Source organism: Neobacillus terrisolis (assembly GCF_051233475.1).
GTDB lineage: Bacteria > Bacillota > Bacilli > Bacillales > Cytobacillaceae > Bacillus_BU.
On the sequence record NZ_JBKFGH010000016.1, the window covers coordinates 115,344 to 173,014 of the forward strand.

Annotated in this window: 52 protein-coding genes (2 of these 52 cut by a window edge); 20 read left to right on the top strand and 32 right to left on the bottom strand. The window is 38.3% G+C overall.

Annotated elements, in window-relative coordinates; all coding sequences use genetic code 11:
- The 7 genes from ACI48O_RS11480 to ACI48O_RS11510 all read left to right on the top strand — a co-directional run.
- On the top strand, positions 1 to 878 hold the 3' portion of the coding sequence (locus ACI48O_RS11480) for a glycosyl hydrolase family 18 protein (protein WP_435561943.1). The gene continues 859 nt to the left of window position 1, outside the view; only the last 878 of its 1,737 coding nucleotides appear in the window; the start codon falls outside the window, past its left edge; its stop codon occupies positions 876 to 878.
- Positions 879 to 1,029: 151 nt separating this feature from the next.
- Positions 1,030 to 1,446 (top strand): CoA-binding protein, encoded by a 417-nt coding sequence (locus ACI48O_RS11485; protein ID WP_435561944.1) that lies wholly within the window; start codon positions 1,030 to 1,032, stop codon positions 1,444 to 1,446.
- A 344-nt stretch (positions 1,447 to 1,790) separates the two neighbouring features.
- The gene (gene parE, locus ACI48O_RS11490) at positions 1,791 to 3,770 is read left to right on the top strand and encodes a DNA topoisomerase IV subunit B (RefSeq protein WP_435561945.1); all 1,980 of its coding nucleotides are present in this window, start codon (positions 1,791 to 1,793) and stop codon (positions 3,768 to 3,770) included.
- A complete protein-coding gene (parC, locus tag ACI48O_RS11495) occupies positions 3,767 to 6,214 on the top strand; it encodes a DNA topoisomerase IV subunit A (RefSeq protein ID WP_435561946.1) in 2,448 nt (815 codons plus the stop codon). The genes parE and parC overlap by 4 nt, the downstream gene beginning before the upstream one ends.
- 289 nt (positions 6,215 to 6,503) lie before the next feature.
- Complete coding sequence (locus ACI48O_RS11500; protein ID WP_435561947.1) at positions 6,504 to 7,274, top strand: transporter substrate-binding domain-containing protein; 771 nt, start codon at positions 6,504 to 6,506, stop codon at positions 7,272 to 7,274.
- Positions 7,275 to 7,334: 60 nt separating this feature from the next.
- Complete coding sequence (locus ACI48O_RS11505; protein WP_435561948.1) at positions 7,335 to 7,979, top strand: amino acid ABC transporter permease; 645 nt, start codon at positions 7,335 to 7,337, stop codon at positions 7,977 to 7,979.
- Positions 7,976 to 8,704 (top strand): amino acid ABC transporter ATP-binding protein, encoded by a 729-nt coding sequence (locus ACI48O_RS11510; RefSeq protein WP_435561949.1) that lies wholly within the window; start codon positions 7,976 to 7,978, stop codon positions 8,702 to 8,704. The genes ACI48O_RS11505 and ACI48O_RS11510 overlap by 4 nt, the downstream gene beginning before the upstream one ends.
- 82 nt (positions 8,705 to 8,786) lie before the next feature.
- Here ACI48O_RS11510 and ACI48O_RS11515 read toward each other — a convergent pair whose 3' ends face one another.
- On the bottom strand, positions 8,787 to 8,900 hold the full coding sequence (locus ACI48O_RS11515; RefSeq protein WP_435561950.1) for a bacitracin ABC transporter ATP-binding protein: 114 nt from the start codon (positions 8,898 to 8,900) through the stop codon (positions 8,787 to 8,789).
- Between the two features lie 268 nt (positions 8,901 to 9,168).
- Here ACI48O_RS11515 and ACI48O_RS11520 point away from each other — a divergent pair, with 268 nt between their 5' ends.
- Both ACI48O_RS11520 and ACI48O_RS11525 read left to right on the top strand, forming a co-directional pair.
- Positions 9,169 to 10,995 (top strand): APC family permease, encoded by a 1,827-nt coding sequence (locus tag ACI48O_RS11520; protein WP_435561951.1) that lies wholly within the window; start codon positions 9,169 to 9,171, stop codon positions 10,993 to 10,995.
- 170 nt (positions 10,996 to 11,165) lie between these two features.
- Positions 11,166 to 11,897, top strand: a complete 732-nt coding sequence (locus ACI48O_RS11525) for a hypothetical protein (protein WP_435561952.1) — start codon at positions 11,166 to 11,168, stop codon at positions 11,895 to 11,897.
- Positions 11,898 to 12,213: 316 nt separating this feature from the next.
- On the opposite strand, the gene ACI48O_RS11530 is transcribed toward ACI48O_RS11525, so the two are convergent.
- The 4 genes from ACI48O_RS11530 to ACI48O_RS11545 form a co-directional block, all read right to left on the bottom strand.
- A complete protein-coding gene (locus tag ACI48O_RS11530; protein WP_435561953.1) occupies positions 12,214 to 12,966 on the bottom strand; it encodes a helix-turn-helix domain-containing protein in 753 nt (250 codons plus the stop codon).
- 164 nt (positions 12,967 to 13,130) lie between these two features.
- On the bottom strand, positions 13,131 to 14,087 hold the full coding sequence (locus ACI48O_RS11535) for a DMT family transporter (RefSeq protein ID WP_435561954.1): 957 nt from the start codon (positions 14,085 to 14,087) through the stop codon (positions 13,131 to 13,133).
- Between the two features lie 155 nt (positions 14,088 to 14,242).
- A complete protein-coding gene (locus ACI48O_RS11540; protein WP_435561955.1) occupies positions 14,243 to 15,010 on the bottom strand; it encodes a cobalamin-binding protein in 768 nt (255 codons plus the stop codon).
- Positions 15,011 to 15,029: 19 nt separating this feature from the next.
- Positions 15,030 to 15,890, bottom strand: coding sequence for a tyrosine-type recombinase/integrase (locus tag ACI48O_RS11545; RefSeq protein WP_435561956.1), 861 nt, complete (start codon positions 15,888 to 15,890; stop codon positions 15,030 to 15,032).
- A 578-nt stretch (positions 15,891 to 16,468) separates the two neighbouring features.
- Here ACI48O_RS11545 and ACI48O_RS11550 point away from each other — a divergent pair.
- The gene (locus ACI48O_RS11550) at positions 16,469 to 17,683 is read left to right on the top strand and encodes an L-lactate MFS transporter (protein ID WP_435561957.1); all 1,215 of its coding nucleotides are present in this window, start codon (positions 16,469 to 16,471) and stop codon (positions 17,681 to 17,683) included.
- Between the two features lie 226 nt (positions 17,684 to 17,909).
- On the opposite strand, the gene ACI48O_RS11555 is transcribed toward ACI48O_RS11550, so the two are convergent.
- Positions 17,910 to 18,716 (bottom strand): HAD family hydrolase, encoded by an 807-nt coding sequence (locus ACI48O_RS11555; RefSeq protein ID WP_435561958.1) that lies wholly within the window; start codon positions 18,714 to 18,716, stop codon positions 17,910 to 17,912.
- A gap of 187 nt (positions 18,717 to 18,903) precedes the next feature.
- On the opposite strand from ACI48O_RS11555, the gene ACI48O_RS11560 reads away from it, so the two are divergent.
- Positions 18,904 to 19,248 (top strand): hypothetical protein, encoded by a 345-nt coding sequence (locus tag ACI48O_RS11560; RefSeq protein ID WP_435561959.1) that lies wholly within the window; start codon positions 18,904 to 18,906, stop codon positions 19,246 to 19,248.
- A gap of 26 nt (positions 19,249 to 19,274) precedes the next feature.
- Here ACI48O_RS11560 and ACI48O_RS11565 read toward each other — a convergent pair whose 3' ends face one another.
- On the bottom strand, positions 19,275 to 21,704 hold the full coding sequence (locus ACI48O_RS11565; RefSeq protein WP_435561960.1) for a Lon protease family protein: 2,430 nt from the start codon (positions 21,702 to 21,704) through the stop codon (positions 19,275 to 19,277).
- A 171-nt stretch (positions 21,705 to 21,875) separates the two neighbouring features.
- On the bottom strand, positions 21,876 to 22,706 hold the full coding sequence (locus ACI48O_RS11570) for a deoxyribonuclease IV (protein ID WP_435561961.1): 831 nt from the start codon (positions 22,704 to 22,706) through the stop codon (positions 21,876 to 21,878).
- A gap of 154 nt (positions 22,707 to 22,860) precedes the next feature.
- Between ACI48O_RS11570 and ACI48O_RS11575 the strand changes: the two genes are divergently transcribed.
- The gene (locus ACI48O_RS11575; protein WP_435561962.1) at positions 22,861 to 23,526 is read left to right on the top strand and encodes a hypothetical protein; all 666 of its coding nucleotides are present in this window, start codon (positions 22,861 to 22,863) and stop codon (positions 23,524 to 23,526) included.
- 122 nt (positions 23,527 to 23,648) lie between these two features.
- On the opposite strand, the gene ACI48O_RS11580 is transcribed toward ACI48O_RS11575, so the two are convergent.
- The gene (locus tag ACI48O_RS11580; protein ID WP_435561999.1) at positions 23,649 to 24,419 is read right to left on the bottom strand and encodes a metallophosphoesterase; all 771 of its coding nucleotides are present in this window, start codon (positions 24,417 to 24,419) and stop codon (positions 23,649 to 23,651) included.
- Between the two features lie 125 nt (positions 24,420 to 24,544).
- Entirely contained in the window at positions 24,545 to 25,111 is a 567-nt protein-coding gene (locus tag ACI48O_RS11585) for a YkoP family protein (protein ID WP_435561963.1), read from the bottom strand.
- A 140-nt stretch (positions 25,112 to 25,251) separates the two neighbouring features.
- Here ACI48O_RS11585 and ACI48O_RS11590 point away from each other — a divergent pair, with 140 nt between their 5' ends.
- The gene (locus tag ACI48O_RS11590; RefSeq protein ID WP_435561964.1) at positions 25,252 to 26,370 is read left to right on the top strand and encodes an MGDG synthase family glycosyltransferase; all 1,119 of its coding nucleotides are present in this window, start codon (positions 25,252 to 25,254) and stop codon (positions 26,368 to 26,370) included.
- Positions 26,371 to 26,450: 80 nt separating this feature from the next.
- Positions 26,451 to 26,954: a DinB family protein gene (locus ACI48O_RS11595; protein WP_435561965.1), complete on the top strand. Its 504-nt coding sequence runs from the start codon at positions 26,451 to 26,453 to the stop codon at positions 26,952 to 26,954.
- A 330-nt stretch (positions 26,955 to 27,284) separates the two neighbouring features.
- Here the strand turns inward: ACI48O_RS11595 and ACI48O_RS11600 are convergent, their stop codons facing one another.
- Complete coding sequence (locus ACI48O_RS11600; RefSeq protein ID WP_435561966.1) at positions 27,285 to 27,701, bottom strand: MaoC family dehydratase; 417 nt, start codon at positions 27,699 to 27,701, stop codon at positions 27,285 to 27,287.
- Between the two features lie 19 nt (positions 27,702 to 27,720).
- Positions 27,721 to 28,251 carry a hypothetical protein gene (locus ACI48O_RS11605; RefSeq protein ID WP_435561967.1) on the bottom strand — a complete coding sequence of 177 codons (531 nt, stop codon included), beginning with the start codon at positions 28,249 to 28,251 and terminating at the stop codon, positions 27,721 to 27,723.
- 350 nt (positions 28,252 to 28,601) lie between these two features.
- Here ACI48O_RS11605 and ACI48O_RS11610 point away from each other — a divergent pair, with 350 nt between their 5' ends.
- The 3 genes from ACI48O_RS11610 (at position 28,602) to phaC (ending at position 31,092) form a co-directional block, all read left to right on the top strand.
- Positions 28,602 to 29,039, top strand: coding sequence for a poly(R)-hydroxyalkanoic acid synthase subunit PhaE (locus ACI48O_RS11610; protein ID WP_435561969.1), 438 nt, complete (start codon positions 28,602 to 28,604; stop codon positions 29,037 to 29,039).
- A 57-nt stretch (positions 29,040 to 29,096) separates the two neighbouring features.
- Positions 29,097 to 29,879, top strand: a complete 783-nt coding sequence (locus tag ACI48O_RS11615) for a 3-oxoacyl-ACP reductase family protein (RefSeq protein ID WP_435561970.1) — start codon at positions 29,097 to 29,099, stop codon at positions 29,877 to 29,879.
- Positions 29,880 to 30,003: 124 nt separating this feature from the next.
- Positions 30,004 to 31,092 carry a class III poly(R)-hydroxyalkanoic acid synthase subunit PhaC gene (phaC, locus tag ACI48O_RS11620; protein ID WP_435561971.1) on the top strand — a complete coding sequence of 363 codons (1,089 nt, stop codon included), beginning with the start codon at positions 30,004 to 30,006 and terminating at the stop codon, positions 31,090 to 31,092.
- A 95-nt stretch (positions 31,093 to 31,187) separates the two neighbouring features.
- Here the strand turns inward: phaC and wrbA are convergent, their stop codons facing one another.
- From wrbA to ACI48O_RS11675, 11 genes are all read right to left on the bottom strand, one after another.
- On the bottom strand, positions 31,188 to 31,799 hold the full coding sequence (gene wrbA / locus ACI48O_RS11625; protein ID WP_435561972.1) for an NAD(P)H:quinone oxidoreductase type IV: 612 nt from the start codon (positions 31,797 to 31,799) through the stop codon (positions 31,188 to 31,190).
- Positions 31,800 to 31,976: 177 nt separating this feature from the next.
- Complete coding sequence (locus tag ACI48O_RS11630) at positions 31,977 to 32,096, bottom strand: DUF4023 family protein (RefSeq protein WP_435561973.1); 120 nt, start codon at positions 32,094 to 32,096, stop codon at positions 31,977 to 31,979.
- Positions 32,097 to 32,164: 68 nt separating this feature from the next.
- Positions 32,165 to 33,514: an ABC transporter permease gene (locus ACI48O_RS11635; protein WP_435561974.1), complete on the bottom strand. Its 1,350-nt coding sequence runs from the start codon at positions 33,512 to 33,514 to the stop codon at positions 32,165 to 32,167.
- Complete coding sequence (locus ACI48O_RS11640) at positions 33,511 to 34,203, bottom strand: ABC transporter ATP-binding protein (RefSeq protein WP_435561975.1); 693 nt, start codon at positions 34,201 to 34,203, stop codon at positions 33,511 to 33,513. Before ACI48O_RS11640 ends, ACI48O_RS11635 begins: the two co-directional genes overlap by 4 nt.
- A 96-nt stretch (positions 34,204 to 34,299) precedes the next feature.
- On the bottom strand, positions 34,300 to 34,821 hold the full coding sequence (locus ACI48O_RS11645; RefSeq protein WP_435561976.1) for an RNA polymerase sigma factor: 522 nt from the start codon (positions 34,819 to 34,821) through the stop codon (positions 34,300 to 34,302).
- A 15-nt stretch (positions 34,822 to 34,836) separates the two neighbouring features.
- Positions 34,837 to 36,795 carry a DUF6449 domain-containing protein gene (locus ACI48O_RS11650; protein ID WP_435561977.1) on the bottom strand — a complete coding sequence of 653 codons (1,959 nt, stop codon included), beginning with the start codon at positions 36,793 to 36,795 and terminating at the stop codon, positions 34,837 to 34,839.
- On the bottom strand, positions 36,770 to 37,672 hold the full coding sequence (locus ACI48O_RS11655; RefSeq protein ID WP_435561978.1) for an ABC transporter ATP-binding protein: 903 nt from the start codon (positions 37,670 to 37,672) through the stop codon (positions 36,770 to 36,772). Before ACI48O_RS11655 ends, ACI48O_RS11650 begins: the two co-directional genes overlap by 26 nt.
- Positions 37,665 to 38,054 (bottom strand): GntR family transcriptional regulator, encoded by a 390-nt coding sequence (locus ACI48O_RS11660; RefSeq protein WP_435562000.1) that lies wholly within the window; start codon positions 38,052 to 38,054, stop codon positions 37,665 to 37,667. Before ACI48O_RS11660 ends, ACI48O_RS11655 begins: the two co-directional genes overlap by 8 nt.
- 607 nt (positions 38,055 to 38,661) lie before the next feature.
- Complete coding sequence (locus ACI48O_RS11665) at positions 38,662 to 40,251, bottom strand: C40 family peptidase (RefSeq protein WP_435561979.1); 1,590 nt, start codon at positions 40,249 to 40,251, stop codon at positions 38,662 to 38,664.
- 142 nt (positions 40,252 to 40,393) lie between these two features.
- Positions 40,394 to 43,831 carry a LysM peptidoglycan-binding domain-containing protein gene (locus tag ACI48O_RS11670; protein ID WP_435561980.1) on the bottom strand — a complete coding sequence of 1,146 codons (3,438 nt, stop codon included), beginning with the start codon at positions 43,829 to 43,831 and terminating at the stop codon, positions 40,394 to 40,396.
- A 221-nt stretch (positions 43,832 to 44,052) separates the two neighbouring features.
- The gene (locus ACI48O_RS11675) at positions 44,053 to 44,253 is read right to left on the bottom strand and encodes a DUF2281 domain-containing protein (protein WP_435561981.1); all 201 of its coding nucleotides are present in this window, start codon (positions 44,251 to 44,253) and stop codon (positions 44,053 to 44,055) included.
- Between the two features lie 244 nt (positions 44,254 to 44,497).
- Here ACI48O_RS11675 and ACI48O_RS11680 point away from each other — a divergent pair, with 244 nt between their 5' ends.
- Complete coding sequence (locus ACI48O_RS11680) at positions 44,498 to 44,764, top strand: hypothetical protein (protein WP_435561982.1); 267 nt, start codon at positions 44,498 to 44,500, stop codon at positions 44,762 to 44,764.
- Positions 44,765 to 44,846: 82 nt separating this feature from the next.
- Here the strand turns inward: ACI48O_RS11680 and fabF are convergent, their stop codons facing one another.
- Together fabF and ACI48O_RS11690 are read right to left on the bottom strand one after the other, a co-directional pair.
- On the bottom strand, positions 44,847 to 46,085 hold the full coding sequence (gene fabF, locus ACI48O_RS11685; RefSeq protein WP_435561983.1) for a beta-ketoacyl-ACP synthase II: 1,239 nt from the start codon (positions 46,083 to 46,085) through the stop codon (positions 44,847 to 44,849).
- Between the two features lie 24 nt (positions 46,086 to 46,109).
- Complete coding sequence (locus ACI48O_RS11690; protein WP_435561984.1) at positions 46,110 to 47,054, bottom strand: beta-ketoacyl-ACP synthase III; 945 nt, start codon at positions 47,052 to 47,054, stop codon at positions 46,110 to 46,112.
- Positions 47,055 to 47,331: 277 nt separating this feature from the next.
- Between ACI48O_RS11690 and ACI48O_RS11695 the strand changes: the two genes are divergently transcribed.
- Positions 47,332 to 47,634, top strand: coding sequence for a DUF3870 domain-containing protein (locus ACI48O_RS11695; protein ID WP_435561985.1), 303 nt, complete (start codon positions 47,332 to 47,334; stop codon positions 47,632 to 47,634).
- Between the two features lie 133 nt (positions 47,635 to 47,767).
- Here the strand turns inward: ACI48O_RS11695 and ACI48O_RS11700 are convergent, their stop codons facing one another.
- From ACI48O_RS11700 to ACI48O_RS11730, 7 genes are all read right to left on the bottom strand, one after another.
- Positions 47,768 to 49,213, bottom strand: a complete 1,446-nt coding sequence (locus ACI48O_RS11700) for an NAD-dependent succinate-semialdehyde dehydrogenase (RefSeq protein ID WP_435561986.1) — start codon at positions 49,211 to 49,213, stop codon at positions 47,768 to 47,770.
- Positions 49,191 to 50,549, bottom strand: a complete 1,359-nt coding sequence (locus ACI48O_RS11705; protein WP_435561987.1) for an aminotransferase family protein — start codon at positions 50,547 to 50,549, stop codon at positions 49,191 to 49,193. The genes ACI48O_RS11700 and ACI48O_RS11705 overlap by 23 nt, the downstream gene beginning before the upstream one ends.
- A 7-nt stretch (positions 50,550 to 50,556) precedes the next feature.
- Positions 50,557 to 51,954 (bottom strand): APC family permease, encoded by a 1,398-nt coding sequence (locus ACI48O_RS11710; protein ID WP_435561988.1) that lies wholly within the window; start codon positions 51,952 to 51,954, stop codon positions 50,557 to 50,559.
- A 62-nt stretch (positions 51,955 to 52,016) separates the two neighbouring features.
- Entirely contained in the window at positions 52,017 to 53,231 is a 1,215-nt protein-coding gene (locus ACI48O_RS11715; RefSeq protein ID WP_435562001.1) for an acyl-CoA dehydrogenase family protein, read from the bottom strand.
- 11 nt (positions 53,232 to 53,242) lie between these two features.
- Positions 53,243 to 54,430 carry a CaiB/BaiF CoA transferase family protein gene (locus ACI48O_RS11720; protein WP_435561989.1) on the bottom strand — a complete coding sequence of 396 codons (1,188 nt, stop codon included), beginning with the start codon at positions 54,428 to 54,430 and terminating at the stop codon, positions 53,243 to 53,245.
- A 476-nt stretch (positions 54,431 to 54,906) separates the two neighbouring features.
- The gene (locus tag ACI48O_RS11725; protein WP_435561990.1) at positions 54,907 to 56,475 is read right to left on the bottom strand and encodes a sodium/solute symporter; all 1,569 of its coding nucleotides are present in this window, start codon (positions 56,473 to 56,475) and stop codon (positions 54,907 to 54,909) included.
- Positions 56,472 to 56,846 (bottom strand): DUF485 domain-containing protein, encoded by a 375-nt coding sequence (locus ACI48O_RS11730; protein ID WP_435561991.1) that lies wholly within the window; start codon positions 56,844 to 56,846, stop codon positions 56,472 to 56,474. Before ACI48O_RS11730 ends, ACI48O_RS11725 begins: the two co-directional genes overlap by 4 nt.
- Before the next feature lie 219 nt (positions 56,847 to 57,065).
- On the opposite strand from ACI48O_RS11730, the gene ACI48O_RS11735 reads away from it, so the two are divergent.
- Positions 57,066 to 57,671: the 5' portion of a helix-turn-helix transcriptional regulator gene (locus ACI48O_RS11735; RefSeq protein WP_435561992.1), read on the top strand. Its footprint extends 630 nt past the window's final position; only the first 606 of its 1,236 coding nucleotides appear in the window; its start codon is at positions 57,066 to 57,068; its stop codon lies beyond the right edge, outside the window.

Sequence of the window (57,671 nt, forward strand, 5' to 3'; positions counted from 1 at the left end):
CTTGGTTTAAACTGGGCAGTCAGGATGGAGATGTTGATAACCTGGCGTCCGTTGACTATGTGAAATGGGCTAAATCAAAAGGCTATCAAGTTTGGGGTTTGTTTTCGAATAATTTCGAGCCTGACCTTACTCATGTTGCTTTTAGCAATTTTGAAACGAGACAAAATATCATCCGCCAGCTTCTTCATTTTAGTCAAATGTATGAATTAGATGGCTTTAATATCGATATTGAAAATGTTCGAAGCGTAGATGGTCCACTCGTTACTCAATTTGTCCGGGAAGCAACTCCATATTTTCATGAAGCAGGACTGTATGTGTCAATGGATATCACCTTTATTTCCGGGAGTGGAAATTGGTCGGGTTTTTATGAAAGGGATAAGCTTGCCGAGATTGTTGATTATTTGATTGTGATGGCTTATGACGAGCATTGGGGTAAATCACCAGTTGCTGGAAGTGTTGCTAGTATACCATGGGTGGAAAAAAATCTGTTGAGTTTACTTAAGGTGGTCCCAAATGAAAAATTAGTTCTGGGCGTACCACTGTATACAAGGCTTTGGAAAGAAGAAATCGCATCAGATGGGTCTAAAACGATTTCTTCTAATGCAAAGTCAATGCAAGAAATAAAAGAATGGATCGATCAGCATCAATTAACACCTGTATATGATGATGCATCAGGACAAAATTATGTGGAATATGCCTCGGTTGAGGAAAACGCGACCTATAAAGTCTGGCTAGAGGACGAAGTATCATTAAAAAAACGTGCTGAACTGGCAAATAAGTATAGGCTAGCCGGTTTGGCAAGCTGGTCTCGTTATTTTGCAGATCAGACAGCATGGACTGCACTTCAATGGCCAGTGAACGATAGCTTGGAGGAATAAAAGGTTTGCCTCCATGTACATCGTTTAAAACTCTCCGAATGAGCAACAACAATTTTCTATGATACTTATATTTCAAGCAAGTTAATAGGAATATATCAAAGAGAATTGTAAAATAATGTTACAAAACGAAAATTATTAGGAGTGGATGAACGTGGCGATTGAAAACCCAAGTCGTGAGGAAATTGGAGTTATTTTAAAGAAAGCCAAAAGAATTGCCGTAGTGGGCCTTAGCGACAATCCCGAACGTACTTCTTACATGGTGGCTAAAGCTATGCAAGATGCTGGATATGAGATTATTCCTGTTAACCCGCGAGCCGATCAAATCCTTGGTGTAAAAGCTTTTGCGCATTTAAACGAAATTGAAGGTCATATTGATATAGTCAATGTTTTTCGCCGTTCAGAATATTTGCCTGAGGTAGCCAAGGAGTTTCTTCAGGTCGATGCAGATGTTTTTTGGGCACAGCTTGGTTTAGCACATGAAGAAGTTTATGAAAATTTGAAAGAAAAAGGCTACACAGTGATTATGGATCGCTGCATTAAGGTTGAACATGCATTAACAAGAAAATAAAAGAAATTGATTTGGCATGAGACACATACTGTCTCATGCCTCTTATTTTATTTTGAACGTTCTCAATGGGAGCGTATGCTAACATTTTCCCAGAGATGAAATTTCTACAAATTGGTGGCAATTGAAAGAACGGTTTGCCAAAAAGAAATAAATCGATACAATAAAGAAAGCGTAGATTTCTTGATTAAATATGGTAATATATTATAGTTCGAACGTTCGTTCTGAAAATTTATTTTCCAGAAACAAAAAGGAAAATACCATCAATTAGACGAATTAGTAATCAAGTTTGACAACATAGATCTAAATCAGATTTGTTGTTTCGCAAGTATGAAAGGGGTATGTTCGTGGCAAGAAACCAACCAGTATTTGATTACAATGATGACGCCATACAGGTGCTCGAGGGATTAGAAGCAGTTCGTAAGAGGCCTGGTATGTATATTGGCAGCACCGATGCCCGCGGTCTTCACCACCTCGTTTATGAAATCGTAGATAATTCAGTTGATGAAGCTCTATCCGGTTTCGGAAATCACATAATTGTAAAGATCCACAAAAATAACTCGATCAGCGTTCAGGATAAAGGTCGAGGAATGCCTACAGGTATGCATAAATTGGGCAAACCTACACCGGAAGTTATTTTAACCGTCCTTCACGCAGGTGGAAAATTTGGACAAGGCGGTTACAAAACAAGCGGCGGATTGCATGGAGTAGGTGCTTCTGTCGTAAACGCACTATCCGAATGGTTAGTCGTTACGATTAAACGCGACGGATTTGTTTATGAACAGCGCTTTGAAAATGGCGGTAAACCTGTAACAACCTTAGAAAAAACCGGCAAGACAAACCAAACAGGGACGACGATTCATTTCAAACCAGACTCAACCATCTTCTCAACAACCACTTTCAATTACGAAACGTTGTGTGAGCGTTTGCGGGAATCTGCCTTTTTGCTAAAGGGTATGAAAATTGAAATCATCGATGAACGAAACGATGTTCAAGAGGTTTTTCATTATGAAAACGGGATTGAGGCATTTGTCGAGTACTTAAATGAGGAAAAGGACGAACTTCATCCGGTTGTAAGCTTTGAAGGGGAGCAAAACGGAATTGAAGTAGATTTTGCCTTCCAATTTAATGATGGCTATTCCGAGAATGTTCTTTCATTTGTAAATAATGTCCGTACGAAAGATGGCGGAACACATGAGGCAGGATCAAAGACTGCAATGACCCGCGTCTTTAACGACTATGCTCGAAAAGTAGGCTTGTTAAAAGAAAAGGATAAGAATCTCGACGGTGCAGATATCCGTGAGGGTTTATCGGCAATCATTTCCGTTCGGATTCCTGAAGAATTGCTGCAATTTGAGGGACAAACAAAAGGAAAATTAGGGACAAGTGAAGCGCGCTCCGCAGTGGATGCTGTTGTGTCAGAGCATCTTTCTTATTTTCTTGAAGAAAATCCTGATATTAGCTCTCTTCTCATTAAAAAGTCAATAAAGGCTTATCAGGCTCGCGAAGCTGCCCGTAAAGCACGTGAAGAAGCCAGAAGCGGGAAAAAGCGTAAACGTTCAGAGGCGGTTCTTTCTGGTAAGCTAACACCCGCACAATCACGAAATCCCCAAAAAAATGAACTCTATTTAGTTGAGGGAGATTCTGCAGGAGGTTCGGCGAAACAAGGCCGTGACCGGAGGTTCCAAGCGGTTCTTCCACTAAGAGGTAAAGTCATCAACACGGAAAAAGCCAAGCTTTCCGATATCTTTAAGAACGAAGAAATCAATACGATTATTCACGCCATTGGTGGAGGAGTCGGTGCGGATTTCAGTATTGAAGACATAAATTATGACAAGATTGTTATTATGACCGATGCCGATACGGACGGTGCGCATATCCAAGTATTGTTGCTTACCTTCTTTTACCGCTATATGAAGCCATTAATTGAAGCGGGAAAAGTGTTTATCGCGCTTCCACCGTTATACAAAGTGAGTAAAGGGACTGGCAAAAAAGAAGTGATCGAGTATGCATGGGGTGAGGATGACCTCCAATCAGCGATTAAAAAAGTTGGTAAAGGGTACATCATCCAGCGCTACAAGGGGCTTGGAGAAATGAACGCAGACCAGCTTTGGGATACCACAATGAACCCTGAGACACGAACGCTTATTCGTGTCCGGATTGATGATGCTGCTCGTGCTGAACGCCGCGTTACAACGCTGATGGGTGATAAAGTAGAACCGCGTCGGAAATGGATTGAATCCAATGTGGCATTTGGTTTAGAAGAGGATGGAAGTATCCTTGAAAATGAGAATATTAGCGTTGCAGAGGAGGAGACCGAAGTATGAACCAAGTAGAAAAATTCCGCGATCTTCCTCTTGAAGATGTTTTAGGCGACCGTTTTGGCCGCTACAGTAAATATATTATCCAGGAACGTGCCCTGCCGGATGCAAGGGACGGCTTAAAGCCCGTTCAACGAAGAATTTTATATGCGATGCATGTAGAAGGAAATACGCATGAAAAGGGCTTTCGGAAATCTGCAAAAACAGTCGGTAACGTTATCGGGAATTATCACCCGCACGGTGATTCATCGGTATACGAAGCGATGGTGCGTATGAGTCAGGATTGGAAGGTTCGTAATCTGCTAATCGAGATGCACGGAAATAACGGAAGCGTGGATGGGGATCCCCCAGCAGCGATGCGTTATACGGAAGCAAGGCTTTCCGCCATCTCAGGTGAACTGTTAAGAGATATTGAAAAAGAAACCGTAGATTTTATTCCGAATTTCGACGATACATCGAAAGAACCAACTGTTTTACCAGCGATGTATCCGAACCTGTTAGTTAATGGCTCAACGGGAATCTCTGCAGGTTATGCAACGGAAATTCCACCTCATCACCTTGGCGAGGTTATTGATGCTGTCATTATGAAAATGAATAACCCTCAGGTTACAGTGGATGAGTTAATGACTGTAATGAAAGGACCTGATTTTCCAACAGGCGGGATTATTCAGGGTATTGACGGTATAAAAAGAGCCTATGAGACAGGCAAAGGGAAAATCATTATTCGCGGTAAAGCTGAAATTGAAACCGTCCGCGGCGGCAAGCAGCAGATCGTTATTACGGAAATTCCTTTTGAAGTGAACAAAGCCAATTTGGTTAAAAAAATGGATGAATTCCGCCTTGATCGGAAGGTTGAGGGGATTTCAGAGGTTCGTGATGAAACAGACCGGACTGGTTTAAGAATTGTCATTGAACTAAAAAAAGACGTGGATGCAGAAGGCGTGTTAAATTATTTATATAAAAACAGCGACCTGCAAATCCCTTATAATTTTAATATGGTTGCCATACATAATAAGCGGCCAAAGCTACTGGGAATAAGAGAACTTCTAACCTCGTATATCGAGCATCAGAAGGAAGTAGTCACCAGAAGATCAAAATTCGAACTTAGAAAAGCAAGCGAACGCCAGCATATTGTCGAAGGTTTAATGAAAGCTCTCTCGATACTCGATGAGGTCATTGCAACCATTCGAGCGTCTAAAGATAAGCGGGACGCAAAAGATAATTTGATCGCTAAATTTCAATTTACAGAACCTCAAGCTGAAGCCATTGTATCGTTACAGCTTTACCGTTTAACGAATACGGACATTACCGCACTGCGTAACGAAGCAGAGGAGCTTGCTAAAAAAATCGAAGAACTCACCTCGATTTTAAACAGCGAACAAAAACTATTAAGTGTTATCAAAAAAGATTTAAAAGAAGTGAAAAAGCGATTTGCCGATGAAAGACGCTCGGTCGTTCAAGCGGAAATTGAGGAAATCAAAATTAATCTTGAGGTCATGGTAGCAAATGAAGATGTCATTGTTACCGTTACGAGCCAAGGGTATGTTAAACGGACAAGCCAACGCTCCTTTGCAGCCTCAAACGGTCAAGACTTTGCGATTAAGGACTCGGACCGATTATTAGCTAAGCTTGATATGAATACAACGGATGTTCTGCTTCTCTTTACGAATAAGGGGAATTTCTTATATTGCCCTGTTCATGAGCTTCCAGATATCCGCTGGAAGGATCTCGGGCAGCATATTGCCAATATCATTCCGATTGATCGTGACGAATCCATTCTCAAGGCCATTCCGATCAAGGATTTTAATACTAACCAATTTTTATTGTTTGTGACGAAAAATGGAATGGTCAAAAAGACTGAATTAATTCACTATAAAGCACAGCGATATTCTAAGCCACTGGTTGCGATTAACTTAAAGGAAAATGACGAAGTAATCGATGTCCATATTACAGATGGCTCTAAGGAAATATTCATGATGTCTCACTTAGGCTATTGCTTATGGTTTAAGGAAGAGGAAGTAAGTATAGTGGGGGCACGTGCTGCTGGTGTTAAAGGTATGAACTTAAAAGATGGTGATTTTGTCGTTGGCGGCAAACTCATTAACGAGGATCATAAGCAATCAATCGTCATCGCGACTCAACGTGGTGCAGTGAAAAAAATGAAGCTAAGTGAGTTTGAATTAGCAACCCGCGCCAAACGTGGTGTTGTCGTTTTGCGTGAGTTAAAATCAAATCCTCATCGAGTGGTTGGATTTGAAACAGTTTATGACCTGGATCGCATTTATGTTGTTTCGGAGAAAGGCCAAACTGAAACTTTAAATGCAGGAGACCTACGCTATAACGACAGATACCAAAACGGTTCTTTTGTATTTGATGAAACAGATAGCGGAAGAGTAATCCTAATCTTTAAAGAAGATGGCTTGACCGAAGAAAATACGACTACATTATAAAAATGAAGGCTGACTTATAGGGTCCTGAATTCATCGTTTATACATTTTCCTTTTAAGGAATATGACAAAGCGGAAGAAGGACCCTTCAAGTTAGTCTTTTTTGTTGTTATTACAATATAATTAATTTTAATATATTTATTTTTAACAAATAAAGATTTATATATATTACCTGTTGATTTTATATATTTATTAGATGGTTTATAAATTTTTATTGCTTTTTTGATATAATTTAGTTATTTTATATATGTGAGATAAAGTGACACATATTAATTACTGGGGAGTGTTTTGAATGAAAAAATTTGGTATTTTTAGTTTATTATTGATTCTTTCTCTCTTTATTGCAGCATGTGGAAACAAGGACGCTGCAAATGAAGAAAAGAAAGATGATAAAGTATATAAAGTAGGTGTCGATACCACTTATCCTCCGTTTGAATTTAAAGAGGGCAATGAATATAAAGGGATTGATATTGATTTAATTAAAGCTATTGCAAAAAATCAAGGTTTTGAAATCGAACTTTCTCCAATGGATTTTGGTGGGATTATTCCAGCTATGCAAGCAAATCAGCTTGACGTTGCCATCGCAGGAATGAGTATTACAGAGGATAGAAAGAAAATAGTAGATTTTTCAACACCATATTTTGATGCCGGCTTAACAGTAGTTGTAAAAAATGATAATTCTATAATTAAATCTGTGGATGATCTTAAAGGTAAAAAAGTTGCAGTTAAAAAAGGTACAACAGGTGCTAAATATGCACAGGATAATGCAGCTAAATTAGAGATTGAAGTTGTACAATTTAACGATAGTCCAGCAATGTTCCAAGAAGTTTCGAACGGCAATGCTGATGCACTTATCGAAGATTATCCAGTTATCTCATATGCGATTGCACAGAAAGATTTAGGGTTAAAAATCGTGGGCGATCGATTAAATGGAGACCAATATGGAATTGCGGTTTTAAAAGGTAAAAATCAGGATCTTTTAGAAAAAATTAATAAAGGTCTTGAAGAGCTTAAAAAAGATGGAACATATGATGAAATCATTAAATCTTATCTTGGTGAATAAAAGCTAAGAACTGTAAGGCGCGCTAGTGCGCGCCTTCTTTTATTGAAAGGGGATGAAAGAATGGACGTAATTATGTCAGCTTTACCTATGTTAATTAAGGGAGTTCAAGTAACACTATATATCTTTGTTATTGCTATCATTCTAGGTTTTTTAATTGGTTTGGCCGTGGCGTTATTAAGACTTGCGCCAATTAGAATCTTGAATGTAATTGCAAAGGCTTATGTTGATACCATTCGGGGGACTCCATTTATTGTTCAACTGTTTTTCATTTATTTTGGTATTAACTCATTACAAATAGTGTCGCTTGATAACACTACCGCAGGGATCATCACCGTAGCTATTAATGCAGGTGCATACTTTGCTGAGATCATTAGAGCTGGAATTCAATCGATTGATAAAGGTCAAACAGAAGCTGCAAGATCAATTGGTTTTACTGGCGCTCAAACGATGAGATTTGTTGTACTTCCGCAAGCGTTTAGAAGAATGCTTCCTACCATTACAAACCAGTCCATCATAAGCTTAAAAGATACTTCACTATTATCCGTAATTGGGATAGCAGACTTAACTCAACAAGGGCAGATTCAAGCATCGGCAACTTTTGAGGCATTTAAGATTTGGCTTACAGTTGGTATCATATACTTTATTGTTATATATTTATTAACATTGCTTGCTAATTTCGTCGAAAGGAGGATTCAGCTTCGATGAGCATTATTTCTGTAAAAAACTTAAGTAAATCATTCGGGAAATTAGAAGTATTAAAAGACATTAACGCGGAGATTAAAGAAAGAGAAGTAGTTTGTGTAATTGGTCCTTCCGGATCGGGTAAAAGTACGTTTCTTCGTTGTTTAAACCGCCTTGAGGACATCTCGGGTGGAGAAGTTGTAATTAATGGACATGATATAACAGATTCAAAAATAAATATAAACAATGTAAGACAAGAAGTGGGAATGGTATTTCAACAGTTTAATCTATTCCCGCATAAAACAGTTTTAGAGAACATCACCTTAGGACCCATTAAAATTCGAAAAGCCGAGAAAGCCGCTGCCGAAAAACTTGCGCTTGAATTACTCGACAAAGTAGGACTGCGAGAAAAAGCAAATAGTTATCCAGGAGAGTTATCCGGTGGACAGAAACAAAGGGTGGCCATTGCTAGAGCACTCGCCATGAATCCAAAAATTATGCTATTTGACGAACCAACTTCTGCACTGGACCCTGAAATGGTCGGTGATGTGTTAGAGGTAATGAAGCAGTTAGCAAAAGAGGGAATGACCATGGTTGTGGTAACCCATGAAATGGGCTTTGCACGTGAAGTAGGTGACCGTGTTATTTTCATGGATGGAGGGTTTATTGTAGAAGAAAATGAACCAAATGAATTGTTTGGTAACCCTCAACATGGTAGAACGAAGTCTTTCTTAAGTAAGGTTCTTTAGTTTTTTCTTATTTGCAAAAAAAGGACGTCTGTTCATACATACGTCCTTTTTATTTCTTCAAAATTAGAGATTCAAATGGTGTTTAATCTTTTTGTATACTTTGATCATTTTCGGATTCACCGTTTTGTTGGTTAATTTCATTTGCTAAGTTATCTAAAAATTCATCTGATAATAAAGGTTTATTTTCCTTGTACATTTTTTTCTCCTTTGACAAATTGATTTCTTAGAGAGTTTTTTTCCTTACTCAACATTCCCTTTTATATGAGTTTTATTCTGCCTCTATAAATAAAATACATTTACGAGGGAAGGCGGAACTTCTGTTGCATGAAAAATGATGTGTCTACAAGTCTATTTGCGATGACTTGTGGACACTTTTTTATTTAGAAAAAAATAATCTCTTATGAGAGTTCTTTGGGTAAAAGGGCATCATATGAAGTAGAAACAATAAATGGACGGTGAATAAAATGTTTTCTGCCATAAAAAGGATTTTGATTGGGCATCCATTAAAATCCTATGAATTAGGGGAACAAAAAATAAACAAAACGAAGGCGTTAGCCATACTTTCCTCTGATGCACTGTCATCGGTGGCCTACGGCCCTGAACAAATACTGATTGTTTTAGTTACTATTGGAGTTTCGGCATTCTGGTATTCCATTCCGATTGCTATTGGAGTATTAATCCTTTTAACAGCGCTTATTTTGTCTTATCGGCAAATAATCTTTGCTTATCCTGGTGGTGGAGGGGCCTATGTCGTATCTAAGAGTAACCTAGGTGTAAACCCAGGATTAATAGCTGGTGGTTCGCTATTAGTAGACTATATCCTTACAGTTGCCGTAAGTGTGTCTGCAGGTACAGATGCAATAACATCAGCTTTTCCGACTTTACATAATTTTACTGTGGAAATCGCAGTAGTATTTGTCATTTTTATTACCCTTTTGAATTTAAGAGGTGTCACGGAATCAGCTTCCGTATTAGCCTATCCCGTATACTTATTCGTATTAGCTTTGTTCATATTAATTGGTGTAGGTATTTACAATATTGTAACAGGTGGAGTTTCGCCACAATTACATACTCCTGTAGGGACACCTGTTGTAGGAATTAGTTTATTTATTCTGTTAAAGGCATTCGCATCAGGAAGTTCAGCATTGACCGGAGTTGAGGCCATTTCAAATGCCATTCCAAACTTCAAGGATCCTGCACCAAAAAATGCGGCTAAAACATTAACAATGATGGGAATCTTGCTTGCTATATTGTTATCAGGCATCGTAATTTTAGCTTATTATTATGGGATTGCACCAAAGGCAGAGGTAACGGTTGTTTCACAAATAGCTGAGGAAATTTTCGGCCGGAATTTCATGTACTTTTTTATTCAAGGGACAACAGCTTTAATATTAATACTAGCTGCGAACACTGGGTATTCCGCATTTCCATTATTAGCGGTTAATCTGGCTAAAGACAAGTTTATTCCGCGGATGTTCCTCATTAGAGGAGACCGCTTAGGTTATTCAAACGGAATTATTATTCTAGGGATGGCCTCTATTATTTTAATCCTTGCATTTAATGCAGAAACAGAACACCTTATACCACTTTACGCAGTAGGGGTATTTGTTCCATTTACATTGTCACAAACAGGGATGATGGTTAAGTGGATTAGAGAAAAACCAGAAGGATGGATTCCAAGATTTATCATTAATACAACAGGGGCTTTTATTAGTCTTATTGTTACATTAATGTTTTTTATTACAAAATTTCAACAAGTTTGGTCCATTTTAGTTTTTCTTCCTATCATTATTTTAATTTTTCACCGAATTAGAAAACACTATGAAGCCGTTGGGGAACAGCTAAGAATCGCAAATAGAACTCCTGTAGTGCCAATTGAAGGGAATGTAATTATTGTTCCAGTTGCAGGAATTACAAATGTGGTTGAGAATACCCTTAACTATGCTAAGTCTCTTCATCCTGACCAAATAATTGCAGTTTATGTTGCTTTTGAAAGAGAGGATGAGAAGAAATTTGAAGAAAAATGGAAGGAATGGCAACCAGATATTAGACTCGTAACACTGCACTCTCACTACAGAAGTATCATCAATCCGTTGACTAAATTTGTTGATACTGTCGAACATAAAGCAAGTGAGTCAAATTATAAAGTTACGGTATTTATCCCACAATTCATCCCTAAGAATAGCTGGGAAAATATCCTTCATAATCAATCGAGCTTATTAATTTCTTCTTTCTTGCTCTATCGAAGAAACGTAATTGTCACGACCGTACCTTATCGGTTAAAAAAATAAATGAGGGAAAGAAACAAGTCTTTTAGTTTTAACAAGGTCTTTAACATCCATAATAAATTATCAAAAAAATACCCGTCTTTTTACGGCGAGTATTTTTGTTTTTTTAACTGTTTTTGCATCTTTTTGCTAATATTGGGTAAATTACTTCTAGAAGGGTGAGGTGAATCCTGATGAAAAAAGGAATCATATTTTTAATTCTAACCATCACTTTAATTTATTCAATAAACCAGAGTTATATAGTTAATGCCGATGATGATAAAATATCTATTTTAGCTACTTATCATAAAGATGTTATAGGTGATTCTCAAAATGAGAAAATTCAAGTAGTGAAATTTTCAAAAGAGAATAAAATTGAGATCCAGATAATGAACGGAAAGAAAATAATCGATATCATTGGCGTTAAAGGTAATCAAATTCCATCCATCGTTTTACAGGATTTCACTCAGGATGGAAGAAAAGATATTTTTATTTCAAAACCTCAGAGCAAAGACCATTCGCAAACAAATCATCAATTATATTCCTTTCAGAATGAAAAACTTAGTAAAATAAGTTTGCCAGAAGAGTTAGTTATGGTGGCTCAGCTTGAGAATAATTACAAAGCAATGGTTCAGATTAATCAATCCGGAAAAGCGTATACATTAGATCTTCGAAATAAGAAAAAATACTTTGATAAAAAAGGGATTTATCAGAAAGGCTACTTAAATGAACCTACTGAATTAATGGTACAACCCTTTGAAACGTTTAAATTGGTCCGATTAAGGGACCTGACATTCGGATTAAAGGGGAGACAGGTAATTGATGAAGGATTTGATGGTGAAAAAATAGCATTCGTCGATTCAACTTGGAAATGGATAAATGGAAATTGGGAATTGCAAAATAGCGTCGTAAAAAGAATTAAATGAGACAATTCAAGGAATAAAGTTTGAAAGGATAAAGAATTACATAATAATGTTATGTAAACAAGAGTAGAAAATATGATAGTGTTTACGGAATATGACATTCTAAGAAATCTAAAAAAGTTTACGGACAGATATACAGATTGTTGTCTCAAATGATTGATAGGATCCTTAGAAAGAATAAATTTAGATTTCATTTTGATTTCATTTTCGTACTACACACGCGAACTTAATTAAATAGCCGATTTTTATTAAAATTATCGATTCGGTCTCAATATTTTAAGTATACTTCGATATTGAGACCTGTTCCTTTTGTTTATATTCAATTGCCGAGAATAGATATTATGTAAACAAAGGAAAGATAAAAATGAAATTGGTTATCTCCCCCTAACTTAATAGAAAACAGTTTAATTGTTCTTCTACCGGCAATAATTACTCGATAATGAGCATTATTTGATCTTAAATATGGTTTAAAGCCTTTTTTCTTAAGAATTTCCTTAAATGCAACCATAAAATTAAGTGATCCACCAACAAAACTGACAGTATAGTTTCGATATTCCACATTTCCATCCCCATCAAAATACCCTCTAATAAAATGGTGCAAATAGTCCTCTGGAACATACGGAAATTCAACATCAAGAGATTTATGCGGTTTAATATTATGAATCGTAATTAAATCCTGTCTCATTACCTTACTGTTTATGTGGAGCATAAACACACCTGTTTTCTTATTTAAATAAATAGGTTGATTGGATCCCAATTCGTCTCTAATTTGTTCCAGTATATAACGTTCTTTTTGCGCAAATCCAATCTGTTGTGCGTTATTGCCAACAAATCCATCTGCAACAAAAAATCCTAATATATAAGCCATTGTGTTTGACCAAGTCTTAAAATAATCCTCATTTAACGAATATTGACGCTTCCAATGTCCAAACGGCCTTTTCTCAACATTTTGCTCTTTTAAAATTAATCTTACATATCTTGCTGAAATATTAGCTAGCTTCGCAATTTCTGCGGTCGATGCTCCATCTTGATACAAATGAATAATTTCCGCTATTTCCATCGTTCTTTTCATACACAAACTCCCCCCAAAATTTGCTGTAAGAACACTTTTTATCCCTCTTCTCTATTATGAGAACAAATGTTCTGTTTATCAAATTTTAAGAGATGATAAACAATAAAAGGCCGGAATCCATGCCAACATGGTATTCCGGCCTTTTTCTACTCATATTAATCCAACTAACTAATTTTTCTTCCCACCGTTTTTCCTGCAGCGCGCTTATCCAGCTTTCGATAATTAATCGCAACTATTCCAACTGCAACCAAAGCGATCGCTGCAAAAATATAAAGATTCATCCCTTCTCCCGGAATAAACATGGCGGATAAAAACGCACCAAATACCGGAGTTAAGAAATTATAAATGCTCATTTCTCCAGCTTTATTATATTTCAATATCGAAAACCATAACGCAAATGCCACTGCTGAAAGCGCAGCTGCATAAATAAGTAACCCCAAACCAAAAGGCGTGAAGGTAAGTGAATTCTCACTAAGCTGAGGTAAGCCAATGAACAGCAGCAGCCCCGAGCCAATTGTTAACTGCCAGCCTGTCAAAGTAATCGGATGGATATCTGCAGCTAACTCCTTGGCCATAATCGTAGTAATTGCACTTGTTAAGGCAGAAAAAATCATAAATCCTTCTCCAGTCCAGTGAAACTGGAACTGAAATTGCTGACCCCAATTTGCTACAATAATCCCTGCGATCCCCGCCAGGATACCAACCGTTTTCTGCCAGTTCAATTTATCGTTTTTATAGAAAAAATGAGCTAAGATGACTGCAAGAAACGTTCCACTTGATGTCAATATTGCTCCCTGCATTCCTGAGACTTTCGCCAACCCATTGTAAAAGAAAAAATACTGAACAGCGGTCTGGAAAATTCCAAAAATAATCAATACGAATAATTGAGATCGCTTAACCAAAATTTGTTTGCGATTCGTAATCATTAAATAGATTAAAATCATCAAACCAGCTAATAAAAAACGCATTCCTGCAAATACAATTTGTGCTGCGGTATCATTTTTAGCCATTTGTAATTCAACATAGCTGATTTTTAAAACGGGAAAGGCACTACCCCACAATAATGAACAAAAAATTGCGATGCCAATAACCACCCATTTATGTTGAAACTTGCTTATCAATTAAACCCATCTCCTACGGCAAGCATTGATCCTGCCCTATTAAAATCCAACAAATAATAATTATAACACTCTTTGATCGATCAACCTAATGTGAATTAATTATAATTAATTGGGTTTCAGACGGGAAATCGTATGTTAGCTAAGAACATTAGTGATTATTCATGTATTAGTTTATAAAGCTTTTCAAGTCCATCCAGAAGCCTTGGTGATGGGCGGCAATATAGTTCTTCCTCCAAAATAAAAATCCGTTCTCCAGATGGGTCCCCCAGCAGCTCGAATCCCGGACGTTTCATCACTAAGTTTTTTTGAATTTTTTCTTTCCGAACACCAACCCAAGCTAAGCAAATGAAATCAGGCTTCCGAGTGACAACATCCTCCCAATTGGTTTGGACACTGGCTAACTCAACAGATGAGAACACATTTAGCGCACCGGCAGCTTCCGATATTTCGGTGAGCCAGTTTAATTTACCTGGGGTAAAAACAGGTTTCGGCCACCATTCCCAATAAAGTGTAGGTTTGTTTTGAATCTGTGCACTTTTCTTTTTTATCTCCTCAAGCCGCATCCGGAATTGACAGGCAGCATCTAATCCACGCTTTGTCTCATTTAAAGCTTCTGCTGTTAAAAGCAAATCCTCTTCAATATCGGATAGCGTTTGAGGGTTTAACACAATATGCGGAATGCCGCGTTCTATTAATGCTTCGACGTTCTTTTCCATCCCGGGAACACTTAATGAAGCAAGCACGATATCAGGTTGCAATTGTTCAACCATATCGATATTAATAGATAAATCCGGTCCTAATCTAGGCAATTTTGCAATTGCAGCGGGCCAATCAGAATAATCATCAACCCCAACTAAAAGGTGAGCCAATCCTAAATATTCGATGATTTCTGTATTGCTTGGGCATAATGATATGACTCTCATACTTTCGTTTTCTTCCTTTCTACAATGATTTTTTCAGCATCATCCCCTCTGAGAGGTCCTTAAGATAGTTTGATGCGGAATTTTCTTCTATTCCTAATTCTTTGGCTATCATTTGAATCGAATACCTTTTTGTGTATAAATAATAAGCTAACGCTCTGCGAATGCTAATCAAGGTAAGAGGATGGTTCGCTCCGGGTAAAAAGTCTTTTGAAATGGCCCGCAGATGATGAAGAATAGTCATTACTTGGATCGGGCTGGGCAGTTCAACTCGGTGGGATTTTGTAATAAAAACGTAGTCGTTTCCATTTATTGGGCTTTCATCATAGTATTCTCGAAAACATGCAGCCTCACGCCCTTCCAACATTATGACTCTATTCCTTAAATGGATTTCTACCGTCCCTGCCGACTTTGAAACCACCACATCCTCCTTTGTGAATCGGAAATCTGCCGTTTTTAGGCCTTTTGCTGCTAAAACGAAAATGGCTTTTCTAAGTGATGAATAGTGCGTATTTTTAAGCGTTTTATCAAGTATGTCTAGAATTTGATCATAGGGTGTGTCAATGTTCTGGTTGTCCTTCACCTTATAGCGTTTTAATTTAACAGCCGGGTCAATCGGTACTTTCTCGATCTCCCATAGATAATTAAAAAATGTCTTTAAAATAGCCAGTTCTTTATTTATTGTGGAAATGCTTTTTTTCTTCTGATGTTGAAGTTCTAGGTACGCTTTTATGTCTGAGGGTGATATTTGAAAAGGCTCTTTGTTATTTGCATACGTACTTTGTAAAAAGCTAAAAAATTGATTGAGGACTTTTTGATAACTTTTAACCGTTTCTATACGATAACCCCGGGCCTCGATGTGTTGAATAAAACCATAAGGCATATTTCTCCACTCCCCTCTGAAACAACCTATTGTAAGTATTCGATTGTATGTTCGCTTAATCCTTTTTAAAACGCAAAAATAACCGAATTTTCTTACTTTTTATCAAAGGGTTGTATCGAAATCTGTGATTCTTTAAAATCATCTTAGCTGCTTGGTTTAATTTATTTATATTTTTTTAGGGTACATTTGTACCCTAACATGATGTTATCAACGTTTTAGCTTTACAGTTAAGGTATTCAAAGCAAAACCGACTATTTTTATAGTTTTTGCATGTGATATTGTCCCCTACACAGTTGACACGGCACAAAAATATGTCATAATGAAAAAAGTATAGTTTGTGGATAGCCTTTTGATAGCTTTTGCCAATGTCTAATCTAAGACAAGGGTATAAGAAATCTTTTTTAAATTTTCGCTTATCTACTTTGAATTTAAAATTAATAATTAAATAGTCTGGTTGCTTTTTGCAAAAACAGGTTGTGAGTGCAAAAGAGGCCAACGATGATGAATGTTTTCGTCACCGTTGGCCTCTTTTTTTTCTGGAAAACTATATATATTTTAACGCAAGGAGGATGTTTACATTGAATAGATGGTTTGTAGTTTTAGGTGCAATATTGATCCAAATTAATTTAGGAGCTGTCTATGGTTGGAGTTTATTTAACCAACCTTTAATCGATAAATATGGCTGGATTAGAGAAGATGTCGTTCTCACCTTTTCGATTACAATTGCCGTGATGGCTTTAACCACGATTTTTGCTGGAAGACTCCAGGATAAAATTGGTCCCAAATGGGTTGCCACAATTGGTGGATTATTATTGGGACTTGGATTGATGTTGTCTAGTCAAGCGACGACACTGTTTCAGCTCTATTTCTTCTATGGGGTAATTGGAGGAATGGGGATTGGTATGGCGTACGTCTGCCCTCTTTCAGCCTGTGTAAAGTGGTTCCCCGAAAAACGCGGCTTTATTAGTGGTGTTGCGGTTGCCGGTTTCGGATTAGGAGGGTTAATTTACAAGCCCATTATTGGTCAGCTTATTGAACTTTTCGGTGTTTCAGCAGCCTTTTTATACCTTGGGTTCATTTATTTGTTGTTAGTGGTAGCAGGAGCTCAATTATTAAAAAATCCACCGATGGCGAACCAAGAAGCAAAGACAGCCCAAACCGATATGCTAATAAAAATGAATCTGCAATTTTCTCCAAAGCAAATGCTTTCCACTCACCAATTTTATTTGTTATGGTTTATGTTTTTATTTGGGAGCAGTTCAGGATTAATGGTGATTAGTTTTGCAGTGGATATCGGTGTTGACTTACTTAAACTTGATCTCGAAAAGGCTGGTAATGCTGTCATGGTCATTGCATTATTCAATGCCGCAGGCCGAATTATCCTTGGAAATTTGTCCGACAGGTTTGGACGGATCAATACACTAATGGTCATATACGGATTGACAGCGTTGATTATGTTGTATATGAGTTTCTTCACGATGAATTATCCTATTTATCTAGTATCTGTTTCATTGATCGGTTTCTGTTTTGGGGGATATCTTGCCTTATACCCTTCCGTTACCGCAGATTTTTACGGAACTAGTAATATTGGCAGCAATTATGGTTTTATGTATCAAGCCTACGGACTGTCTGCATTTGCAGGTCCGTTTATTGTCAAAGCGATTCCGATGACACAAGCTTTTTCAATTGCAGGGTTTATCTGTATAATTGCCATTTTTATGGCAAAACTACTTAATGTACCTGCTGAGATCCCATCACCGCAACTGTTGAAAAAAAGTGTGGTCCGTAATTAAAAAAAGTGAGATTATTGTTCCAATTAACGGAACAAAATCTCACTTTTTATTTTTTATGCTCTTTAAATTTGGCTGTTGATTTCCGCTCCAGGTGCTCCCTTTCCGCGGGGGAGTCCGTGAGCCTCCTCGGCGCCATAGCGCCTGTGGGGTCTCCCGTGACACCTTCTCCCGCAGGAGTCTCGCACCTTCCGCTCCAATCAACATTGTTCTTTAACACAGCTATTATTTATTGTTCAGAAGTTTCTTTAACTTTCAACTCGTTTAATATATTGAACAGCTCATTTAAGTGCTTGATTTCATAGGTAGGAATCACTTCGTTGCGTTCTTTATCATGACGATTGATCCAAACTGATTTAATCCCCACTCGATTCGCTCCAAGGATGTCCGTCATAAGGTTGTCCCCAACCATAAGTACTTCATCCTTATTCACATTCATTAGCGATAATGCATGCTCGAAAATGGAAGGGTCCGGCTTCCCTCTTCCAAAATCACCAGAAATAACGATTTGGTCAAAATAAGGCACTAGCTCTGGTGTAATAGATAGTTTGGTATTTTGCAAGTCAGGTGAGCCGTTTGTTAGCATAAGTAGCTGAAAGTTTCCTTTTAATGCCTCTAGGATTTCAAACGTTTCCTCGTAAACAAACGGAGTCTTGCGGCGTTCTTCAGGAAAACGTTCTGCTAACTCATAGCCAAACTCAGGATCATCTATGCCCATTTTCTTCAAGCCTAAAGTCCAAGCATCTTTTCGATATGTTGGGACGATTTCAGCCATTTTTCGAAAGTTATGCTGATTATCTAAAAAATTACCCCATAATCCTTCAAACGGATTAATTCCGATCATTTGTGTAAAGGCGTATGTTTCATAAGAAGAATATAATTCTCGTGCTGCTTCTCGAACAGCTTCTTCAAGTGCAATTGAATCAAGCCCATAACGCTCTTCCGCTACTTTACACGTAGCCACAAAAGCATCCTTAATACTTTTTTGATCCCATAGCAACGTGTCATCTAAATCAAAAAAAATAGCTTTAATCATTTTATATTTTGCCCCTCTTTATTTATTTTGACGTATAAAAACTAGTTTACCATTAATCTTCACAGTTAAAAATATAATAAAATGAAATTTTCATACTATTACTGAAATGATCGTAACCAGAGTCCATCAGACGGCATATCGTAAAACATCAATACTCCTACAATCTGATTCGAAAATGTGTGATACGATGATTCCATCCTTCATTTTAAATAAGCTAATAAGCAAAATCCTCTCCCTTGTTTTAGAAAAAACGGGAGAGGACCATTCAAAGCTTCAAGACAGACTGGAGTCGCTTGAAAAAGATTATTTAGTTTTAAAACAGTCGTTAAATACAACTGGACCAGTTGAACAGCCAAGCATTACCATTGAGAATATGACAATCGAAAAGATTTCAATAGAAAATATATATTTAAGTCAACAAGAACCTTATGAAAAAGGAACATCTGATAAGGTTGATCCTCAAAATAAGATGACCCAATCAAACTCAATCTCTCCTAAAATAAATATTAGAGAAAGAAAGAATCAATCTTAGATTTAAACCGCTTTTAGTAAGATTTGCTACTCACTCGTTACCTTTGCTTCCTTTACCGCTTCAAACATTTGGTTAAAGCGATCTTCCACCCTTGCAAAGATTGTATCACGGGGGAACTGTCCTTTTTCATCGCGAATATTCCCTGCACTTACACCTGTTAATAACTCTATTCCTTCTGCAATATGACTGACGGCCCAGATGTGGAAATCCCCTTGTTGAGTTGCTTTTACTATTTCATTATCGAGCATTAAATTATTTACATTTTGCTTCGGAATAATGACTCCCTGTCTGCCGGTTAAACCTCGTTCTTTACAAATGTGATAGAAACCTTCTATTTTCTCATTTACTCCGCCGATCGGTTGAACTTCTCCCCACTGATTAACCGATCCTGTTACCGCGATTCCTTGGTTAATAGGAATATTGGCAAGTGAAGAAAGCAATACGTACAATTCAGTGCTTGATGCGCTATCTCCATCAATTCGAGAGTATGTCTGTTCAAACGTGATGCTGGCTGATAATGGGATCGGACGATTTTTGGCAAATACACCAGATAGAAATCCGGTTAGAATCATCATTCCTTTATCATGAATTTGCCCGCTCAGTGCGGCTTCCCGTTCAATATTCATTATTCCTCGCTTTCCAACATAAGTTTGCGCTGTAATTTTGGTTGGAATTCCGAAGATAGAATCCCTCGTCCCTAATACAGCCAATCCATTTATCTGTCCAACCCGATAACCATCGGTATCCACCATAATTTTTCCTGTTTGAATCATTTCCCGGTATTGCTCTGAAACATGATTTGCGCGGTGAATTTGTTCTCGAATGGCTTGAATGATATGTCGGTCGTCAACAAAGGTCGCGTCGTTCTTTTTTGCCCAATAGCTGGATTCCACAAGAACTTTGGTAATATCCTGGAACCGTGTTGATAATTTCGCTTGTTCCTCCACTAATCGTGAACTGTAATCGATGATTTTTCCTACAGCACGACGATGAAACGGAAGAAGTCCTTCATTTTCAGCATAGTTTTTCACAAAACGTGCCATTTTGAAGCTGTTTTCCTTATCTTTTTTCATCATCGTATCAAATTCGACTTTCACCTTAAACAGTTTATGAAAATCCTCATCTATGGCTGAAAGCAAATCGTATAGATAGTAGGACCCAATAATAATTACTTTAATATTTAACGGAATAGGCTCTGGCTTCACACCGCTAGATGGGACAATCCCTCTATCTTCATACAAATTCTCAGTTTGGACTTTCCCTGTCTGCAGTGCTCGCTTTAAGAGTGTCCATACATAGGGCTGCTGCAACAATTCGGTTGCTTGCAAAATTAAATACCCGCCGTTTGCAATGTGTAATACTCCTGGCTTAATATAAGTGAAATCCGTCACCCAGCTGCCAAGCGCCCCTTTGTATTCCACTTTTCCAAATAAATTATGATACGTTGGGTTTGTTTCATAAATCACTGGAGCACCAACAAGATGTTTATTGTTTACAAATAAATTAACGGTATATCGATGAAGCTGTTGTTCCTTTGAGCCAACGAGGGCGATCATGATTTTATTTTGCTCCTCATCATCTGCCAAAAAGAAGGAAAAATGAATCACGACATCATGGAAATAGGCTTCTAAATAGGATAGTACTTTTGGGAATTCTTTATACTGTTCCTTAAGCGGGAGAAAAAGTCCTTCAATCGCGTTAGCGGCACTCTGCCTCATAAATTGTTCTAGGTTTTTTCTCAGTTGCTCATCAAATTTACGCATTTGATGGAGGGTTTCTCTTATTTTTGCATCAACAAGCTTCTCTCGCTCAGCTAATTGATCTTTTTCAAAATCGGTAAGTTGATTATACTCTTGCCGGTCGATAGGTTTGCCGTTATGGAGTGGATAACTGTTGAGCCCTGTTGGTGACCGTTCAATTTTATAGCTAAGTTCTTCCGCAAATTGATCAACACTATCCCACAAGTCATCCATAGAATCATGATATTGTTCGATTAAATCCTGTTTTCTTTTCTCATACTCTTCTCCTGAAAAAGTGGACCGGATTTGCCGTTCAATATCAATTAATAAGGTTTCAATTTTACGTTGAAATTGTTGACCGTATCCTGCTGGTAAAGAAATGACCAATGGTCTGTCAGGATTTTCGAAATTATAAACATAGCACCAATCATCAGGGAGTTCCCTGGTTTGGGCAATGGCTCCAACACGGTCCAGTGTATAAGTCATTCTGCCGGTTCCTGTAGGACCCACAACAAATAAGTTATAACCCGATTGCTCAACCGATAGGCCAAATTCCATCGCTTGTTCTGCGCGGCGCTGACCGATCATTTCATTTGGGAGCTTTTCGAGATCATCTGTTGTTTCAAAAGGAAACTTGTTTGAGTCAAACTCTGCGCGAAGCTGCGAGAACGGGACTCGATGGATAGCAAGAACCGTTTCATATTCCTCATTGTTCATAAAAATCCCTCCCCTTTTAAAGGTAGACTTAGACTGAGACAGATTGGAGAATCGTTTTGATTTTCTAGTACTATCGTAATAAGGCAATTCATCACATTTTTTAAACCTTAATTAGAACATTCGCTCTTTTTCTACAACTTCCTTCCCTTTCTGTGATTTTTCGAAAAAATTCTACGAATTTTGCTTCAGCCATTCGATTTCCATTCTATGTGTAATCCCTTCATCGTCTGGGGTTTCTAAAATAAACGGTACATCCTTTAAAATAGGTGAGGTAACCAGTTGCATTAATGATTCCGCTTTAATTTGACCCTTTGAAAAAATATTTGCATGTCGATCCTTTCGAGATGCTGTTGGATATTTAGAGTTATTTAAATGGATGACTTTTAAATGGTCAAAATATTGCAATTCAATGCCTTTATTCAAAAAATCCGTTATGTCCTCTCCATCCCACAAACCACTCGCAAAAGCGTGGCAGGTGTCTAGACAAAAACCAATCTTCTCATGCTCATCACATAAGTTTCGTATTTGAATTAACTCCTCATAGGTTGTTCCAAGCGCCCCTTTCGTACCGGCATTATTCTCAAGAAGAATCAAACACTTGCCGTTCCATTGACTTAAGACTTTATTTAAGATGTCTAACATTTTGTGATAGCTTGCCAGCGGGTCATCCTCACTGATTTTGTTACCAAAATGAACCACAACTCCGATTGAACCACAAGCATCGGCAATCTCTAAATCGTTTAATAATGATAATATCGTTAATTCTTCCTTATCTTCAGAGGGGGTTAGGCTGGTTGGATAAGGGGTGTGTGCAACAGACTCTAGATTATGCTCCAAACAAAATTCCTTGCATTTTGTTGCGTCATCTAGATCCACCGCTTTTATGGAAAGGCTGCGGGGATTTTTGGGGAAATATTGAAAAGCGGAAGCCTGATTTGCCACCGCCTGTTTTGCTGCTCCTATATACCCGTTTTTTATGCTTACATGACTCCCAAATTTCATTTAATCTTCATCCCTTATATCTTGTTTTATTCGTATTTTTTTAACCATCCAACTTCATCAAAGTTAATTATTTTAATATAACTGGAACGTTTGTCCACACCCCTTAGTTTTAAAAACATATAAAAAAGTAAACAACCATGAAAGGGGTAGGTAAATGAAAGAAAAACATAAAATTGTCCCTTTAGGAATGATAAATGTGTGTGCGATGGTACTGCCGGGGGCAATAGTTAGAGATGTTTCAAACGAGGACTGTCTTGTTAAAAAACAAGTCGAAGAGGCAAATATTCTATGGCAAAAAATCATTAATGGGCGGACTTTTGGTGTGAAATTTGAATTAAACTCCATTATCCTAATTAACCAAGATATAAAACGATTACATCCCAATGCTGAAAATATTTCATTTTCCCCAAAACACCTCGATCAAATAGCTAATTCCATCGTGAAACAGGCAAAGAAGCTTACCCTCAAAGCAGATTTGTATATTGTGTTTATGGACGGGGATTCCATTGGTCCTATCCTAGCAGACGGGACAAGGGTTCTAGCCATATCGTTTATTGACTACCCGATTATTATTATGTCTAATACGGCAGCACAACGGGAATACATTTTAGCACATGAAATCGGCCACTTTCTTTTTAATAACAACCGCTATGGAAACACGGCAGATCCTGACCCAATCAAAGGAGATTCAGCTCACAATGCAGAACGTTCAAATTTAATGCATCCGACAGGAATTTACTGGCCAAAATCGCCAAATAAGCCGGATGTCACGGTTGCTCAAATTTTAAAAGCGTTAGAGACTCGATTTTTTTATCAATAGCACTCTATCTTTTCATTTTGTTCATCCCTATTTTAAGGATACTTTCTCCCTTAAAGGGATTTACTATACTAAAAAATGCAACAAAAAACCTTGCCTTTCATGTTGGCAAGGTAAAAACAAAATTATGAAAGTTCATGGAAGGTAATTTCAGGCCTGCTTCCTATTCGAATATTTACGCCAGTTTGACCAAGACCTTCACTAATATAAAAAGGTTTTCCACCATGATAATGGAGCCCTTTAACCATTTTCATCCGGACAAGCTTTCCCATTTTAATTAAATGATAGGGTTTTGGCCAGTGAATTTGACCACCGTGGAAATGTCCAGATAATAAATAATCAAATGGGATATCTTCCATTTCAAGGACTACATTTGGATCGTGGGTTAACACTAGATTATAACCTCCAGGCAGCCCGTTATAAGCCTTTTGAACATCACTGTGTTTTGTACTATAATTATCAATTCCGATGATATTAACATTCTTCCCGTTCACATCAATCGTTACATGTTCGTTTTGCAGAGTAATACATCCATTTTCCTCAAGCGTATCTTTTAATGCCTTAAAATTCTTTCCCTTTAAAACATAATCATGATTACCAAATACTGCATACATACCATATTTAGGATTTGTTTCTTTTAATACTTGAATGTATGCTGCAAGCTTCGGAATGCTTCGTTTTCGGTCAAGAAAATCTCCTGTTAACGCTATCAGGTCAATTGGTTGTTTTGAAATCATGGTATGAAGATCAGCAGGGCTGATTGAGATATTTTCTAAGTGCATATCAGAAAGGTGAAGAACCTTTAGATTTTGTTCGGAAACGAAAATGTCCGGTCGGGTAACGGAAATGGTATTGATTGCCACTTTCCTTGTGTTTTTATACGCCTTTAATAACATAAACGCCACAACAATACAGACAATAAGAAAAATGAATAATTCCAAAGTATCTCTTCTCTCCTCTCCTCTCCTCTATACAGTATAGTGAGCAAAGAGAGAATGTCCTAGTGGGAGTTGAAGGAAAATTACACCGGTTCCGTATATTTTTTTAATAACTTTTCTTTTGACATCATCAAGTAAACAGGCTGTTGTCTCTTTATGTCTGAAACAGAAATAGTTGAACTGGAGATAAGATAAATCGGAATTTGCTGAGCTTTTTTAAACTTAGCGTAATATTTGTTTTTAGGATGAATACATTCAAACCCAAGCGATCTATACCCCTTATTGATCAGCGTAACCCCGATGACCCCTTTTATCTCTCTATTTGCTGGATGTTGTAAAAGATATTCAGCTAATAAAGGCATTGATTCTAATATGCTTTTTAAAATGCATCTTCCTTTTGCTAACTCATTTTTCAGCAAATAATTCTGTAATAACCGCACATTATGTAGATGAATTTTAAGCAATAAATCATTTTTACAAATCGTAGTTCCGTCTGAAAGGATAACCTCTTTGCCTTTATATTTGGTTAACCTTACTCGAAAAACCCCTTGTCCTTTTCGATCGGCACAAAGATATTGTAAACGGGTAAGTGAAAAATAAATCGGGTCTAACCAATTCCATATCGATAACAAGATCCCGCGAACCAACATCCCTTCTCTTTCTCCTTTCTTTTATCTCTTATTAGGATGTAGATTTTTTTCTTTTTTAAAATGGAAAAGTACGGATTCCATTGTTTTCTCGAATCGAAAAAAGCATCAATACAAATAGTAAGCTAAAAAGGGTTGAAAAAATGAGGAAAATTCTTATTTTACCTTTTTTACAAATTCCATCGGGACATCATCAGGTCGCAGACGCACTAAGTGCATATTTTAAAGAAATCGATCAGTTAATGGAGATAACGAAAATTGATATTTTTCACTATACTTCAAGTTTCGCTGAAAAGATTACCTCCAGTCTTTATTTGAATGCGATCAATAGGATTCCGTCTTTATATAGCAAGCTGTATCATTTTAATGCATGTCAATCCTATAAAACCGCTCAACGCAATTTTTTTTATGAACGATTCTTTTTAAAAAGTATAAAAAGATTACTTGACGAAGTAAGCCCTGACATCATCATCTGTACCCATTGTCTTCCTTCCTTTTTACTCAGTTATTTAAAAAAGTATGAACAGCTGTCCATTCCGGTTATCAACGCCTACACAGATTTCTTTATTAATAATGTTTGGGCAATTGACCAAATTGATTTACATCTTGTACCAAGTGAAAGCATGAAGAAATTCCTCGAGGCGCGAGGCGTACCCAAAAGTAAAATGGCTGTTACAGGAATCCCGGTTCATCCGCAAATCACAGAAAAAGAACTCGTTGAACCGTCTGTCAATCGACCATGCGATTCTTTGTACCAGGTTATCATTTCAGGTGGCAGTCTTGGGGTGGGACCTCTTGAAAATATTTTGGATTCGGATGCCTTTTCCGGTAAGATAAAGTATTTTGTATTATGTGGAAAAAACGAAAGGCTTTATAACAAAATACAAAAATCTCGCAAACCATATCTGAAAGCGATTCCTTACCTATATTCCCGCACGGAAATGAATGAATTGTACAATCAAATGGACATGGTGATTTCGAAACCAGGCGGAATTACGATTGCTGAATGTCTCCGGAAGGAGCTTCCCCTTTGTTTATTGAATGCCCTACCGGGTCAGGAGGAAAAAAATGAATTCTTTTTGTTGGAGGAAAAACTGGCGTTCAAAGCAAATGTTGCGGAGTTCGATCCGTGTTTACTGCGCTTTCTTGAAGACGAAGCAGAAAGAAACAGATTGAAGAAAAGGTTGTCTGGCTACAAAAACAGCTTAGATGACATCAGGGCCGTTCTTGTAAACTTTCTTGACACACATATGATGATATGAAATAAAAGTATAAGTTTAGAAGGAGAATGAATAAATAAAAAGAATATAGAAATGGACTATGTTTTAAGGAGGAGCTTACAATGTTTCATTCTGTTAATGAATTTATTTCACTGTGGGAGCAAGAATCAAACTCGACTCAGAAAATCATGGATGCTTTAACCGATCAATCCTTAAATCAGCAAGTTACACCTGAAGGACGAACATTAGGAAGAATTGCATGGCATGTCGTAACCTCTCTTGATGAGATGATAGCTAGGACAGGTCTTCAATTTGAAGCGGTAAAGCATGATGCACCTGTACCCGCTACAGCACAGGAGATTGCCGATGGGTATCGAACTTCAAGCCAAAACATCCTTCAAGCGGTTAAAGAACATTGGACAGATGAAACACTCAATGAAGTTGATGATATGTACGGTGAGAAATGGCCAAAGGGTCTTACTTTATCGATTTTAAATTACCATCAAATTCATCATCGGGGTCAAATGACGGTATTAATGCGGCAAGCCGGTCTAAAAGTTCCAGGAGTATACGGCCCTTCACAAGAAGAATGGAGTCAAATGGGCATGGAAGCTCCAGAGATTTAGTTGGTTTTTTCTAAATGGTAAACAAATGGTTGCGTTAAAGAACATTGTTGTTTTTTGAGCGACCTGTTGATTGGAGCGGAAGGTGCGAGACTCCTGCGGGAGAAGGTGTCTTGGGAGACCCCACAGGCGCTATAGCGCCGAGGAGGCTCCCGGACTCCCCCGCTGGGTCGCTGAGCACCTGGAGCGCAAATCAACAGCCGAATTTAACAGAGCAAACAAAAAAGGCATACAGCTTTATTAAGCGTATGCCTTTTTTATAACCCACAGCGTATCCACAGGAAATCGATTAGTTTTTAGAGTAATGTAATACATTAAATTGTGCTATTATTGCTAAGTTAATTTCATAACGGTTGCTTCACCATCGACAACGATTACTCCATGTTGATTTTTAACCACAGTTTGTAAACGGATTATTTGCTTTCGATCTATTTTTTCTAGTACAGTTACTTCAGCGCAAACAGTATCTCCTATTTTAACAGGGGCAAGAAACTTTAAATTCTGAGATAAATAAATAGAATTTACCCCTGGAAGCTTCATCCCCAACACAGTTGAAATGAAACCGGCGGTTAAGATACCATGAGCCACTCGTTCTTTGAAAATAGTGTTTTTTGCATATTCACTATTGACATGCAATGGGTTGAAGTCACCCGTTATCCCAGCAAAATGATAAATATCGGACTCTGAAATGGTTTTTGAAAAGCTCGCTTGGTCTCCAACATTAATATCCTTGTAGGAAAGCTCTTGCATGTCTAATAATCTCCTATTCTTATTTAGCGACTAAAGGATTATATAACTCGATTGATTTTGCAGCACTAGCTTGGGATTGTTTGATTTGGTCAACAAAGCCCTCAACCGCTTTTAATACATCCTCACGGTTTTTCTGTTGCTGATCAATCACGTTTTTAAATGTCTCTTCTAGTTGTGTAAGTGTTTTAGCTGCCACTTCAAGAGAACCTTTGCTAGGGCTAAATGCTAGAGTTTGCGCTTTATGTCCAAGTTCTTCCATATGATCTGTCCAATCATATACGTTCTGAACACCGAAATCAAGCTGTGCCTTGTTCAATGCATCTTGAAGACTTGCAACCCATTCAGAAGTTAAGCGCTTTGAATCTTCTTCCATTTTTGCAAGCTGATCACCTGTAGCTTTAAGCCATTCTTTTTGACTTTCAAATGCCTGTAAGGATTTCTCCTCAACCCCATTTTGAATTGTATGGAAAGTACGATAGCTATTAAACCAGCCATCCCAAAATACATCCATTACATTAATTAATTTTTGATCTTCTTTTTTTGCTGCCATCAAAAACCCTCCCCATTTTTACGATTTAAAGATGTGACGATATAACGCTTTAAACTCAACCTATTTACTATTCTATTCACTTATAGAAAAAAATAGTTCAAGCTTGTTTAACCCTTATGTGTAATTTACACCTATTTGTTTTCACTGTCAATTATTACTTTTCTTTCAAAATTAGACAAAAACTGGATGTTTTTTTGTTAGATTTCTAGAAATTTGTCGATATATCGTAGGTTTAGGCGCAATTTAACGTTTTTTTTACGAACCATATATTAACAAAATAGATTATGCTATGTATGAATAGTTTTTTAAAGATTCTAAAAAGGTAGATAATTTCAAGGAGGTTAGACCTGGTGACACAAAAAACAGTATTGGATCCATTTGCTGTCTGGAAAAGCGTTTATGACAAAACAGAGTCAAAATGGAATGAAGTCATTCATGAGACGATGCAAAAGGAAGCATTTTCAGAATGGATGGGTCAAGTTCAAAATGGGTATTTGCAATACCAAAAAGTGATTCAAAATACGACAGAAGCGTATTTAAAGCAAGTTAATATGCCAACACGAGATGAAATTTCAAGCGTGGCATCCTTAATTATTAACTTAGAAGAAAAAGTGGAAGATCTTGATCAAAAAATTGAGGAAGAGATATTAACGAACCCTGCTGCTTCTGAGATTAATAAATTGAAAGCAAGCATCGCAAAGTTAGATAAAAAAATGGATCTCATATTAAAAGCCATTCAAGCTGGCGATGAACCTACTCGTCCCACCACTCCAGTGGAAAATAAGTAAGAAACAGTAATGCAGTAATAACAAAATATATTTTTACTATGAAGGAGCATTTATACTATGGCGATTATTGAAAAAGAACAAGTAACTCTAGTCGAAGATACATACGGTTTAAAAGATAAAGTTGTGATTGTAACCGGAAGTTCTAAAGGGATTGGCGCAACTATTGCAAAAGAATTTGCTAAAAAAGGTGCAAAGGTAGTTATCAATTATAATTCAAGCTCTATAGCTGCCGAAAATGTCGTCGATGAAATTACTCAAGCTGGTGGTACTGCAATTGCCTGCAAAGCAAATGTAGCGAATATTGAAGATGCAAAAACATTAATCGAAAAAACAAAAAATGAATTTGGCCGTGTTGATATCCTTATTAACAATGCTGGGATCACTCGTGACCGTACTTTCCGTAAGCTAAGTCAAGAAGAATGGAATGAAGTAATCAACGTAAATTTAAATAGTATTTACCATACAACTTCTGCAGTTATTAATACTATGCTAGAACAGAAATTTGGGCGCATCATCAACATTAGTTCGATTGTAGGACAGGCTGGTGCGTTTGGCCAAACAAACTACTCTGCAGCAAAAGCTGGAATGATCGGTTTCACAAAATCCCTTGCTTTAGAAACAGCGAAAAGCGGTGTTACCGTTAATGCGATCTGCCCAGGTTATATTGAAACAGAAATGACTGCTGAAATCCCTGCTAATATCATGGATCAAATTGTTGCTAAAATTCCGATGAAGCGTTTAGGAAAAACATCTGAAATTGCGGATGCATGCGTATTCTTAGCGAACAGCGAATATATTACGGGTCAATGCTTAAATGTAAACGGTGGAGTGTACATGTAATCGGTAATGGAACGGCAGATTAGAGATTCGATAATGCCCTTGGCGTTTTTCCAAGCTCTGCTAATCTCCCCTCTGAATCAGTCACATCCCGGTTCAATGTTTAAACGTTAAAAGGAGGAAAACAATGGTGTTTTCAACTACTAAAGAAATGGAATCATGGCTGAGTGTCATGCCTGAGGAAATTCAAAAAAATTATCACCGCTTCATGCGTGTTTCGGAAGTACTAACAAGAGATCCTGAACCAAAGGTTGGTCTTACTCCAAAGGAAGTCATTTGGACAAAAAACAAAGCGAAGCTTTACCGTTATCAGCCAACCATTGAAAAAACAAATAAAGTTCCGCTACTGATCATTTATGCCCTAATCAATAAGCCGTATGTATTGGATCTAACTCCTGGCAGTAGTTTAATCGAGTATTTAACCAATCAAGGTCATGATGTATACCTTTTGGATTGGGGTACTCCAGGGTATGAGGATCGCAACTTAAAGTTTGACGATTATGTATTAGAATACATCCCGCGTGCTGTAAAAAAAGTTCTTCGCACTTCTGGTGCTGATGAGATTAGTTTATTAGGCTATTGCATGGGTGGAACAATGACATCTATTTTTGCGTCTTTGCATCCTGAATTGCCAATTCGTAACTTAATCTTTTTAACAAGCCCGTTTGATTTCGAAGATACTGGCCTATTTACAAATTGGCTAGACGAGCGTTATTTTAATTTGGATAATGTAGTAGATACTTTAGGGATTATCCCGCCAGAAATGATTGACCTAGGTAATAAGCTATTAAAACCGTTAGTCAATTATGTAGGTCCTTATGTTTCTCTTGCCGACCGTTTTGAAAACGAAGAGTTTATTAAGAGTTGGACTCTTATGCAAAAATGGGTTCATGATGGAATCCCATTCCCTGGTGAGGCATTCAGACAATGGATTGGTGAATTTTATCAAAAAAATAAATTAATTAAAGATGAGTTATATATTCGCGGACGTCAAGTTCAATTAAGCAATATTAAAGCGAACATCTTAAATATTGCTGCGCAGCGTGATCATATTGCCGCTCCAAACCAAGTCCAACCTTTACTTGATAAAGTATCTAGTAAGGATAAAACGTTCCAAGTAATGCCGACTGGCCACGTATCAGTTGTTGTTGGTGGAACCGCTGTTAAGAAAACATACCCTATGATTGATCAGTGGTTGACTGAGCGCTCAATCTAATTAGGACTTAAAAACTGTTACTGCTAATAAAGAAAGCCCCTTCTTCATTGAAGGGGTTTTCGACATATTTGGGAACGCCAACCATTGTAACTCTTTTATTGATTTCCTTTTTTAATCCAATCTGCCACTGTTACTGTCCGTTTTGCTTGGTGTTTAACTGCAGCTTGAACATCTTCTATCATTTTGCCGTTTTGATCAACTGTTACACTGGTTCCATAAGGATTTCCGCCTGCACCAAATATAATCGGGTCTGTATAACCTGGTGCCGCAACGATGGCACCCCAGTGGTAAAAGGTTGTATAGAGTGCTAAGATTGTAGCTTCTTGACCACCATGTGCATTTTGTGCTGAGGTCATTCCACTTACCGCTTTGTTGACTAATTTACCTTGAAACCAAAGACCGCCTGTTGTATCCAAAAATTGCTTTGCTTGAGCGGGGATATTCCCAAATCTGGTTGGAATGCTGAAGATCAGTGCATCAGCCCATTCTAAATCATTGAGAGTGACCTCACCAATATGGGCTGTTGCATCAACATGTGCCTTCCAAGCTGGATTAGACTCAATCGCAGCTTGTGGTGCAGTTTCAGGTATTTTTAACAGCTTTACTTCTGCCCCTGCTTCTTTCCCGCCAGCCTCTGCCCATTGTGCAAGTTGATAATTAGTACCTGTGGAGCTGTAATAAACCACTGCAAGCTTAACTTGTGCCACTGAGAAATTCCTCCTTTTTTCTTAAATTGTTATTCAACAGTATCGGAACTTCTAGAAGTTGTCCCTGCAATATTTTGCTTAAGCTAGACTGTTTTTATCCATGATCTGTTTTTGGTGCATAAAAAAAGCATCGGACATGTAATTCCGATGCTCGTTTTTTTTGTTATATTTTTAAGTTTAATGCTGTTTATTAGGGAGACGTTGTTCAGGGTGCCCCTTCCCTCGTGTTTTTTTATTCTTTTCTTGTTTTTGCTTATTTTCATTCATTTTTGATACAAATTCATTGGTGTTTTCCACTTGTATCCCTCCTTCGTTGCTGAACCTAGTTGTTACTTTTTCCTTTAACGGGGGAAATCATGCGTCAATTACACCTCTCTTCTCATTGCACGTAACACATCAACTTGAGTGGCACGCTTAGCCGGCCTTAACCCTGACAGAATCGTAACGCAGTAGCAAATGACAAAGCAAATTACGGGAAGTGACCATGGGATATAACTAAACAATAAATCCTCCGGTGGTTTTTCATCAAACACTTGTTCAATAACGAGCGGGAGAGCAAAGTTTACGGCATAGCTGATTGCGTAGGATACAATCGTTCCGATCAAGGCTCCAATTAAACCGATATAACTACTTTCTAACAGAAAAATATTCTTGATGGTCTTTGGATTTGCCCCTATCGCTTTCATAATTCCGATATCAGGTGCTCGTTCCGTGACAGCCATTGTCATCGTGTTGTATATGCCAATTGAAGCAATCAGAATTGCAATTGTTCCTATAAAAATAAGTCCCGCCTTAATGATGGTAAAGATCATATTGACTTGGTTAATTTCATTAATAACCGAATAGGTTGCATAGTCCATCTTTTCAAGCTTATTTGAAATACTTTTGACAGCTTCAACGTTATCAGCAAAGATTTTCACCTGATCATAAGACTCCCCCATATTTTCAGGTAGTTTCATGTCTGGATTGTTTGCATCTTTCAAAATCCCTCTTGGTGTGCCCGTGAAAGCCTCGATCTCCTTCAAAATTTCCTCAGAGATAAAAACATTCTTATCATAATACCATTGTTTAGTCGGTTTTTTGCTAATCCCAGAAACCGTAACTTGAATCGTTTTCTTTATCTCTTGCCCCTGGTCAAATTGACTGATCACTAAATTAAGTTTTTTACCGATCAAGTCGTCGTTAAAGACGTATTTTTTATTTACTTTTCCACTTTTATCGTAAAGATCCTCAGGATTAACCCCTTTTAACGCAAGTTCCTTAACAAAATGATAGCCAACGACCACTTCGTCTTTTTTGGTCGGCAATTTACCTGAGGAAAGTTCAAACCCTGCCTTTACCTCAGATGGCATATGCATTACAATCGTCTCTGCTCCTGTTTCGTAATCCCCAATTGAATAGTTCGCCATTTGTTGCAACTTGACTCTGCGAGTAACTGCTTTAACTTGATCAAACTTTTCAAACTCGCGAACGTCTTTTTCTGTTAACTGACGAAAATCACCCTCGCCCAGTTTCATTCCATGTACTTCAATTTCCGTTACAATCCCTTGTTCGGTAATATCCTTTACAACAGATTTTTGAATTCCAAAGCCAACTGAAGCAAGGACAATAAGGAAGGCACATCCCATCGCGGTAGCTAAAATGGTCATAAAAATTCGCGTCTTATTTTTTTTCATATTTTGCCGGACAAACCGGAATTGGTCTGTTAATTTCATGACGCTATCATCCCTTCGACAATCTGTCCGTCTTTCAATTCAATCGTTCGATTGCCGATCTTGGCCACTTTATCATCATGAGTAATAATCAAAAAGGTAATACCTAGGTCACGATTTAGTTGAAGGATAAATTGAAGTAAATCTTCTTCTGTTTCGCTATCAAGGCTTCCAGTCGGCTCATCCGCTAGAATAACAGGCGGATTGACGATTAGCGCCCTGGCGATACTGACACGCTGCTGCTGGCCTCCGGATAGTTCTCCAGGATAATGGTCTTGGTAATCACTTAAGCCAACCTTAGCTAGCATTTCTTCTGTCATTTTCCGTCGTGCTGCTTCACTAATCCCTTTTAGTATCAAAGGAAGCTCAACATTTTGATAGGCAGTCATGCTCGGAATAAGTTGAAAGCTTTGAAAGATAAAACCTATGTTTTCAATGCGAAAATCAGCAAATTTTGATTCGTTTAAGTTTGAAACGATAACACCATTAATCGAAATTTCCCCTTGTTTTGGGCGAATAAAGCCACTGATTAAATTGAGTAGGGTTGATTTACCGGAACCGCTCCGCCCAACGATGGTGACAATTTCCCCTTTATTCACTGTAAATGAAATATCCTTTAATACTGGAAAGATCGTTTGCCGACCTTTTTTCCCGATTTCAAAATCATGGCTAACGTTATGAACCGTGATCATGCTTATTCCCCTCTCTGTTTGGAATTATTTTTATATTTTAGAAAATTTTTACATTCAAAGCGTGCGAAATTCCGTGCGGGTTTTTTGTTGTACCGCCTAGGCTGAATATTTATTGATGAGTGTTTCTTTTAATTGCTTTCTTGCTCGATAAAGTCGATTTTTAACTGTGGTTGATTTTAATTGGAGCTTTTGAGCAATCTCTTTTTCATTTAATCCATGGCGAATCCTAAGAATTAAAACTTCCTTGTACTCTTTCGACAGTTCGGCAAGCGATCCGTTCAATTCTGTTTCCAAAAGCCTTATTTCTACCTCTTCCTCCGTTAAATGCCTGCTTTCCGAATTAAAAAGTGCGTTTTCGATTATCGTTTGGTTTGTTGGGCAGCATTTTTTTCTTCTTTCAGCACGGAGAAAATCGATGGCCGTTCTGGCTGCAATCGAAGACAGCCAGGCGGCAATTTTTTTCGGATCCTCAATCGTTTCAATTTTTTTATATGCTTTCAAAAAGGTTTCTTGTACGACATCTTCAGCTAAATACCAATCTTTTGTAACCGATAGGGCAATGTTGTGCAGCCGTTTAGAGTACAGGGTAAATAATTGATCGATTTCAATTGTCTCCATGTGGTGTAACCCCTTTTACTCAAAGTGCTCTTTCATGAAATTTGGTGCATGCTCCTCGTCATAATAGAATACTTCCGAATAATGGCGATCTTTGAAGTAAACAACAGCGGAATATTTATGGTTTTTCGACCAGCCTGATTGATTGATACATTGCTCAAATTGGTCTTTATCGGTTATTTTCAATTTGTCAGGGGCCTTTTCTATTTCTTTAGTAATGTCGATGTCTTCGTAATTATTTAAATTCATTTTAGCAATTATAATATGATCGATATCATCCGCAGTCACTTTAACATTTTCAAGTAATTCTTTTTCCGTTAACCACTGCGAAAAATTCTCATAAGTAGGCTTTAAAGTCAGAAAGACAGTTCGATCTTTTTCAAAAACAATTTCAATACTTGAACCGCGGTCCTGGTAGTATTGTCCGTCCTCATATGTTTCGTTCAAAACATCGTCTTTTAAAGCCTGGAGTGCCTCTTTCAGCTCTTTTTGCTTTGAAATGGTCTCACTTTTTCCAATTGGCCCATTGGCACCAATTATGATTCTTTTTACTTTACTCGCATCAACTTTAAAAATTTCTTTTGATGTCCGCTTGTATTCCTCTGATTCATAAATAGAACGGTAGTAGTCTTCATATATTTCTTTATTCACTCTATATTGGCGCGCGACTTTATCCCCATTTTTTAAGGTGTACATGAAAAAGGCTGTTTCGTATTGCTCATTTCCTAATTTTTGATTCATTTTTTTATCTGCAATAATTTGCTCATGAAGCTTTTGGACGCGCTTAATGTTTTCTTCATTTTTCATCTGAGCAGGAATGAAATAATCCGCATATGTTTCCGTATCATCTAAATTAATTATCGGAGTTTCTGCCAACAAAACCCCGTTCACATCTTCTACTTCAGGAACGGCATTCTCGTAAATATCAAACGATTGAATAGAAATTATCAGGACGACCATGATAACGGAATAAAGAGTTAATCCTTTAATATGTCGAACGACCCGCCACGTTTTCTGGAGCACCATTTCAGCAATAAAGTAACCGATTGATGCACCAAGGATATAGCCAAAAATAATCCAAGTAAGATCGGTATTTTGGGCATCGCGGAAATAAACACCGCCGAACAACATCATGCAAAATGTAACACCGTATTTGAAAACTGCTCTTAAATTAGAAAATGCGATCGCCTCTGAAGCAGTTTCAATCTTCCTTTTTTTATAAAAAAACACCGAAAAACCGTAAAGGATAACAGCTAAAACAAAATAAAAAATTGCGTAATCCCATTGTAAAGGGCGTCCCTCTAGCATGCCCGCGTAGGTAATAGGGGACAGTTTATCTAAATCTTTATTTAATAGGTAATCACTTGGAAATCCATATAGCAACATTCTTAAATTGTAGAAGGTTAGCAAAGTGATACCGACTGGAAAGAATAGAAAGATATAAGTCAGTACAGCTTGGACAGCGGAAATCCCTGTCATCATCGCAACAAATACTCCAGCTGTGAAAAACACCACATTAAAGAGAATGGTTACCCCGAGCCAGTATAAGACATCGCTTGAATCAAAATATAAGTTTAAGTCCATTGCAGTGTGAGTGATCATGACAACTAGCGCAATAAGGACGACTGGAATAATTAACAGAACAATTCCTAATAGTGCATAATGATGAAATATTTTTTCGCGTCTTATTGGAAGGCTATGCATCAGATCGGCCGCATGGTTTACATGGAGAAAGCGAAATAAAAAGACGGCCATCAGCACAGGTATACTGACAAGGAGTGCTATTTGAATCGCAAAATCGTACCCAAAGAGATTATTAACCTGATAATTGACAAATTCCTTTTTTGAATAGGTCATCATCATCCTAACTGGCAAGGCAATCATTAAGCCAAGGAAGTACACAATCGAGACCCAGCCTACACTCCGTATGGCTTGTAGCAAGAGTTCTTTATTAAACGATGATGTTTTTAATGGCATAGCCGATATCCCCCATTTCGTAAATGAAAATTTCTTCAAGTGTAAGTGGCAACAGGTCGAATAGAATTGGGTTTGACTTGCTGAATTGTTCAGCAATGAATTCTTCCTGGCCTCTCACAATGTAAAGGAGGACACTTCCTCTTTTCTCGCTATGAAGGATGTTGAGATCCTTTAACAATTGCTTTGGTGAATCCCCACCTTTGTAGGCAACTTGAACCTTGTGAACCTCTGTTTTTAATTCATCGAGCTCTTTTTCCAGCAATAGTTTTCCTTTATGTAGGATTCCGATATGATCACAAATATCTTCAATCTCGCGAAGATTATGAGAGGAGATTAAAATGGTCATTTCTCTTTCGGCCACATCCTGAATCATCAGATTCTTAACCTTTTTGCGGACTACTGGATCAAGTCCATCCATCGGTTCATCAAGGATTAGGATGTCCGGTTTAGCGGATAGAGCCAAAATAAACGCAACCTGCCTTTTCCACCCTTTTGAAAAAGTATGAATTTTTTTATTTAGATCAAGTTCAAACGATTGGACTAGTTTTGTAAAGCGTTTATCGCACCAGGAATGATACATACTTTTAAAAAACGAGGCCATTTGTTTTGTAGTATACTGCGAAAAAAAGTAAGGTTGATCTGGGATATAAAAGATCCTTTGCTTTAGGCTGGGATTTTCAAATACTGGATTCCCTTCAATCGTGACGGCACCGTTTTCCTGGCGGTAAATGCCTGCGAGCAGTTTAATTAATGTCGTTTTTCCTGCGCCATTAGAGCCGATCAGCCCATAAATGGACCCCTTTTGAATCGATAAATTAACATTGTCGATTGCCTCTAATCCATCAAATTCTTTACACACATTTTTCATCTCAATCATGGCTGTCGCCTCCCCCTTTTGAAGCGTCTAATTGTTGGATTAAATCAATCAATTCCTTTGCAGGAACTCCTAAATAGAGTGCTTCCAATATTAGTTTTTCTAAATCTTTTTTTACCGAGGTTATTTTTTCTGTATCCTTTTTCTGATTGTTTGGATTAACAAAGCTTCCCTTCCCCTTAATGGAATAGATGAATCCTTGGTTTTCAAGCTCCCGATAAGCTTTTTGAATCGTATTCGGATTGATCGTTAATTCCTGAGCCAACGTTCGAACCGATGGCAGCTGTTCATCAGCTTTAAGTATTTCGTTAATGATCAATTCTTTCAATTTATCAACCAGCTGTTCGTATATGGGTTTACGGCTCCTCATATCAAGCTCAAACATCATACACCCCCATCCAGTGCCCGGCACCGTACGAATTATTATTGAATGTTTTACTGTATTAAGTGTACTATTAATCGTAATACAGTTTGATTATAAGCGAGCATGCTGTAAAAGAAAAGGTAATTTTTTTGTTTTTATAAAAATTAAGAAAATCTTAATATGTTACATTGGGGGTTCATGTGACCAAAATCTTCTTTCAAAATCAGTAAAGTGGTCTTGGAGGAGTTATCAAGGACAGCACTTCAAGAATGCTTGAGTTAAATGTCCTTAAGCGGGGTTCTCAAGGACAAAATTCCAAGAATACTTGAGTTAAATGTCCTTGAGCGGGGTTCTCAAGGACAAAACTCCAAGAATGCTTGAGTTAAATGTCCTTGAGCGAGGCTATCAAGGACAAAACTCCAAGAATACTTGAGTTAAATGTCCTTGAGCGGGGTTCTCAAGGACAAAATTGCAAGAATACTTCAGTAAAATGTCCTTGATCGAGGCTATCAAGGACAAAATTGCAAGAATACTTCAGTAAAATGTCCTTGATCGAGGCTATCAAGGACAACATTGCAAGAATACCACGATAAAATGTCAGAGCTCATGTGACCAAAGGAATTTCCTATTAATACACCCGCTTGGCGCCTACATAATATTTCGCCCAATACGTATTGTCGAGCGAAACGACCTGAATTCCTTTTGAACTTGTTGCGGAAATAAATTGATTTTCTCCGACGTAAAAACCAACATGTGAAATGACTCCGGGTTCATTTACAGCATAAAAAACCAAATCTCCAGGCTGGAGCTTGCTGCGGTCAATCGATATTCCTTGCGTATATAAAGAGCCTGAAGTCGTTCTTGTCGTATTGACACCATGTTTATTAAACATAAAATAAATGAACCCGGAGCAATCAAACCCGCTCGGGGTCGATCCACCCCAAAGGTATGGAACTCCGATATAGTTTCTGCTATCCAAAACCAACGCTTTTTTCACGATGGCGTGTTGAACAGCGGTTAGTGTAGCAGTATCTCCGGTCCCTGTAACGGGTAAACCATAATCGCTTTGAAATGTCTTGATGGCCTGGACTGTTGCCGTATCGAGATTTCCAGTCATGGCCGGTACAGCATAATACCCCAACTGCTGCAGTTGTTGCTGAAGCTTGGATACTTGAGGATCTACGGTCGTTGTGACTGGTGTGCTATTTTGAGTCGTAGGAACGGAGATAACTTGTCCAACATAGATGGTATCTGAAGTTAACTGATTGATTTGTTTAATAACATCAACGGTCGTGCTGAATTGTCTTGCAATAAGAGAAAGGGAATCACCCGACTTTACTGTGTAAGAGGTCGTTTGCAGCTGAGTCGTATTTGTATTCGTATTTGTGGTTTCCTGGGTAGGTCCATTTGTAGGGATGCTTAATTTTTGACCAATAAATATCTGATCGGATGTTAATTTGTTAAAAGTTTTAATAGCATCTACTGTTGTCGAAAATCGTGCTGATATTGCCCAAAGGCTATCACCGGAAACTACAGTATAGGTTGTGGTAGTAGAAATAGTCGTAGCGGATGGAGCTGTCGGTACGGGTGTTGTATTAGGTTGTGGTAGCTGAATGCTTCCTGCCGAAGGAATCATAAGTACCTGACCGATTCGAATAATATCCGTCGTTAATTGATTGGTGGATCGTAAACTATCAACTGTTACCCCAAAACGCTTGGCAATCAATGAGAGACTATCTCCAGCAACAACGGTATAGCTTTGATTGATTGAGGAAGCGGGAGCGTTGGGAATAGTCAATACTTGGCCGACTCGAATCATATCAGAGGATAACTGATTTGTTTGCTTCAATTGTTCAACAGAAACCTGAAATTGCTTTGCAATTCCAGATAAAGTGTCGCCAGCTTTAACAAGATAAGTTGTGCTTGATGTAGTGCCAACTGAACTGGTTTGGGCAGCAGCGGAATCATGATTATTCCCCATTAAACTGACAGTCGAAACTAAGAGAGTACCAATCATAATTTGGACGGTCTTTATGACCATATTTTTAGGGATTTTTTCTTTTATATAAGTTTGCACCGAATGATCAAGGTTCTCTGGATTACTTCGTTGAAAAGGATCCAGCTCTGTCGCAAATTCTGCCGCGTCTTTATTAAGATATAAAATTAGTTTAAATCCGCCTTCTTCGGGGATCATTTGATGTCTCAAAAAAAGATCCATATCAGAAATCACCTCTGTTTTAAGATTCTCTTGCAAAAAGAAAATATAAATTTTTTTATATGGAAAATGAAGAAAATGCCACCATAAACAAGGACATCCACATAAAAAAGAACCCCGCTGATAACAGAGTTCTTGAGGTGTATTATTGATGGGTCTCTCCTGTCACAGGTGTTATGCCACTTTGCAGCCACTCTGATAGATCAGTCCATATTTGAGGATTATCTTGCCCTAAACTCCAATTTCCAAGGCCTTTAATCCCATATTTATGAACTAAATCAATTTTTGCTTTTATAGCTGCTGAATTTTCAAACCAAACGGTATATGTGCCTTCGGACAGAGTTTTTCCGCTAATAGACATGGTTGGATCCCCTCTTTTAATGGTAAACACCGCTTTGGCTGACTTGGTTGTTTCATCAAACGTCACTGTTCCATTATACAACTTCACGGCTTTTTCAATTTGAAAGTTTGAAATACCATCACCGCCATACGAGCTTCCTTCTTTCCAATAACGTCCATAATGACCTACACCTAAAACAATTTTGTCTTTTGGGACCCCTTGATTTAAGGCATATTTAATCGATTGCTCCACAAAACGAATACTAGCGACCGGTCCTGGGGCACTTCCTGGATAGCTTTCATCATAGGCCATGATCATCAGATAATCAGAGTGCTTTGCCAACTCAGAATAATCATAAGATCCCTGCCAACCCGTTGTATAACCATTAGGATTAGCCGCTACCGCCACAGATACCTCTTTATTTAAAGGGATCTTCTCCCTTAGTAACCGTATAAAATCGGTATACTCATCACGATATTCCTCTGTCACATTTTCAATATCTACATTGATACCATCTAAGTTATATATACGGATAGTGTCGGCTATTTGGGTCGACAAAAGTTCTCTATTGGTTAAAGCTTTTTCCCCTGTGGCTTTGTCCCAATGATTGCTTAAGAAAGGTACGACTCTCATTCCTGCGCTTTGAGTGGATACAATAAATTGGCGATCAAATTGTGAGGTCAGCTTTAATGTTCCATCGCTATTTAGATCAAAATAGCTAGGTGATACGACATTAATGGTATTAGCGGCTTTATTTACACTTTCGATATACGTTTGCGAACTGCCAAAGTATAAATACCCCATATTAAAAAAGTCCTGTTCACTAAAAGCCGGAGAGCTAACACCCGCTACACTTGGCAACTTAAGTTGTTGGCCAATTTGTAATACTGTCGTATTTAAATTGTTTAACGTTGTCAGTTTATCCACCGTAGTGTTAAACCGATTTGCAACAGACCATAATGTATCACCACTCCCAACAATATAACTAGTGATTCCTACAATGGTATCATTGGTCATGTTCCCTGCCCGGTCCAATTGCTTCATTGTTACGAAAGGCTTTGCAATGGAAGATATATTCATCATTACCTCAAAACGACCACTTGCATCCACCGTAGCGGTTTGTTTTATTTCTTGGGTTCCGGTTTGTCCCATTACGGTAATTTCAACGGAAGCTGATGGCTCACCCTGCCCGGTTATTTTATAAAAGAAACCTGAAGTTGTTCTTTCAACCCCACTTGTAAACACAACAGGGGAATCATTTACGGTATCTTTCAGAATGGTTGTCGTGACATCAGCACTACTGTTCCCCGCTTGGTCAGTTTGGGTGACTCTGATGGATAATACACCATCGTTTAATGATGAAAGGTCGATTGCTTTATCAAAAACACCATTGAAAACGAGCGCTTCTTCCGTTTTCGTGTTTACCCCGTCCGATACGACAATCCGGACTATTCCACCCTCCTCGGAACTTGTTCCCTTTATAGTAAATTTTGCAGCATTATTCTTATTGGCTATTCCGTTGTTCGTTACTTCGACATTCGTTACAGGTAGGATGGTGGTATCTTTTGTCAGTCTTGCCTCATATGTTTTTCCGATATTTCCATATTGATCACGCGATACGGCAGTAAAGGAGAACTCTCCATCCTTAAGTTGTTCCGTATTTTGGACAAAAGAAAAATTCCCCTCACGATCCGCTTGTACGGTTTTTAAGATTTGATCAGTAGTATTTGTTATTTTAATATCGACAAAGCTATTCGGTTCTGATTGTCCTGATATTGTATAATCAGAGGCGTTTTTTTGTGAAATGACCGGAAAAGGATTAAAAGACAACACACTTGGTCCTGTTGTATCCTTTATCGTCACTTCAGACCTTGAACTGCTCTTATTTCCAGCCTCATCCTCTGCAAAAATAGACAAAGTAATCGGACCATCTTGAAGGGGTACAAGATCAAGGCTGGTGGAAAACGTTCCGTTACGATCCGCTTTTGCCTCTTTTATCACTGTTTTTTTTACGTGATCCATAACCGTAATGAATAGTTTCGAATTGGCCTCTGACATCCCCGAAATAACAAAGGAATTGACATTTTTCCCATTCACAATAGTGTCATATAGAACGGTTGGTGTATTTGGTGGAATGAGATCTTTCTCAGTAGTTGATTGACCGGTCGCAGGTATAAAGAGTCGTTGACCAACTGTAATCCGGTCTATTGTTAGATTGTTTCTTTCCATAATTTGGGCAACGCTTATATTAAATCTCTTGGCAATAGCACTTAATGTATCTCCACCTACCACCACGTACTCAGTAGTAGTCTGAGGAGGGGCTAGTACTGGACTTGCTGCCGGGGTAGTTGGGACAGGCATTGGTGCTGTTGGTTGAGGTGCACTAGGTATTTTTAGAACCTGTCCAATAAAAATCCGATCGGTAGTCATGTTATTTTCTGTTTGAATGGCAGAAACAGTCGTATTGAATCGTTTTGCAATAACGGATAAAGAATCACCGGAAACTACCTTGTACTCTGTAACCGTCGATACTATTGGCGTAGGTGCCGTGTTTGTTGTCGGTGCAGGAACTGGTGTTGTTGGAGAAGTTGTCGTTGTCGGCACAGGCGTTGGAGTTGGAATCGGTGCCGTTATTAGCGAAGTACCAGCACCTCCAATTAGAGGTGGATTCAAAACGGGAATCAATAACCGCTGACCAACAAAAATGGTATCGGATTTCAAATTGTTTTTTAGTTTAATACTGTCGACCGTGGAATAGTATCTTTTGGCTATTACTGACAAAGAATCCCCTGGTGCCACTGTATATGAAACAAATGGTAAATAAAGAGTTTTACCTACAATAATTGTATTACTTGTTAACTGATTTAAATTTCGGATTTGATCTATGGTTATTCCATATACTGCAGCTATTTTATATAAAGAATCCCCACTCTGAACAACATAGGTAACATAGGGGATGGTTGTCACTATGCTAGGGCTCTGGGTAACTGCTGCTTGGGACACGATCTCAGCAATCGGAAAGGCTCCTAATAGCATCGTACCCATTACGATTTTTATGGTGATGACCTTAACATTCGGGAATTTCTGATCGATTAACTCCTTGACTTCATGTCGAAACGATGGTTGTATATCACGATCTTTAATACCGAATTCTCTCGAAAACTCCATATGGGGGGGTTCTACATAAACAATTAAGGAGTATCCATCTTGCTCAGGAACTAACTTATATTTTTTGATTTCCATTTGAACACCTCACTTTGTCTATCCATATTTTTAGATAAGTTCACTATAATCATGTATTTACATTTGAAAAGATGTAAAACGTCATATTATTTTTGTAACAAATACAAAAAGCCCTGTAATTCAATGTGAACTACAGGGCAAAAACTACATTTTAAATGAAAAAATAAAGTCAATCAATTTATAGACGGGAAATTAGTGACTTTTAACTTAGTCACAGTAATTTAAATGTCTTTCCATACCTCATCATAAATATCGCTATCCCAATATTGGATTAGGATTTCTTTGTCATCTTCATTCATTTCTCTAAATAAATTCATTTCAGGACGTTCCCTTAAGTGTTCTGCAAAGTCTAAAACGTCGGCTACTTCGCTTTCTGGAATTTCGTCAATTAGCTTTAATAATCTTTCTTTTGCGTTATTCATAGCATTCACTCCTGAGTTTTTTGACTTTATACAATTATATCACTAATTTTTTTGAATATGACAGTGTTAACAAAATCTTCAAATTTATCTAACAATCTTAATCGATAGTCAATATTTACTAACTTATTACATTAAAACCGGTTCGTTATTCACAAAATCGTAATGTTCATCTATTGACAAAAATTAAAAACAGTGATAAAAGTAATATTAATTGTCTGAATTTTATAAATGTTGAGGGATAACTATGAATAATGTTTTTGATTTAGCCGAATACAAAAAACGAAAAAGAAAACTTAAAATCGCTAATGTCATTGAAAAGTACAAAGTTCTAATTGCATTTCTCCTACTTTTTTCGACTAATATTTTGATTTGGGCGTTTATTTCACTGAAAGCAGCTATTCTGTTTTTAGGTGTAATGGTCTTAACCCCATTAATTTTTAGCAGAAAGAACGAAACACCGGCTGTGGAACCAAGTTCCATGAAAAAGACCTCATCAATAAGACCTCAATAATGACTCTTCTTTAAACGGTTGTTAACAAAAAAACCCGAATTCCAGATGCAAAACATTCTGAAATTCGGGTTTTTTACTGTTATTATTGATATTTTTTAAAGATTAATGTAGCGTTGTGGCCGCCAAATCCAAGAGAATTGGATAAGACAATATTTACATCCTGAGCTCTTGCCACATTTGGAACATAATCCAAATCTAATCCCTCGTCTGGAGTTTCGTAATTAATGGTCGGTGGAACAATTCCTTCATTTATTGCCAATAGTGAAAATATCGCTTCAATCGCTCCGGCAGCACCTAATAAATGTCCTGTCATCGATTTAGTGGAACTTATGGCAAGCTTGTAAGCATGTTCTGCAAATACTTCTTTAATTGCCAATGTTTCATATAAATCATTGTAGTAAGTACTTGTACCATGAGCATTAATATAATCTACTTGTTCAGGAGAGATATTAGCATCCTTCAACGCTAATTTCATCGCGCGTTGACCTCCTTCACCATTTGGAGCAGGAGTCGTTATATGATGAGCATCACCTGTTGCCCCATACCCAACAAGTTCACCATATATTTTTGCACCACGAGCTAAAGCATGTTCTAACTCTTCTAAAATTAATATCCCTGATCCTTCTGCAATGACAAAACCATCACGATTTTTATCAAATGGTCTGCTGGCTGTTTTCGGGTCTGGATTAGTCGACAATGCTGTCATATTGGAAAAACCTGCAATTGTCATTTCTGTAATAGCCGCTTCTGTACCGCCTGCTACCATAATATCCACTTCACCATTTTGAATAACTCGGAACGCATCTCCGATCGAGTTGGCACCTGAAGCACATGCCGTTACTGAACAATTATTGATACCTTTAGCTCCTAATTCAATGGAAACTCGTCCAGCAGCCATATCTGGAATAAGCATCGGGATAATAAATGGATTAACACGTCTTGGACCTTTATCTAGGAATCGTTTATGCTGCTCCTCGAATTCATCTAATCCGCCAATTCCCGAACCAATCCAAACACCAACTCGTTCAGAGTCAACATTTTCACCAATATGAACCCCTGAGTCGATAATCGCCATCTTACTTGCGGCTACAGCAAGTTGAGTATAGCGTCCCATTCTTTTTGCTTCCTTGCCATCCATAAATTCTTCTGGCACAAATCCCTTTACTTCTCCGCCAACTTTGACATTAAATTTCTCCATATCAAACTTTTGGATTGGAGCAATACCGGACTGCCCGTTTTTGATGTTTTCCCATGTTGATAAAGCATCATTTCCAAGTGGAGTAATGGCTCCAATTCCTGTGACTACTACTCGTTTTTTCATTTTTGCTTTCTCCCCAACTGCAATTTATTTACCCCATTTTAAGCATATTGAACCCCATGTTAAGCCTCCACCAAAACCAACCATGACTATGACATCCCCTTCATGAATCAAGCCATTTTCTATTTCAGAAAACAACGCTAGTGGAATAGAGGCTGCTGAGGTATTTCCATGTTTCGTGACTGTAGTTGACACCTTTTCTTTATCAAGTCCTAATCGTTCTCTTGCTGCATCTATGATACGAATATTCGCTTGATGCGGAATAAGAAAGTCAACATCTTCCTTTTTAAGTCCTGCTTTGTCAACAACGTGTAAACTTGATTCAGGCATTTGGCGAACGGCAAATTTATAAACCTCTCGACCATTCATTTTGATCTTCCCTGTTTCGGAATCAATGTATAAATAGTCTGCTCCGCTACCGTCTGCTCCTAAATCAACTGATAAAATTCCGCGATCAGAGGACACTTCACTTAAGATAACAGCACCCGCACCATCTCCAAATAAAACACAGGTGGTTCTATCTTCCCAATCAAGCGTTTTTGTAAACTTTTCACTGCCAATGACTAATACATTTTTATATGTATCGGTTTCAATAAACGGTTTGGCAGTTGCCATTGCATATATAAAACCGGAACAAGCTGCGCTTACATCCATTGCCGGAATATTCATAACTCCTAGTGCCTCTTGAACCATACAGGCGACAGATGGAAATGGATGATCTGGAGTTGCTGTGGCAACTAGGATCATATCGATATCTTCCGCTTGTAAAGAAGCATTTTCAAGAGCTCTCTTTGCCGCCAAAATGGCCATATGCGAGGTATCCATTTCCTCTCCGGCAATTCTGCGTTCTTCGATACCTGTTCTGGTACGAATCCATTCGTCATTTGTATCTATTTTACTTTCTAAATCAATATTTGTAACAATTTGATCTGGAACGTATGTGCCAATCCCAATGATCCCTACTCTTTTCATTCCATCACCCTTACGTATTGTTTTTATGACTAGGTCATAATATCTCCTATAAACATTATAAACGGTTCTATTGAAAAAGTGAAGAAAGGAAAAAAGAATTATTACTACATGTTAAAGGTTTATTATAAAGGGATACTTTATTGCTATAACATATTAGGTTTCGTCGACAAGTTCCAACAAAAGTTCTAATCATTCTTCCTTTTTTTCGCTATATAAATTTAAGTGATTATATTAAGCTAAATATATTGAATATTAAGTTAATTAAAGGGGGGATAAGATGAACACCATTTTTATTGCTGGCCATGCAAAATTACCTTCTGGGATGGCAGCCAAAAGTGTTTTTGAAACGCTGACGATTACGGCAGAAATTGATAAGAAATATGGTGTTATCGTGGAGGCTTCCTGCACATTAGCCACTGAACATGGGAAGGAATACATATCAAGAATATTGAAAGGCCACAGTTTACAGGAAGGGATCGAAACTCCATTAAAGCAATTAAAAGATGGCTATTTAGGAAAAGCCAACAATGCCCTTGTTGCGGCGTTAAAGGATTTATATAAGCAGTATGAGCTGAAATAAACTTCAGTTAAAAAACTGTCACTAATAAAGACCGAAGATCTACTTCGGTCTTATCAGTATAAATATTAAGTTAGACAATTAAGAAATATCACGTTTCATATATTTTGAAACTAATCCAAGTGAATCGCCTAATTTATATTCGAACCCCCAATGAAACATATTTCATTTCAACAAATTCTAGAATCCCTTCTTTTCCACCCTCTTTGCCGAGACCCGACTCTTTCATTCCGCCAAAAGGAGCTTCCGCTGCTCCTGGGAATACATCATTGATCCCAATGATTCCATATTCAAGTGCTTCCATCATCTTGAAGGCGCGATTGGTGCTTTCTGTTATCACATAAGCAGCAAGTCCGTATTGATCATGATTGGCTAATCTAATCGCCTCTTCCTCTGTATCGAAAGTATCTACAGGTAAAACCGGGCCAAATGTTTCTTCTTGCATAACCTTCATTTCCTTATTTACTTGTACCAGAATCGTAGGTTCATAGAAATATCCTTCAAGATCGCCCGTCCACTCCCTTCCTCCTCTAGCAATTGATGCACCCTTTAAAACGGCATCCTGAACATGCTCCTTAACTTTTTCAAGAGCGCTTTGATCAATTAGCGGGCCAACTGTTGTCTTACTTTCCAATCCATTACCAATGGTCATTTCGCCAACTTTAGCAGATAACTTAGAAATAAACTCATCTGCAATATCATTTTGGACATAGACGCGATTGGTGCAAATACATGTCTGACCACAGTTTCGATATTTGCTGGCGATCGTTAAGTCAACAGCTAAATCAATATCTGCATCGTTTAAGACCAAAATTGGCGCATGACCACCTAGTTCCAACGATAATTTCTTAATATGTTGTGCACTTTTCTGCATAAGTTGTCTACCGATTTCAGTTGAACCGGTAAACGTAATTAATTTCACATCCGGATTTTCTGTCCAAGCATCCCCAATTGCCTTTGCATCACCCGTTACAAGATTTAATACTCCTTGTGGAAGACCTATTTCCTCAAATACCTTGACAATTTCTATTGCAGTTAACGGGGTTTGCGAGGCTGGCTTTAGAACGACCGTACAACCAGCGGCAAGCGCTGGACCAAGCTTTCTAGTTACCATAGATGCCGGGAAATTCCAAGGAGTGATAGCTGCAATGACGCCGATTGCTTGGGGAACCACTAAAAGACGTTTATTAGCTTTCGAGGAGGGTATCAATTCCCCGTATACGCGATTGGCCTCTTCGGCATACCAAAGTAAGTAACTTGCAGCAGACTCAATTTCTACCATTGCCTCTGATAAAGGTTTCCCTTGTTCTAAAGTTAACGTCCGGGCAAGTACCTCCTTCTTTTCCATCATTTTTTGATAGGCTTTATATAAAAATGTTGAGCGCTCCCGGGCTGTTTTAGTTGACCATTCAGGGAATGCGCTTTTGGCTGCGGCAACAGCCCGGTTGGCTTCGTCATATCCCCCATACGATACCTCTGTCAGCTTTTCTAATGTTGCAGGATTCTGAACAGGGCGTGTCGAGTGAGCATCCAGCCATTCCCCTCCAATGTAGATTCCATTAACTTTTTGATCCACGACCATTTAATATTCCTCCCTGTAAAAGGTTGTTTTGTACTGCTAATAATGATTCTTGTAAAATTGAAATTAATTCTTCGACCTCCTCTTTATTAATAACAAGTGGAGGTGAAAATACTAATGTGTCCATTCCTTCAAAGACAACCGTTCGTATAATGAGTCCGCGTTTGGCTGCTTCTGCACTAACTCTAGGAGCAATCGGTTCTTGGAACCGTCTGTCAGTGATCGGATTGATGATCTCAACAGCACCAATTAACCCTAGCGCTCTTACTTCTCCAACGATGTCAATATCTTGTTGAAGCTTAATAAACCCTTTCAGCAACTCCTCTCCCATTAATCTAGAATTCTCAACTAAATTTTCACGTTCAATAATTTCAATATTTTTTAAACCAACCGCGCAGGAAGTACCATGTCCACTATACGTATACCCATGGAGAAGGACACCCTCAGAACACTCAATCAAATCTTGATGGAGTTTTTCCCGAATGATAACTGCACCTAGAGGGATATACCCACTGGTAATTCCTTTGGCGAGAAGCATCATATCGGGAATAACCCCATAATGCTCACACGCAAACATTTTTCCTGTCCGCCCAAAACCTGTTATGACTTCATCAGCAAGGAAGAGGATCCCGTATTCATCACATATTTTGCGGATTTCTTGAAAATATCCATCGGGAGCAATATTCACCCCACCTGCACCTTGAACAGGCTCAGCAATAAATGCTGCCACCGTTTCGGCGCCTTCACATTCAATACACTGGCGAAGAGAATCAGTGGAAAAGGTGTCAACATGAATAAAATCAGGAGCAAGCGAATCAGTCATTTCTTGGAATGGTAGTATTCCGGTTGCACTTGTTGCACCGATATTCACCCCGTGGTACGCTTTTTTTCTCGATATAATTTTGGTTTTTTGGGGTTTGCCTTTTATTTTCCAATAGTATCGCGCTAGTTTGTAAGCGGTATCATTCGACTCCGAACCACCTGATGTAAAAAACACCGCATTTAAATCCCCAGGGGTTATGGAAGCAAGCTTAGCCGCAAGGCGGATTGCGGGTTCATTGCTCATCGATGAAAAGGAATTTGTAAAAGCGAGCTGTTCCATTTGGGCCCGTGCCACTTCTGCCAACTCTTTCCGACCGTAGCCAACATTCACATTCCATAATGAAGACATCCCTTCCAATACTCTTCTGCCACGAATATCGGTCAGATAGACTCCTTTTCCCTTTGTAAAGATAAACGGAGCACCCGATTCTTGTTGTACTTTTAAAGAAGAAGTTGGATGGATAAAGTGTTTTTTATCTAAGGCGACCAAGGTTTCTTTTAAATCTTCCTTTTTCATTCGAAAATCACTCCTTTAAGGACTGTCCTTGTAATGTAAGTGTGTTACTTGGTTTAATGCTTGGTGTACGTAAAAAGAAGAATAAGCCGATGATCCACCAAGTTCCGATGATGAACCATTCATAAGGCCAAATGAGTGAGGCGGGCATTCCAGGCATATACAAGAAAACAAACCCTAAACTTAAAACGGTAGCAAGAATACCAATGGAATTATTCTTTCCGGCACGGAACGGACGTTCTAATTCTGGTTGTGTTTTTCTAAGTACAATAAATGAAACTGAAACGATTAAGTAGGCAATAACAATGGAAAGTCCACCTGCATCAACAAGCCATACTAACGCAGGCCTTCCAAGAAGGGGGCTTAAAGAGGTCAAAAGACCAATAACTAATATAGCGTTCCCTGGGGTTTTAAACTTTGGGTGTAATTGACCAAACCATTTGGGCAGCATACCGTCCTGAGCCATCGCATACATTACGCGGCTCCCACCGATAATAAAAGCATTCCAGCTTGTCATAATTCCTGCAATACCACCAAAAATTAACAGCTTGGAGAAGATAGGTGCTCCGAACACTGCCCCCATTGCATCTGCAGTCGGAAGACTAGCGGCTAGCAGTTGTTTTTCGTTTAATGACAATGAAACACCAAAGATAATTAACACATACCAAAGGACAGCTAGTCCGACTGACAGAAGCAAAATTCTTCCAATCGTTTTCTTTGGGATATTCATTTCTTCAGCCATTTGCGGAATGACATCAAAGCCAACAAACATAAATGGTGTCATAATCAAGACGGCCATAACGCCGGACATACCCGTTGAAAATAACGGATCCATATTTTTTACATCCCCACCAACGGTTGCCCCAACAATTAAGCTAAGTCCTACTACAGCTAAAAGGATGGTTAAGATGAGCTGTAAAAAAGCGGCTTGTTTCACTCCCAACCAATTGATGATCGTGACGAGAAGCGAGCCGACAACACCGACTACAACCCAGGAAAAATAGACATCCCATCCTGCAATTGTCCACATATATCCAGCCTGATAATTTGGAAAAATATACTCTACAACGGTAGGAAGAGCAACCGCTTCAAAGGCTACGACTGAGACGTACCCTAATAGAATCGACCAAGATACGATAAAGGCCGCTTTTGAACCAAGGGCAGTCATGGCAAAATGATGAACTCCTCCTGTTTTGGGTAATGCCGTTGTCAATTCTGCATAAACTAATCCTACAAAAATGACAAGGACTCCTCCTAAAACAAAAGCAATCATAGCGCCTAAAGAACCTGCTTTTTGAATCCAATCACCCGAAAGAATGACCCATCCCCAACCAATCATGGCACCGAATGCTAGGACAATCACATCCATTCTTGATAGAACACGATTAAGTTCAGCTTGTTTGTTCATTTAACCCCTCCTTGGATTTCTTCGGACGGATTTCGAAAAATCCGTCCGACTATATCAATCTGTTAATTTTTGACGGCTTCTTTATCACATTCAAACGGCCATGACGGTAATGGTTGACCTAAAGGCTTGTCCTCACGGTAACCAAGCACATATTCCGCTTGCATAATTGTATGAATTTCACGAGTTCCTTCATAAATAACCGGTGCTTTTGAGTTACGCAAATAACGCTCAACAGGGTATTCACTTGAATAGCCGTATGCACCATGGATTTGAACAGCATCATCTGCAGCGTGGTTTGCAAAATCACAGGCAATCCACTTTGCTAAGGAGGTTTCCCTTGTATTACGCTTTCCTTGGTTCTTAAGCTCTCCCGCTCTGTAAACTAAAAGTCTGCTCGTTTGTAATCCGGACTCCATTTTGGCGATCATTTGTTGAACTAGCTGATGTCTGCCAATTTCTTTTCCGAAAGTCTTTCGTTCGTGGCAGTACTTCACACTCGCTTCTAAACTAGCCATAATTAACCCAACTGCCCCAGCTGCAACGGTAAAGCGACCATTGTCTAATGCTGCCATTGCAATCTTAAACCCTTCTCCTTCTTTGCCAAGCAGATTCTCCTTCGGTACTCTTACTTGGTCAAAGAATAATTCCCCAGTATTTCCAGCGCGAATTCCTAATTTTCCTTTGATTGCACGTGATGAAAACCCTGGCATCGTTCGCTCTACAATAAAAGCGGAAATTCCATGATGACATTTTTCTTTATCGGTATACGCAAATACAATAAAATGGTCAGCGTAATCACATAAGGAAATCCACGTTTTGGAACCGTTTAGAATGTAATCGTTTCCATCTTTTACCGCCGTCGTATTGATCGAAGCCACATCAGATCCGGCACCAGGCTCTGTTAGTCCAAATGCCGCTATTTTGTCCCCTTTTGCTTGTGGAACTAAATATTTTTGTTTTTGCTCCTCGGTCCCGAACTGTAATAACGTTAAACTGTTAAGCCCAGTGTGTACGGAAACTGCGGTACGAAAGGCTGTATCCCCTCTTTCTAACTCCTCGCAAACAATGGCCAGTGAGTTATAATCCATTCCGCTGCCGCCGTATTTTTCCGGGATACAAACCCCCATTAAATTTAGTTCTGCTAATCGTTTTAAAATTTCCGGATTAAAATAGCCGTTTGCATCCCATTCGTGAATATTTGGCATAATCTCCTTATCTACGAAACTTCTTACCATCTTTCTTAACATTACTTGTTCCTCTGAGTGTTCAAAATTCATCATAAAACCTCCTAAATAATATGGTTATTTTTTAATTGATTAATGATTTTTCCGTCATACCCTACTAGTTGTAATATTTCTTCCGTGTGTTCCCCTGGCAGTGGTGGATGGCGTTCCATTTTTACTTTTGTTCTTGACAGTTTAATCGGTGATCCAACCAGGCGAACCTTACCTGCCTGAGGGTGGTTCATTTCAACCTTCATTTGTCTTGCTTCTATTTGTTCATTAGTAAAGACTCGATCCATAGAATTAATCGGCCCACAAGGGATATTGTGCTTGGAAAATAACTCAATCCAATCATCCATTGTTTTAGTTTGTAAACGTTCCTCTAGGATTTCAGTCAGTTCTTGACGATTGACAACTCTAGCTGCGTTTGTTTTAAACTTCTCGTGTTGTGCTATCTCAGTAAGGTCGAGCAATTCACATAGCGATGAAAATTGGCGGTCATTCCCAACGGCGATAATCATTTCGCCATCATTTGTACGGAACGTAGAATATGGAACGATATTAGGATGATCATTCCCCAGCTTTTGCGGTACATTACCAGAAATTAAGTAATTACTCGCCACATTGGCTAGAGACCCGACTGCACAATCAAGGAGGGACATGTCAATTTTTTGACCAAACCCGGACTGGACACGTTCAAGTAATGCGGCTTGAATCGCAACAGCAGAATATAAACCTGTTAAAATATCGACCATCGCCACGCCAATTTTTAAAGGCCCGCTTTGCTCAGTTCCAGTAATACTCATGATTCCGCTCATACCTTGAATAATAAAGTCATAACCTGGCAGATTTTTATAGGGCCCTGTCTCTCCGAACCCGGTGATTGAGCAATAAACTAATTTAGGATTTATTTCTTTCAAGTGTTCATAATCAAGGAGCCATTTTTCCATTGAACCGGTTTTAAAATTGTGAATCAAAACATCTGATTCATGTGCCAGCTTGCGAATGATCTCTCTGCCCTCTTCTGTTTTTAAATTCACTGTCATACTTCGCTTATTTCGGTTTGTACATAAGTAATAGGCACTTACACCATTTTGGAATGGAGGTCCCCATCCTCTTGTTTCATCACTCCCGCCGGGAGCTTCAACCTTGATAACATCCGCACCTAAATCCGCAAGGATCATCGTGCAATACGGACCGGCAAGAACTCTTGTTAAATCTAATACTTTAATCCCTTCTAAAGCTCCGTTCACAAAATCCCCCCTTCTTTCAAACTTTTAAAGCAAACAAAAAGCCAGTCCTATCACAATACGAAATGATTGTGATTAAGGACTGGCATCATGATCCAGTAGCTTCATCCGGTAAGGGATGGGCTTGAATCTTAACAGTCTTGATTAAATTTCATAAAGCAAAATCGTGATTAAGTTCTTCCCTGCCTTCTGCTGGATTGCAGATAGGGCGAAGAACTTAATTATTATTATACACAATATTCTGAATATTACAAGTAATTTTTCGATATTTTTTAAATAGCTTTGATAATCAATTTTATTGACAATGGACAAAGTTGTTAACATTCTTCTCCAACAAAAAAAGAAGGCTGCTTGATCAGCAGCCCGAACTTATTTCACAAGAACGAAAACCAATTTGTCGAATCATGTAAGCGTTGTCAAAAAACGTCGTGTTTTGTTTCCCCCATGAATGTATAATCCCCTTTTATACAAACTAACCCCTATGCTACTTCTGATTCCTTAGAATGTACCTTCTTCATAAACTCGTTAACATCAGCAGGTACTTTTCTGTCAATCTTAGAAACGATATAAACGCTCAAGAAGCCGATTGGAACAGTGATGATTCCTGGGATCTTAAATTGTAAGAACTCAGGCAAAGTGGTTGGAAGGAAAATCGTGTACATTGAAACAAGTAATCCGATAATTAAACCTGCAATGGCGCCCTTTTCTGTCATACCTCTCCACCAAATACCTAAGATGAAAATTGGTGTAAATGTACTAGCTGCAACGGTAAACGCAAGTGCAACTAGGTGACCGATTGAGGCATTTTTAACCATTAATCCTAGTACGCCGTATAGAATACCAAGGATGACAATTGATACTTTACCAGCAACTACTCGCTCTTTTTCACTAATATTTTTACGGAAGATTGTTGCATATAAATCATGAGCAAGAGCTCCAGAACTTGCGATAAATAAACCAGAAAGATTTGAGAAAATCGCGGCAAATGCCCCTGCAATAACAAGACCTAATAACCATTTTCCGCCAAGTGCTTGTGCCGTTGATGGGATTACCATGTTATTACCACCAGCAACTAAATCCTTGATAACTTGTGGATCAGCGTTTCCTTCTAAGAAAATAGCACGACCAACTACGCCAAGATATACAGCAAAGAAGAAGAACAAGCTAGCAATTCCAATCGCCATTAAAGCACTTTTACGAGCTGCTTTTGCACTTGGGTTCGTGTAAAATCTTAGCAAGATGTGTGGAAGACCAATTGTTCCAAGTGATAATGCAATCGTCATTGAAATCGTTTGCCAGAAACTTGGGAAGTAATTTCCAGTTCCAGCCCATGAATTTCCATCATGAACTACATCTTTTCCATCAAGGGCATATTTTGCTGTTCCCGAGATGGTACCTGAAAACTCAGTAACTGCTGCGAGGATCTTTTGGTAATGTAAGCCACCCCAGATTGCTGCGGCAACCATAAGGACGAAACAGCCAAGACGGATCCATAGCTCCAGTGCCTGGTTGATGGTAGTTCCTTTCATTCCGCCAACACCTACATAGAAAATCATTACTGCGCAGGTAAATATGATTCCAAATTCATATGTTGTACCAAAGAACATACTTAAAATTTGTGCTGCACCTAAAAGCTGTGGAGCTGCGTAAAAACCAGAAATCGCTAATACTACTGTTACAGCAGCTAATCTCGCACGTTTACTATGGAAGCGGTAAGCAAGGAAGTCCGCTACTGTGTATGCACCAAAACGGCGAAGTGGACCCGCAACGAAAATCGCTAATAAAGTTAATCCGATTGAGAAACAGAAAGTATAGTACAATCCATCGTATCCAAGCTGGAAGGTAAGACCGGCAAGTCCGAGGAATGTTGCTGCGCTCAGATAATCACCGCCGATAGCTGATCCGTTCATAAACCAGCCAAAGCTTCGGCCCCCAACAAAGAAATCGGATGCTGTTGCATTTCGTTTTGTTAAATACGTTACATAGACGATGGTTCCCATGAGGATGATCGTCATGAGCATTTTTGGTTCAAGTAGCATTTGCATCAAATAACACTCCTTCCATCATTCGCTTTTGCTCCATCGTTATTAAGTGTTTTTCGAGCATTTGCTTGTAAGCGCTTAACATAAAGATGCGTATGTACATAAGCAATACCAAATGCCATTGCCATCGCAACTATACCTGTTAAAAACCAAGTTACGCTCATTCCTCCCCACATAGGTGAAAACATAAAGTCAGGAGCGAACCAGTTTAATACCGGAATCGTAAAAACGAATAAATAATAGAATATCGCCAGTTTAAAGCCTGTACTAAACTCTGTTTTCATTATGCTATTTGTCTCAGAGTCTAAAGGTGGTAGATCCTTTACATCAATCTTGCCTGCCTCCACGTAATCATACTCAGTATACTCCGCTGCCATCGGTTCATCTCCTCCTCTTTTTTAGTAAGAAAATAATTAAGCCCCGCTTTCCTCCTTTTCTCCTAATCAGCATTCATATATGATAATGCTTGTTATGATTTTACTTTATAAATTCTTGCAATACCTTGCACTAAATTGTCATAAATTTATAAATATTTGCTATATTCAAAATAGTTTTATGTTATTATGAAAAAGGGATATTAATAGGTGAATGTTTAAATGGAGGGGATTACATTGTTTAGCATTCAGCTAATAGTCAATTGTAGTAAGGAAAAAGATAGGCTATCAACCTGGATCCAAGAGGAATTCCAACATTATTCAGAGGTTGTATCCAGTTTAGAACCGAATAGGGACATGCAAATTCTCGTAGTTGAAATAAGTAAACTATTAGATTGGGTATTTATTCATAGATTAAAAAAGCAGCACAAGCATCTTATTATTTTTCCGCTTTTGAATAAAGAACTGCTGCATACAGTACCACTAACAATGGAATTAGACATACCCTTTTTCTTTGTTAAACCAGTGAAGAGGAACTTTTTTACTCGTACGATTAAGCGAGCGATCCTCCGTGATCATCATAGTTTTATTATGAGTAACGATGGAATACTAGACAATAAAGAGAGTGAGACTAACGAGGCCTTACAAGAACTTTTTTTGCGACGTTTGCTTCGTGGTGATGTCAAATCTCACCACGAATTCATCGAATCTAGATTATTCTCAACAACAAATTCCATCCCAAACACCGTTGTCTTTATTCAAGGCTTTGTAAAAGAGGCAAATCGAGAAAACAATGAAGGCTGGCACGCTCCACAAATCATTCAAAAA

Bases quoted from the DNA above. Each gene is read 5' to 3' on its own strand.
- parC (WP_435561946.1), top strand. From the start codon at position 3,767: ATGAACCAAGTAGAAAAATTCCGCGATCTTCCTCTTGAAGATGTTTTA.
- ACI48O_RS11500 (WP_435561947.1), top strand. From the start codon at position 6,504: ATGAAAAAATTTGGTATTTTTAGTTTATTATTGATTCTTTCTCTCTTT.
- ACI48O_RS11505 (WP_435561948.1), top strand. From the start codon at position 7,335: ATGGACGTAATTATGTCAGCTTTACCTATGTTAATTAAGGGAGTTCAA.
- ACI48O_RS11510 (WP_435561949.1), top strand. From the start codon at position 7,976: ATGAGCATTATTTCTGTAAAAAACTTAAGTAAATCATTCGGGAAATTA.
- ACI48O_RS11515 (WP_435561950.1), bottom strand. From the start codon at position 8,900: ATGTACAAGGAAAATAAACCTTTATTATCAGATGAATTTTTAGATAAC.
- ACI48O_RS11520 (WP_435561951.1), top strand. From the start codon at position 9,169: ATGTTTTCTGCCATAAAAAGGATTTTGATTGGGCATCCATTAAAATCC.
- ACI48O_RS11525 (WP_435561952.1), top strand. From the start codon at position 11,166: ATGAAAAAAGGAATCATATTTTTAATTCTAACCATCACTTTAATTTAT.
- ACI48O_RS11530 (WP_435561953.1), bottom strand. From the start codon at position 12,966: ATGAAAAGAACGATGGAAATAGCGGAAATTATTCATTTGTATCAAGAT.
- ACI48O_RS11540 (WP_435561955.1), bottom strand. From the start codon at position 15,010: ATGAGAGTCATATCATTATGCCCAAGCAATACAGAAATCATCGAATAT.
- ACI48O_RS11545 (WP_435561956.1), bottom strand. From the start codon at position 15,890: ATGCCTTATGGTTTTATTCAACACATCGAGGCCCGGGGTTATCGTATA.
- ACI48O_RS11555 (WP_435561958.1), bottom strand. From the start codon at position 18,716: ATGATTAAAGCTATTTTTTTTGATTTAGATGACACGTTGCTATGGGAT.
- ACI48O_RS11560 (WP_435561959.1), top strand. From the start codon at position 18,904: ATGATTCCATCCTTCATTTTAAATAAGCTAATAAGCAAAATCCTCTCC.
- ACI48O_RS11565 (WP_435561960.1), bottom strand. From the start codon at position 21,704: ATGAACAATGAGGAATATGAAACGGTTCTTGCTATCCATCGAGTCCCG.
- ACI48O_RS11570 (WP_435561961.1), bottom strand. From the start codon at position 22,706: ATGAAATTTGGGAGTCATGTAAGCATAAAAAACGGGTATATAGGAGCA.
- ACI48O_RS11575 (WP_435561962.1), top strand. From the start codon at position 22,861: ATGAAAGAAAAACATAAAATTGTCCCTTTAGGAATGATAAATGTGTGT.
- ACI48O_RS11580 (WP_435561999.1), bottom strand. From the start codon at position 24,419: ATGTTATTAAAGGCGTATAAAAACACAAGGAAAGTGGCAATCAATACC.
- ACI48O_RS11585 (WP_435561963.1), bottom strand. From the start codon at position 25,111: ATGTTGGTTCGCGGGATCTTGTTATCGATATGGAATTGGTTAGACCCG.
- ACI48O_RS11590 (WP_435561964.1), top strand. From the start codon at position 25,252: ATGAGGAAAATTCTTATTTTACCTTTTTTACAAATTCCATCGGGACAT.
- ACI48O_RS11595 (WP_435561965.1), top strand. From the start codon at position 26,451: ATGTTTCATTCTGTTAATGAATTTATTTCACTGTGGGAGCAAGAATCA.
- ACI48O_RS11600 (WP_435561966.1), bottom strand. From the start codon at position 27,701: ATGCAAGAGCTTTCCTACAAGGATATTAATGTTGGAGACCAAGCGAGC.
- ACI48O_RS11605 (WP_435561967.1), bottom strand. From the start codon at position 28,251: ATGGCAGCAAAAAAAGAAGATCAAAAATTAATTAATGTAATGGATGTA.
- ACI48O_RS11615 (WP_435561970.1), top strand. From the start codon at position 29,097: ATGGCGATTATTGAAAAAGAACAAGTAACTCTAGTCGAAGATACATAC.
- phaC (WP_435561971.1), top strand. From the start codon at position 30,004: ATGGTGTTTTCAACTACTAAAGAAATGGAATCATGGCTGAGTGTCATG.
- ACI48O_RS11635 (WP_435561974.1), bottom strand. From the start codon at position 33,514: ATGAAATTAACAGACCAATTCCGGTTTGTCCGGCAAAATATGAAAAAA.
- ACI48O_RS11640 (WP_435561975.1), bottom strand. From the start codon at position 34,203: ATGATCACGGTTCATAACGTTAGCCATGATTTTGAAATCGGGAAAAAA.
- ACI48O_RS11645 (WP_435561976.1), bottom strand. From the start codon at position 34,821: ATGGAGACAATTGAAATCGATCAATTATTTACCCTGTACTCTAAACGG.
- ACI48O_RS11650 (WP_435561977.1), bottom strand. From the start codon at position 36,795: ATGCCATTAAAAACATCATCGTTTAATAAAGAACTCTTGCTACAAGCC.
- ACI48O_RS11655 (WP_435561978.1), bottom strand. From the start codon at position 37,672: ATGATTGAGATGAAAAATGTGTGTAAAGAATTTGATGGATTAGAGGCA.
- ACI48O_RS11660 (WP_435562000.1), bottom strand. From the start codon at position 38,054: ATGTTTGAGCTTGATATGAGGAGCCGTAAACCCATATACGAACAGCTG.
- ACI48O_RS11665 (WP_435561979.1), bottom strand. From the start codon at position 40,251: ATGGATCTTTTTTTGAGACATCAAATGATCCCCGAAGAAGGCGGATTT.
- ACI48O_RS11670 (WP_435561980.1), bottom strand. From the start codon at position 43,831: ATGGAAATCAAAAAATATAAGTTAGTTCCTGAGCAAGATGGATACTCC.
- ACI48O_RS11675 (WP_435561981.1), bottom strand. From the start codon at position 44,253: ATGAATAACGCAAAAGAAAGATTATTAAAGCTAATTGACGAAATTCCA.
- ACI48O_RS11680 (WP_435561982.1), top strand. From the start codon at position 44,498: ATGAATAATGTTTTTGATTTAGCCGAATACAAAAAACGAAAAAGAAAA.
- fabF (WP_435561983.1), bottom strand. From the start codon at position 46,085: ATGAAAAAACGAGTAGTAGTCACAGGAATTGGAGCCATTACTCCACTT.
- ACI48O_RS11690 (WP_435561984.1), bottom strand. From the start codon at position 47,054: ATGAAAAGAGTAGGGATCATTGGGATTGGCACATACGTTCCAGATCAA.
- ACI48O_RS11695 (WP_435561985.1), top strand. From the start codon at position 47,332: ATGAACACCATTTTTATTGCTGGCCATGCAAAATTACCTTCTGGGATG.
- ACI48O_RS11700 (WP_435561986.1), bottom strand. From the start codon at position 49,213: ATGGTCGTGGATCAAAAAGTTAATGGAATCTACATTGGAGGGGAATGG.
- ACI48O_RS11705 (WP_435561987.1), bottom strand. From the start codon at position 50,549: ATGAAAAAGGAAGATTTAAAAGAAACCTTGGTCGCCTTAGATAAAAAA.
- ACI48O_RS11710 (WP_435561988.1), bottom strand. From the start codon at position 51,954: ATGAACAAACAAGCTGAACTTAATCGTGTTCTATCAAGAATGGATGTG.
- ACI48O_RS11715 (WP_435562001.1), bottom strand. From the start codon at position 53,231: ATGAATTTTGAACACTCAGAGGAACAAGTAATGTTAAGAAAGATGGTA.
- ACI48O_RS11730 (WP_435561991.1), bottom strand. From the start codon at position 56,846: ATGGCAGCGGAGTATACTGAGTATGATTACGTGGAGGCAGGCAAGATT.